The organism is Brevundimonas diminuta (genome assembly GCF_050310045.1).
In the GTDB taxonomy this organism is placed as follows: domain Bacteria; phylum Pseudomonadota; class Alphaproteobacteria; order Caulobacterales; family Caulobacteraceae; genus Brevundimonas; species Brevundimonas diminuta_F.
This window is the reverse complement of sequence record NZ_CP190005.1, coordinates 3,136,274-3,191,307: the sequence shown is the minus strand read 5'-3', so window position 1 is coordinate 3,191,307 and position 55,034 is coordinate 3,136,274. Positions and strand designations below refer to the sequence as shown.

At 67.9% G+C, this 55,034-nt stretch carries 51 protein-coding genes and 1 tRNA gene (2 of these 52 running past the window's edge); 24 read left to right on the top strand and 28 right to left on the bottom strand.

Annotated features, from left to right (window positions below):
• Positions 1-378 carry the 5' portion of a DUF2975 domain-containing protein gene (locus ACORJG_RS15325; RefSeq protein WP_427790382.1) on the bottom strand. 222 nt of this gene lie to the left of the window's left edge, so 378 of the gene's 600 nt are visible here — the first part of the coding sequence; it begins with the start codon at positions 376-378; the stop codon falls past the left edge of the window.
• A gap of 441 nt (positions 379-819) precedes the next feature.
• On the opposite strand from ACORJG_RS15325, the gene rdgB reads away from it, so the two are divergent.
• Together rdgB and hemW are read left to right on the top strand one after the other, a co-directional pair.
• Entirely contained in the window at positions 820-1,422 is a 603-nt protein-coding gene (rdgB, locus tag ACORJG_RS15320) for an RdgB/HAM1 family non-canonical purine NTP pyrophosphatase (RefSeq protein ID WP_427790380.1), read from the top strand.
• Positions 1,423-1,453: 31 nt separating this feature from the next.
• Positions 1,454-2,608, top strand: a complete 1,155-nt coding sequence (gene hemW / locus ACORJG_RS15315) for a radical SAM family heme chaperone HemW (protein WP_427793078.1) — start codon at positions 1,454-1,456, stop codon at positions 2,606-2,608.
• Positions 2,609-2,621: 13 nt separating this feature from the next.
• On the opposite strand, the gene ACORJG_RS15310 is transcribed toward hemW, so the two are convergent.
• The 3 genes from ACORJG_RS15310 to hemC form a co-directional block, all read right to left on the bottom strand.
• A tRNA-Thr gene (locus ACORJG_RS15310) sits at positions 2,622-2,697 on the bottom strand.
• A gap of 47 nt (positions 2,698-2,744) precedes the next feature.
• A complete protein-coding gene (locus tag ACORJG_RS15305) occupies positions 2,745-3,440 on the bottom strand; it encodes a uroporphyrinogen-III synthase (RefSeq protein ID WP_427790378.1) in 696 nt (231 codons plus the stop codon).
• 4 nt (positions 3,441-3,444) lie between these two features.
• Positions 3,445-4,389 carry a hydroxymethylbilane synthase gene (hemC, locus tag ACORJG_RS15300; protein WP_427790376.1) on the bottom strand — a complete coding sequence of 315 codons (945 nt, stop codon included), beginning with the start codon at positions 4,387-4,389 and terminating at the stop codon, positions 3,445-3,447.
• Between the two features lie 47 nt (positions 4,390-4,436).
• Here hemC and tsaD point away from each other — a divergent pair, with 47 nt between their 5' ends.
• From tsaD to ACORJG_RS15285, 3 genes are read left to right on the top strand one after another with little or no spacing between them, the layout of a single operon-like run.
• Positions 4,437-5,564 (top strand): tRNA (adenosine(37)-N6)-threonylcarbamoyltransferase complex transferase subunit TsaD, encoded by a 1,128-nt coding sequence (tsaD, locus tag ACORJG_RS15295; RefSeq protein ID WP_427790374.1) that lies wholly within the window; start codon positions 4,437-4,439, stop codon positions 5,562-5,564.
• A gap of 41 nt (positions 5,565-5,605) precedes the next feature.
• Positions 5,606-6,604: an NAD(P)H-dependent glycerol-3-phosphate dehydrogenase gene (locus ACORJG_RS15290; RefSeq protein ID WP_427790372.1), complete on the top strand. Its 999-nt coding sequence runs from the start codon at positions 5,606-5,608 to the stop codon at positions 6,602-6,604.
• Positions 6,604-6,993, top strand: coding sequence for a Rieske (2Fe-2S) protein (locus tag ACORJG_RS15285; protein ID WP_427790370.1), 390 nt, complete (start codon positions 6,604-6,606; stop codon positions 6,991-6,993). The genes ACORJG_RS15290 and ACORJG_RS15285 overlap by 1 nt, the downstream gene beginning before the upstream one ends.
• A 193-nt stretch (positions 6,994-7,186) precedes the next feature.
• Here the strand turns inward: ACORJG_RS15285 and ACORJG_RS15280 are convergent, their stop codons facing one another.
• The 6 genes from ACORJG_RS15280 to ACORJG_RS15255 form a co-directional block, all read right to left on the bottom strand.
• Positions 7,187-7,345: a hypothetical protein gene (locus ACORJG_RS15280; protein ID WP_427790368.1), complete on the bottom strand. Its 159-nt coding sequence runs from the start codon at positions 7,343-7,345 to the stop codon at positions 7,187-7,189.
• 91 nt (positions 7,346-7,436) lie between these two features.
• Positions 7,437-7,910: a phasin family protein gene (locus tag ACORJG_RS15275; protein WP_427790366.1), complete on the bottom strand. Its 474-nt coding sequence runs from the start codon at positions 7,908-7,910 to the stop codon at positions 7,437-7,439.
• A 20-nt stretch (positions 7,911-7,930) separates the two neighbouring features.
• A complete protein-coding gene (locus ACORJG_RS15270; protein WP_427790364.1) occupies positions 7,931-8,710 on the bottom strand; it encodes a creatininase family protein in 780 nt (259 codons plus the stop codon).
• 45 nt (positions 8,711-8,755) lie between these two features.
• Positions 8,756-9,394 (bottom strand): TetR/AcrR family transcriptional regulator, encoded by a 639-nt coding sequence (locus tag ACORJG_RS15265; RefSeq protein WP_427790362.1) that lies wholly within the window; start codon positions 9,392-9,394, stop codon positions 8,756-8,758.
• The gene (locus tag ACORJG_RS15260) at positions 9,395-10,993 is read right to left on the bottom strand and encodes a DHA2 family efflux MFS transporter permease subunit (RefSeq protein ID WP_427790360.1); all 1,599 of its coding nucleotides are present in this window, start codon (positions 10,991-10,993) and stop codon (positions 9,395-9,397) included.
• Positions 10,990-12,087: an HlyD family secretion protein gene (locus ACORJG_RS15255; protein WP_427790358.1), complete on the bottom strand. Its 1,098-nt coding sequence runs from the start codon at positions 12,085-12,087 to the stop codon at positions 10,990-10,992. Before ACORJG_RS15255 ends, ACORJG_RS15260 begins: the two co-directional genes overlap by 4 nt.
• Positions 12,088-12,224: 137 nt before the next feature.
• Here ACORJG_RS15255 and nth point away from each other — a divergent pair, with 137 nt between their 5' ends.
• The 6 genes from nth (at position 12,225) to ACORJG_RS15225 (ending at position 19,836) form a co-directional block, all read left to right on the top strand.
• Positions 12,225-12,989 carry an endonuclease III gene (nth, locus tag ACORJG_RS15250; protein WP_427790356.1) on the top strand — a complete coding sequence of 255 codons (765 nt, stop codon included), beginning with the start codon at positions 12,225-12,227 and terminating at the stop codon, positions 12,987-12,989.
• A 162-nt stretch (positions 12,990-13,151) separates the two neighbouring features.
• Complete coding sequence (gene gshB, locus ACORJG_RS15245; RefSeq protein ID WP_427790354.1) at positions 13,152-14,102, top strand: glutathione synthase; 951 nt, start codon at positions 13,152-13,154, stop codon at positions 14,100-14,102.
• A gap of 25 nt (positions 14,103-14,127) precedes the next feature.
• A complete protein-coding gene (locus tag ACORJG_RS15240; protein ID WP_427790352.1) occupies positions 14,128-14,844 on the top strand; it encodes a hypothetical protein in 717 nt (238 codons plus the stop codon).
• Between the two features lie 67 nt (positions 14,845-14,911).
• A complete protein-coding gene (locus tag ACORJG_RS15235; RefSeq protein WP_427790350.1) occupies positions 14,912-16,522 on the top strand; it encodes a YifB family Mg chelatase-like AAA ATPase in 1,611 nt (536 codons plus the stop codon).
• A 23-nt stretch (positions 16,523-16,545) separates the two neighbouring features.
• Entirely contained in the window at positions 16,546-18,129 is a 1,584-nt protein-coding gene (locus tag ACORJG_RS15230; protein WP_427790348.1) for a response regulator, read from the top strand.
• A gap of 27 nt (positions 18,130-18,156) precedes the next feature.
• Positions 18,157-19,836 carry an AmpG family muropeptide MFS transporter gene (locus ACORJG_RS15225; protein ID WP_427790346.1) on the top strand — a complete coding sequence of 560 codons (1,680 nt, stop codon included), beginning with the start codon at positions 18,157-18,159 and terminating at the stop codon, positions 19,834-19,836.
• A gap of 76 nt (positions 19,837-19,912) precedes the next feature.
• Here the strand turns inward: ACORJG_RS15225 and ACORJG_RS15220 are convergent, their stop codons facing one another.
• Positions 19,913-22,189 carry an NADP-dependent malic enzyme gene (locus ACORJG_RS15220; protein ID WP_427790344.1) on the bottom strand — a complete coding sequence of 759 codons (2,277 nt, stop codon included), beginning with the start codon at positions 22,187-22,189 and terminating at the stop codon, positions 19,913-19,915.
• 97 nt (positions 22,190-22,286) lie between these two features.
• The gene (gene dapF, locus ACORJG_RS15215; RefSeq protein WP_427790342.1) at positions 22,287-23,279 is read right to left on the bottom strand and encodes a diaminopimelate epimerase; all 993 of its coding nucleotides are present in this window, start codon (positions 23,277-23,279) and stop codon (positions 22,287-22,289) included.
• A gap of 48 nt (positions 23,280-23,327) precedes the next feature.
• Between dapF and ACORJG_RS15210 the strand changes: the two genes are divergently transcribed.
• The 7 genes from ACORJG_RS15210 (at position 23,328) to ACORJG_RS15180 (ending at position 33,744) form a co-directional block, all read left to right on the top strand.
• On the top strand, positions 23,328-24,131 hold the full coding sequence (locus tag ACORJG_RS15210) for a potassium channel family protein (RefSeq protein ID WP_427790340.1): 804 nt from the start codon (positions 23,328-23,330) through the stop codon (positions 24,129-24,131).
• 93 nt (positions 24,132-24,224) lie between these two features.
• The gene (locus ACORJG_RS15205; protein ID WP_427790339.1) at positions 24,225-26,387 is read left to right on the top strand and encodes a prolyl oligopeptidase family serine peptidase; all 2,163 of its coding nucleotides are present in this window, start codon (positions 24,225-24,227) and stop codon (positions 26,385-26,387) included.
• An 18-nt stretch (positions 26,388-26,405) separates the two neighbouring features.
• Positions 26,406-28,610 (top strand): prolyl oligopeptidase family serine peptidase, encoded by a 2,205-nt coding sequence (locus ACORJG_RS15200; protein WP_427790337.1) that lies wholly within the window; start codon positions 26,406-26,408, stop codon positions 28,608-28,610.
• Positions 28,611-28,738: 128 nt separating this feature from the next.
• Positions 28,739-29,524, top strand: coding sequence for a DUF1223 domain-containing protein (locus ACORJG_RS15195; protein WP_427790335.1), 786 nt, complete (start codon positions 28,739-28,741; stop codon positions 29,522-29,524).
• 72 nt (positions 29,525-29,596) lie between these two features.
• On the top strand, positions 29,597-31,576 hold the full coding sequence (locus ACORJG_RS15190; RefSeq protein ID WP_427790333.1) for a potassium transporter Kup: 1,980 nt from the start codon (positions 29,597-29,599) through the stop codon (positions 31,574-31,576).
• Complete coding sequence (locus tag ACORJG_RS15185) at positions 31,573-32,970, top strand: RsmB/NOP family class I SAM-dependent RNA methyltransferase (protein ID WP_427790331.1); 1,398 nt, start codon at positions 31,573-31,575, stop codon at positions 32,968-32,970. Before ACORJG_RS15190 ends, ACORJG_RS15185 begins: the two co-directional genes overlap by 4 nt.
• Before the next feature lie 6 nt (positions 32,971-32,976).
• Entirely contained in the window at positions 32,977-33,744 is a 768-nt protein-coding gene (locus ACORJG_RS15180; protein WP_427790329.1) for a class I SAM-dependent methyltransferase, read from the top strand.
• Between the two features lie 25 nt (positions 33,745-33,769).
• Here ACORJG_RS15180 and ACORJG_RS15175 read toward each other — a convergent pair whose 3' ends face one another.
• Entirely contained in the window at positions 33,770-34,558 is a 789-nt protein-coding gene (locus ACORJG_RS15175) for an ABC transporter ATP-binding protein (RefSeq protein ID WP_427790327.1), read from the bottom strand.
• On the bottom strand, positions 34,551-34,955 hold the full coding sequence (locus ACORJG_RS15170; RefSeq protein WP_427793076.1) for a metallopeptidase family protein: 405 nt from the start codon (positions 34,953-34,955) through the stop codon (positions 34,551-34,553). The genes ACORJG_RS15175 and ACORJG_RS15170 overlap by 8 nt, the downstream gene beginning before the upstream one ends.
• A 163-nt stretch (positions 34,956-35,118) precedes the next feature.
• Here ACORJG_RS15170 and ACORJG_RS15165 point away from each other — a divergent pair, with 163 nt between their 5' ends.
• Positions 35,119-37,443 carry an ATP-binding protein gene (locus ACORJG_RS15165; RefSeq protein ID WP_427790326.1) on the top strand — a complete coding sequence of 775 codons (2,325 nt, stop codon included), beginning with the start codon at positions 35,119-35,121 and terminating at the stop codon, positions 37,441-37,443.
• 67 nt (positions 37,444-37,510) lie between these two features.
• Positions 37,511-38,365 (top strand): HAD family hydrolase, encoded by an 855-nt coding sequence (locus ACORJG_RS15160; protein WP_427790324.1) that lies wholly within the window; start codon positions 37,511-37,513, stop codon positions 38,363-38,365.
• A 15-nt stretch (positions 38,366-38,380) separates the two neighbouring features.
• Here ACORJG_RS15160 and ACORJG_RS15155 read toward each other — a convergent pair whose 3' ends face one another.
• From ACORJG_RS15155 to ACORJG_RS15125, 7 genes are all read right to left on the bottom strand, one after another.
• Positions 38,381-39,172, bottom strand: coding sequence for a kinase (locus tag ACORJG_RS15155; protein WP_427790322.1), 792 nt, complete (start codon positions 39,170-39,172; stop codon positions 38,381-38,383).
• A gap of 1 nt (position 39,173) precedes the next feature.
• Complete coding sequence (locus ACORJG_RS15150; protein ID WP_427790320.1) at positions 39,174-39,494, bottom strand: 2Fe-2S iron-sulfur cluster-binding protein; 321 nt, start codon at positions 39,492-39,494, stop codon at positions 39,174-39,176.
• Positions 39,495-39,608: 114 nt separating this feature from the next.
• Positions 39,609-40,406: a succinate dehydrogenase iron-sulfur subunit gene (locus ACORJG_RS15145; protein ID WP_427790318.1), complete on the bottom strand. Its 798-nt coding sequence runs from the start codon at positions 40,404-40,406 to the stop codon at positions 39,609-39,611.
• A 12-nt stretch (positions 40,407-40,418) separates the two neighbouring features.
• The gene (gene sdhA, locus ACORJG_RS15140) at positions 40,419-42,203 is read right to left on the bottom strand and encodes a succinate dehydrogenase flavoprotein subunit (protein WP_427790316.1); all 1,785 of its coding nucleotides are present in this window, start codon (positions 42,201-42,203) and stop codon (positions 40,419-40,421) included.
• A gap of 7 nt (positions 42,204-42,210) precedes the next feature.
• A complete protein-coding gene (locus ACORJG_RS15135; protein ID WP_427790315.1) occupies positions 42,211-42,606 on the bottom strand; it encodes a succinate dehydrogenase, hydrophobic membrane anchor protein in 396 nt (131 codons plus the stop codon).
• The gene (sdhC, locus tag ACORJG_RS15130) at positions 42,603-43,064 is read right to left on the bottom strand and encodes a succinate dehydrogenase, cytochrome b556 subunit (protein ID WP_427790313.1); all 462 of its coding nucleotides are present in this window, start codon (positions 43,062-43,064) and stop codon (positions 42,603-42,605) included. The genes ACORJG_RS15135 and sdhC overlap by 4 nt, the downstream gene beginning before the upstream one ends.
• 128 nt (positions 43,065-43,192) lie before the next feature.
• The gene (locus ACORJG_RS15125) at positions 43,193-43,630 is read right to left on the bottom strand and encodes an HIT domain-containing protein (protein ID WP_427790311.1); all 438 of its coding nucleotides are present in this window, start codon (positions 43,628-43,630) and stop codon (positions 43,193-43,195) included.
• A gap of 141 nt (positions 43,631-43,771) precedes the next feature.
• On the opposite strand from ACORJG_RS15125, the gene mdh reads away from it, so the two are divergent.
• Entirely contained in the window at positions 43,772-44,734 is a 963-nt protein-coding gene (mdh, locus tag ACORJG_RS15120) for a malate dehydrogenase (RefSeq protein ID WP_427790310.1), read from the top strand.
• A 120-nt stretch (positions 44,735-44,854) separates the two neighbouring features.
• Here the strand turns inward: mdh and ACORJG_RS15115 are convergent, their stop codons facing one another.
• The 4 genes from ACORJG_RS15115 to zapE are packed head-to-tail and all read right to left on the bottom strand — an operon-like array spanning position 44,855 to position 48,114.
• Entirely contained in the window at positions 44,855-45,667 is an 813-nt protein-coding gene (locus tag ACORJG_RS15115; RefSeq protein ID WP_427790308.1) for a transglutaminase family protein, read from the bottom strand.
• Positions 45,664-46,089 (bottom strand): YraN family protein, encoded by a 426-nt coding sequence (locus ACORJG_RS15110; RefSeq protein WP_427790306.1) that lies wholly within the window; start codon positions 46,087-46,089, stop codon positions 45,664-45,666. Before ACORJG_RS15110 ends, ACORJG_RS15115 begins: the two co-directional genes overlap by 4 nt.
• The gene (gene rsmI, locus ACORJG_RS15105) at positions 46,086-46,958 is read right to left on the bottom strand and encodes a 16S rRNA (cytidine(1402)-2'-O)-methyltransferase (protein ID WP_427790305.1); all 873 of its coding nucleotides are present in this window, start codon (positions 46,956-46,958) and stop codon (positions 46,086-46,088) included. Before rsmI ends, ACORJG_RS15110 begins: the two co-directional genes overlap by 4 nt.
• A gap of 43 nt (positions 46,959-47,001) precedes the next feature.
• Positions 47,002-48,114 (bottom strand): cell division protein ZapE, encoded by a 1,113-nt coding sequence (gene zapE / locus ACORJG_RS15100; RefSeq protein WP_427790304.1) that lies wholly within the window; start codon positions 48,112-48,114, stop codon positions 47,002-47,004.
• A 150-nt stretch (positions 48,115-48,264) separates the two neighbouring features.
• Between zapE and ACORJG_RS15095 the strand changes: the two genes are divergently transcribed.
• From ACORJG_RS15095 to ACORJG_RS15085, 3 genes are all read left to right on the top strand, one after another.
• Positions 48,265-49,311, top strand: a complete 1,047-nt coding sequence (locus ACORJG_RS15095; protein WP_427790303.1) for an aspartate-semialdehyde dehydrogenase — start codon at positions 48,265-48,267, stop codon at positions 49,309-49,311.
• Between the two features lie 104 nt (positions 49,312-49,415).
• Positions 49,416-50,432, top strand: a complete 1,017-nt coding sequence (gene rarD / locus ACORJG_RS15090; RefSeq protein WP_427790302.1) for an EamA family transporter RarD — start codon at positions 49,416-49,418, stop codon at positions 50,430-50,432.
• 34 nt (positions 50,433-50,466) lie between these two features.
• Complete coding sequence (locus ACORJG_RS15085; protein WP_427790300.1) at positions 50,467-51,042, top strand: YybH family protein; 576 nt, start codon at positions 50,467-50,469, stop codon at positions 51,040-51,042.
• A 9-nt stretch (positions 51,043-51,051) separates the two neighbouring features.
• On the opposite strand, the gene ACORJG_RS15080 is transcribed toward ACORJG_RS15085, so the two are convergent.
• The 3 genes from ACORJG_RS15080 to ACORJG_RS15070 form a co-directional block, all read right to left on the bottom strand.
• Complete coding sequence (locus tag ACORJG_RS15080) at positions 51,052-52,197, bottom strand: serine hydrolase domain-containing protein (RefSeq protein ID WP_427790298.1); 1,146 nt, start codon at positions 52,195-52,197, stop codon at positions 51,052-51,054.
• A 45-nt stretch (positions 52,198-52,242) separates the two neighbouring features.
• On the bottom strand, positions 52,243-53,895 hold the full coding sequence (locus tag ACORJG_RS15075) for a M28 family metallopeptidase (protein ID WP_427790296.1): 1,653 nt from the start codon (positions 53,893-53,895) through the stop codon (positions 52,243-52,245).
• 73 nt (positions 53,896-53,968) lie between these two features.
• Positions 53,969-55,034 carry the 3' portion of an NAD(P)/FAD-dependent oxidoreductase gene (locus ACORJG_RS15070; protein WP_427790294.1) on the bottom strand. 149 nt of this gene lie beyond the right edge of the window, so the window shows 1,066 of its 1,215 coding nt (coding positions 150-1,215); its start codon lies off the right edge, out of view; its stop codon occupies positions 53,969-53,971.

Sequence of the window (55,034 nt, the reverse complement as noted above, 5' to 3'; positions counted from 1 at the left end):
ATTGTCCGGTTGGAACGGATCGCCCAGCGTCAGCGTGCGGAATATCTTGCGCAGATAACGCAGGATGATCAGGAAGCCGCCGAAATAGGCGCTCAAGGCGCCCAGGCCGAACAGCAGCAGCGGGCGCGTCAACGGCATCTCGCGGCCGCTCGCGCCATCGGACACGGTGACGTTCAGATTGTCGACGGGAATGAAGATCGACGCGACCCACAGGGCCAGCAGCAGACCGGTCAGCAGGATCATCAGCACATAGGCGACGTCCAGGGCGATCTTCAGAATGCTGGCGACCGAGCCGGGACCGATGGTCCGCAGGTTGGGCGCGCGCAGAGAGCGCGAACTCGGCTTCCCGGCGGATTTCATGTTCGGGAAGCGGATCATGCGGGGCGTCTCAGGCCGGAGGATGAGGCGCCGTCGCCGCGGCGGGTCCGGCCGACCCGCGCACGGCTCTATTCTTTCCGGCGTTCATGGCGATCGTCAAAGCCCCCTCCGACTTTGAGCGATCAGAGGCTCTGGATGACCAGGGCGACGGCCGCGGCGGGCAGGGCGGCCAGCAGGAAGGCGTTGCCCAGGCTGTGGGTCAGACGGTCCAGGAAGTTGGTGGTGCGCATCGCTTGCATGTTGCTATCTCCATCAATGCACATTTTTTGTGCATTCTTGCTGCGCCGCTGGATCATTGTTGCAAGATGTTTCTTGCAATTGAACGGTGCGGCCCTTCGTTCTTGAAAATGAAGATAGGTCGTGCGCTGAGAAATGCCAACTTACATATCGTTTAACGATGTTACCATTTCGCAATGGACCGGACAGGACTAAGGTCGCGCCATGAATCTCAAGCTGATCAAGGGGATGCGGCTCGTCGCCGCCACCCATAATCCGGGCAAGGCGCGCGAGATCGAGGCGCTGCTGGATGGACATTACCGGATCGTCACGGCCGGAGAGCTGAATCTGCCCGAGCCGGAAGAGACGGAAAGCACCTTCGCCGGCAACGCCATGTTGAAGGCGCGCCATGCGGCGCAGGCCTCTGGCGAGGTCGCCCTGGCCGATGATTCCGGCCTGTCGGTCGCCGCGCTTGACGGTGCGCCCGGCATTTTCTCGGCGCGCTGGGCCGGGCCGGACAAGGACTTCGCCCTGGCCATGCAGAAGGTCGAGGAGCGGTTGCAGGAAACCGGTTCGCGCGATCGCTCGGCCTGGTTCACCTCGGCTCTGGCGGTCGCCTGGCCGGACGGCCCCTGCGTGGTGGTCGAGGGCCGGGTCGACGGCCAGCTGGTCTTCCCCCCGCGCGGCGACGGCGGTCATGGCTATGACCCGGTCTTCCAGCCTGAAGGCTCCGACAAGACCTTCGCCGAGATGGACGCCGCTGAAAAAGACGCCATCAGCCACCGCGGCCGCGCCTTTGACCGCCTGAGGGCGGCGCTGATTGACTGAGACGCGCGCCCCTTCACCCGTCGACCGGCTGATGGGCGGCGACGAGCCCGCTTCCATCGCCCTCTATGTTCACTGGCCCTACTGCGCCCGCATATGCCCCTATTGCGACTTCAACGTCGTGCGCGACCGGGGCCGCAGCGCGCAGCAGGCCCTGCTGGTTGATGCGATCCTGGCCGATCTTGAGGCGCAGTCTGCTCTGACGGGTCCGCGCCGTCTGGCCTCCATCTTCTTCGGCGGCGGCACGCCCTCCCTGATGGCGCCCGAGGCCGTGGCGGCGGTCATCGCCCGCGCCAAGGCGCTGTTCCCGCCGCGCTGCGACATCGAAATCACCCTCGAGGCCAATCCGACCGACGCCGAGGCGGGGCGCTACGCCGCCCTGGCCGACGCCGGGATCAACCGCCTGTCGATGGGGGTGCAGTCCTTCGACGACTCGGCGCTGAAGTTCCTGGGCCGCGACCACTCCGCCGCAGAGGCGCGCCGGGCCATCGATCTGGCGGCCCGCGCTTTTCCGCGCCTGTCGATCGATCTGATCTACGCCCGCCCCGGCCAGAGCGTCGCCGACTGGCAGGCCGAACTGACCGCCGCCCTCGACCTCGGCTTCGAGCACGTCTCGCCCTACCAATTGACCATAGAAGGCACGACCGCCTTCGGTCGCGCGGTGGCGCGCGGCGCCTGGACTCCACCGGACGAGGATCTGGCCGCCGCCCTCTACGAAGCCACGCAGGACACGCTGGAGGCGGCCGGGTTCGAGGCCTATGAGGTGTCCAACCACGCCCGGGACATCGCAGCCCGCTCCAGCCACAACCTGCACGTCTGGCGCGGCGGCGATTATCTGGGTCTGGGCCCGGGCGCCCACGGCCGCATCACCCTGCCCCGAGGCCGCACCGCCACCGTCGCCGCCCGCCGCATTGACGACTACATCGCCGGCGTCGCCGCCGGATCACCGTGGGCGGAGCATGATCTTCTCAGCCCCACGGACGCCGACGAGGAACATGTCCTGCTGGGTCTGCGCACGGTCGAGGGCGTTCCCCTGCTGCTCCTTCAGCGTCTTGGCCTGTCAACGGCGAACGGTCCGCTGGCTGATCTGATGGAAGGCGGTTTTGTCCACCTGACCGACGGCCGCATTGCCGCCACGGCAACGGGCCGCCCTGTGCTGGACGCCGTCCTCAAGGCCTTGCTGACCTGAAATAAAGGGAAAATGGTGCCGCTTAGGTGACTCGAACACCTGACCCCCTCATTACGAATGAGGTGCTCTACCAGCTGAGCTAAAGCGGCCCCGGCGTCGTTCGCGTGTTGAGGCGCGAGCGAGCGAGGAGGGCTCTTTATACGGGAGCGGCAGGCTTGCCAAGAGCCGATAGCATCGACGGTTCGTCCGGAGCCGCGACGATGCGGATTTCCGTGAAATCGAAGGCGCGCAGGGGTGTGGCGGCGGCTTCGGAGATGCAGATGGCGGCGCGGCCGGATGCGGCGGCGCGGGGCAGGTTGGCCGCCAGGGCGCGCGCGGCGCGGGGCGAGTGGAGCATGACGGCGTCGAAATTTTCGGGCGCGGGTGCGAGCGTCTCGAAGGCGGCGTAGACGGGAAGGCGCTGGACCGGGCGGTCGGGCAGCAGGGCGGGCAGGTCGCCCGCTGGTTCGCGTGCGCCGGGGGCGAGCAGGGGGCCGGCCGGGGCTTCGGACGCGATCAGGCGGGCCAGGGCGTGGATGTCGCCGGAGGCCGAGCGGACGTCGGCGAAGCCTGCCGCGCGGGCGGCCTCGGCCGTGGCGTCGCCGACTGCGAAGACGGGGTGGTCGCGGAAGCGCGGGATCAGGGGGGCGAAGGCCTCGACGCCGTTGGGGCTGGTCAGGGCGAGGGCAGCGACGGCGTCGGGCGAAGGCGCGGCGTCGAGGGCGCTGGGCAGGGGCGCCAGCGTCAACAGGGGCGCGACGAGCGGGGTGAAGCCCAGCGCCGCCAGCCGGTCCGCCGTGCGGGCGGCGCCCGGCTCGGCGCGCGTGACCCAGACGCGACGGATCGGAGTCATGGCCCTAGAGCGCGATCTTCTGGTCGCCGGCGACGGCATGAATTTGACCGCCGAGGTCGAGGCCGAGGGCGCGGGCGGTGGCGGCATCGGCGTCTGCGGGGATGTCGCCTGAGCGGGTCCAGCGGCCCGACCCGTCAGGACTGAGCATTTCGGTGCTGAGATGCAGGCGGCCGTCCGCGATGTGGGCGTAGGCGCCGATGGCGGTGCGGCAGGAGCCTTCCAGCGCGGCCATGGCGCCGCGCTCGGCGGCGACGGCGAGCGCGGTGGGGGCGTGGTTCAGGGCGCGGGTCCAGGCGGCGTTCACGTCGCCCTCTCGCGTCTGCAGGGCCAGGGCGCCCTGGCCCGGCGCAGGCAGGAAGGCGTCCAGCGGCAGGCGCTGGCGGATGACCTCACCCAAGCCCAGGCGGTTGAGGCCCGAACAGGCCAGCAGGATGGCGTCGAAGTCGCCGTCGCGCAGCCGCTTCAGCCGGGTGTCGACGTTGCCGCGCAGCATCTCGATGTTCAGGTCGGGGCGCAGGGCCAGCGCCTGCGCCTGACGACGCAGGGAGGCGGTGCCGAAGCGGGCGCCCTGCGGCAGGTCGGCGAAGGTCGCGTAACGGTCGCTGATGAAGGCGTCGCGGGGGTCTTCACGCTCGGGCACGGCGGCGATGGCCAGGCCGGGGGGCTGTTCGGCGGGGACGTCCTTCATCGAGTGGACGGCGACGTCGACGCGGCCGTCCAGCAGGGCCTCCTCGATCTCCTTGGTGAACAGGGCCTTGCCGCCGACCTCCAGCAGGCGGCGGTCCTGGATGCGGTCGCCGGTAGTGACGATCTCGACCAGAGGAACAAGGGTTTCGACCTCGGCCTCGGGCACGCCCAGGGCGCGGCCGATGGCGCGCTGCATCATGCCGGACTGGGCCAGAGCCAGGCGCGAACGCCGGGTGCCGATGCGCAGAAGGGGTTCAGTCAAGTCGGGTCGCCGTTGCGAAAGAGGGGGCGGGTCGCTAACTCCGCCCAATGAAGATGGACGCGGACTATAGCAGGGCGACGGACGGGGCAACCGGAGCGACCCTGACCGTGCTGGGCCTGGAGACCAGCTGCGACGAGACCGCCGCCTCGGTGGTGCGGCTGTCGGCGGCGGGCGCGCAGGTGCTGTCTAGTGTCATTCACAGCCAGATCGACGACCATGCGGCCTATGGCGGCGTCGTGCCGGAAATCGCCGCCCGCAGCCATGTGGAGATGATCGACGGCGTGACGCGCCGGGCCATGAGCGAGGCCGGGCTGGACTGGAGCGCGCTGGACGGCGTGGCGGCGACGGCGGGGCCGGGTCTGGTCGGCGGGGTCATGGTGGGTCTGTCCTACGGCAAGGCGGCGGCGCTGGCGCGGGGGCTGCCGCTGATCGCGGTCAACCATCTGGAAGGCCATGCGGTGTCGGCGCGGCTGGGGGCGGAGACGACCTATCCCTTCCTGCTGCTGCTGGTGTCGGGCGGGCATTGCCAGCTGCTGGAGGTGCGCGGCATCGGCGACATGAGCCGTCTGGGCACGACCATCGACGACGCGGCGGGTGAGGCTTTCGACAAGATCGCCAAGGCCATGGGGCTGGGCTATCCGGGCGGCCCGGCGCTGGAGAAGCTGGCGGTGTCGGGCGACGGGTCGCGCTTTGAGCTGCCGCGGGCGCTGCTGGGACGTAAGGACTGCGACTTCTCCTTCTCAGGGCTGAAGACGGCGGCGTCGCGACTGGCCCAGACCTGCGAGACGGAACAGGATCGCGCCGATCTGGCCGATGCGGTGCAAAAAGCGATCGCGCGCCAGCTGGCCGAACGCACTGAACGGGCGATGAAGGATTACGCCGAGGCGCATGAACATCGCCTGTTCGTGGTGGCGGGCGGCGTGGCGGCGAACAAGACGATCCGGCGCACGCTGGAGGATCTGGCGACCAAGCACGGCTTCGCCTTTCTGGCGCCGCCGATGGCCTATTGCACCGACAATGCGGCGATGATCGCCCTGGCGGGGGCCGAGCGGCTGGAAAAAGGCATGACCTCCGACATCGATGTCGCCGCCCGACCACGATGGCCACTGGACGAGGCGCGCGCGAACGTCGATCCTGTTCACAAGAAAACGGGCCGCAAGGGCGCCAAGGCTTGAACGGCCTGACGCTCGGCGGGGGTCGGGGGACCGGAGAAGACATGGAATTTCATACGGCAGGCGTAATCGGCGGCGGGGCCTGGGGCACGGCCCTGGCGCAGAGCGCGGCGGCGGCAGGGCTGGCTGTGGTGCTGCAGGCGCGCGAGGCCGAGGTGGTCGAGAGCATCCGCACGCGCCGGGTCAATGAGGCCTTCCTACCGGGGATCGAGCTGGATTCAGCCATCAACGTCACATCCGATCTGGCGGATCTGGCGGACTGCGATCTGATTCTGGCCGTGCCGCCCGCCCAGCATATGCGAGCGACGCTGAGCGCCTTTGCGCCCTACGCGCGGCCGGGGCTGCCGATCATCCTGTGCTCCAAGGGGATTGAGCGCGGCTCTCTGAAGCTGATGACCGACGTGCTGGCCGAGACGATTCCGTCGGCGACGGCCGCCGTGCTGTCAGGCCCCAGCTTCGCCGCAGAGGTGGCGCGCGGCCTGCCCAGCGCCGTGACGCTGGCCTGCGCCGATACGGCGATGGCCGAGGCCCTGGCGGGCGCCCTGTCGGGGCCGGTCTTCCGGCCGTACTACGCCGACGACCTGATCGGGGCTGAGACGGGCGGGTCGCTGAAGAATGTTTTGGCCATCGCCTGCGGCATCGTGGAGGGCCGTGAACTGGGCCGCAGCGCCCACGCCGCCGTCATCACCCGCGGCTATGCCGAGATCGTGCGCGTGGCGACAGCGCTGGGCGGCAAGGCCGAGACGGTGGCGGGGCTGTGCGGCGTCGGCGATCTGGTGCTGACCTGCTCCAGCCCGCAGTCGCGCAACATGAGCCTGGGTCTGGCGCTGGGGCAGGGCCTCAGCGTTGAACAGGCGCTGGAGGGCAAGCGCTCGGTGGCCGAGGGCTATGAGAGCGCGCCCGCCGTGCGCGAACTGACCCGCAAGCTGGGCGTCGACGCCCCGATCTGCGAGGCGACGGCGGCGGTTCTGGCCGGAGAGATGACGGTGGACGAGGCGATCGAAAGCCTGCTTAGCCGCCCGTTGAAGCCCGAGCGCGAATAGTGACCGAAGAGGTTCCGGCGGCCGAAACGCAGGAGCGCAAGCGGGTCTGGAAGACGCCGCCGAACGTGGCCCTGTGTCTGGAGGCGGACATCGCTGATCCCGGCTCGCGCGGCTTTGTGCTGCAGATCGGCGAGGCCTTCTTCCACGGTTTCGTGGTGAAAAAGGACGGTCAGGTCGCGGGCTGGGTGGATCGCTGTCCGCACGCGGGCTTCCCCATCGCGGTGGAGCTGGATCGCTATCTGACGCCGGACGGGTCGCTGATTTTGTGCGGATGGCACGGGGCGGCGTTCGAGCCCCTGTCGGGCGCCTGCGTCGCCGGCCCCTGCGCGGGCGGCAAGCTGACGCCCTGGCCGGTCGAGGCGCGGGACGGGGTTATTCGGACGGCGTGAGGCGGAGTCGTCCCGCCCTCCAACGCCTCCGTCATCCTCGGGCTTGACCCGAGGATCCAGGGGCTTCGCGCGACGGGCGGCAGTTTGAAATGCCTTCGCCGCCACTCTAAACGCAGCAGAGCCGAAAGCTGGATCCTCGGGTCAAGCCCGAGGATGACGGCGAAAAATTAAGACTCGACCGGCGACGCCTCGCCTATTCCTTCGCGACCAGCTTGGGATCCTTGGTGAAGGCGTCGTCGACTTCGGCTTCGGTGATCCGTTTGGACGGGTCGCCCGGCTGGTTAAGGTTCTGTTCCTCGGTGCCGTCGCCCATCATGCCGGGATGGGGGTCTTTGGGGTCCTTGTCGGCCATGACCGGCCTCCTCTGCATCCAGTGACGCAAAAGCAATCCGGCGAAGCGGCGGGTGTTCCATCACGCCCGCGCGAGGCGGCCTGAGTCGTGTTCAGCGTTTCAGGCGACGGGCGTTGGCTGTGGCCTTGGCGTGGACCGGCGCCATGGCCTGCCCCTGCGCCTTCAGGGCGGCGCCGTAGAAGGACCAGCCGTCGCGCATCGCCCGGCTCCAGGCGCCCATGGCCCAGTCTGTCTGGGCGGCGGCGAAGGCGAAGGGGGTGTCGGCGCGGGCCAGTCTGGCCATGCAGTCGGCGGCCTCGGCCCCCTCGCGCGCGGCCATGCGGCCCGCCCGCTGGCTCAGATCCATGGCTCCGGCGAAAGCCGCCCCGGCCGAGGCCGTCATGGCCTCGACCTTTTCGGCGCCCATCCGGCCCAGCTCGGCGTGGTCGGCGCGCAGCGGATTGGCCATCGCCTCGCCCATGATGCCCAGCCGCCGCGTGATGACGGCGGCCGAGGCCTCGGCCAGTTCCTGACCGGCCTGGGCGTTGCGCAGGGCGTTGCGGGCGGTCTTCTGCATGGGGCTCATGACGCGACCCTGAGCCTGTTTCAGGCGACCGGCAAGACTTCCTGTGCGAAGTCGGTCAGATCGCGGATCAGGGCCGGGACGGCGGCGTCGATGATGCGCTGGCCCTTTTCCGGGGTCGCCTGCGCCGGATCCGAGCCGATGCGGCCGTCGGGGAAGCGGGCGCGATAATCGTTGGCGTCGCGGATCGGACCGAAGGGGGCGATCTTCGGCTCATAGTCGGCGGTCTTGATGCGGTCGGGATAGCCCGCCTGCGTCACCGCAATCTCGGACGGGGTGGCGTGGCTGCCGTGGCCGGTCGGGAAGATGTCCTCGCACAGCTTCTGCACGCCGGGGAGGTCCCACCAGTTGCGCAGTTTCAGCACGAAGGGCGGGCGCTCGGCCCACGGCTCGGGCGTGAAGGACCATTCGGCGTAGATTTCAGCGAAGGCGGCCTCGATGGTGGCGACGTTGCCGCCGTGGCCGTTCAGGAAATAGATGCGCTCGAAGCCGTGGCGCGTCAGCGACGACACCCAGTCTGCGATCGCCGCCATGAAGGTCGACGGGCGCAGGGTGATGGTGCCGGGAAACGCCAGATGGTGCTGGGCCATGCCGATGTTGAAGGTCGGCGTGACGATCAGGCTGTCGTCGCCCTTTTCGGCGGCGTGGGCGATGATCTCGGGGCACAGCCAGTCGGTGCCCAGCAGGCCCGTCGGGCCGTGTTGCTCGTTCGAACCGATCGGCACGATCACCGTCTTGGACAGCAGGGCGCCGGACTTCAGGCGCTCATCGATCTCGGGCCAGGACGATAGGTGGATCAGCATGAAAAAGGCTCCGGCGAACGGCGGATGAAGGGGGTGAGGGCGGCTTTACGCTGATCCGCCGTCGGGGCCAATTGCGCCGTCGTCCGCGTACGGGGTGAAGGCGCGGATGAAGCGGCGGGCGACATCGCGCGCGCGGGCTGGAATGTCGTCGATGTCGGGTTGGGGCAGGCCCAGAACCGAGCGCAGATGGCCGTGGCCCAGAGCCATGCCGCTGAACATCTCGGCGGCGAAGACAGGATCGGGCACGCGCAGGGCTCCCTCACGGTCCTGTTCCTCCAGCCAGTCGGCCAGTCGGCGCATGTTCTGACCGGCGCCCGCCTCATAGACCACGCGCGCCAGTTCGGGCGTCTCGGGCGAGGTCAGGGCCATGCCGCGCAGGGCGGCGCCGCGCCCCTCGACATAGATCCGGTGGATCAGGGTTTCGGCCAGAGCCGTCAGCGCCGCCTCGATGTCGCCGTCGGACGTCAGGGGCGCGACCGCCTCTTCCGAGCGCAGGGCCGCCAGATCGCGGGCCATGTCCGTCTTGGTCGGATAGCGGTTGTAGAGGGTCTGGCGCGAGACGCCCGCGCGCCGGGCGACCTCGGCCATGGAGACCTTGGCGCCCTTTTCAATGAACAGCTCGGCAGCCGCGCGCAGGATGGCGCGGCTCTTGATTTCATCGATCTGTCCGAGGGCGCGAGGCATTCAGTGGGCGTCCGAAGGGGCTGCGGAAGGGTTGGGTCTGGCCGGCTTGGACAACAGGGTCAGGAAGCCGGCGCAGGCGCAGCCGATGGCCAGCAGGGCGAAGGCGTCGCCGAAGGCCAGTGTGGTCGCCTGTTTCAGCAACATGCCATGGATGGCCTTCAAAGCCGAGGCCTGTGGGTCGATCGAACCGGAAAAGCGCACGGCCATGCCCGCGATCATGTCGCGCACGCCCTGATGGGTCTGGTCGATGGCGCTGGTCAGCTCGGCCATGTGCAGGGCGGTGTTCTGGGTCAGGGAGGTGTTCAGCACCGCCAGTCCGAAGGCGCCGCCGACGTTCCGGCTGAGGTTCACCAGACCCGAGGCGTTCTTGACCATGTGCGGGGGCAGGGTGGCCATCGTCACCTGCTGTGAAGCGATCATGGCGATCATGACGCCGACGCCGCGCATGGCCTGCACCCCGGCGAACTCCCAGAAGCCCCACTGGTCCGTCACGGCGCGGGCGTCCCACATGCCCCAGGCCGCCAGCATGAAGCCGATGAACATCAGCACGCGCGCATCCGCCTTTCGCACCAGCCGCCCGGCGATGGGGCCGGTGGCGAACATGGCCAGGCCGGAGACGACCATGGTGGTGCCGACCTCGGCCGCCGAATAGTCGCGCACCCGCCCCAGGAACAGAGGCAGCAGGAAGGTGCCGCCGAACAGGGCCGCCCCGACGATGAAGGTCATCATCACTCCGACGACGAAGTTGCGGTTGCCGAAGGCGCGCAACTCCACGATCGGATTGCGGTAGCTGAGCGAACGCCAGATGAAGGCCGGGCCGCACACCCCGGCCACAACGCTGAGCAGCAGGATCAGGTCATCGGCGAACCAGTCCTCCTTGGCGCCTTCCTCCAGCACATATTGCAGGCTCATCAGGAAGGCCGCCATCAGGATCAGGCCCAGCCAGTCGAAGCCCTTGGCCAGCGCCGGATCGCCCTTGTCGAAATGGGCGTAGCGCCCGACCAGAAACAGGACGATCGCGCCGGGAAAGACGTTGATGAAGAACAGCCAGCGCCAGCTGAGCCATTCGGTCAGATGTCCGCCCAACGTCGGGCCGACGGTCGGCGCCAGCGTCACGATCAGGCCCATGATGACGCTGGCCGTCACCCGCTTCTCGGGCGGGAAGGCGGTGAAGGCCACGGCGAAGACGGTCGGGATCATGGCCCCGCCGACAAAGCCCTGAAGCGCGCGGAAGATGATCATCATCTCGATCGACGACGACAGCCCGACCATGACGCTCATGATCAGGAAGCCGAGACAGGAGGCCAGAAACACCTTCTGCGTGCCCCACAGCCGCGACAGATATCCCGACAGGGGGATCATCACGACCTCGGGGATCAGATAGGCGGTCTGGATCCAGCTGATCTCATCGGCCGAAGCGCCGACGCCCGCCTGAATTTGCGGCAGGGAGGCGGCGACGATCTGGATGTCCAGAATGGCCATGAACTGGCCGATGACCATGCCCGCGAAACCGAGCAGCAGGGCGGTCCAGTTGATTTCAGGCTGGGCGGCGGGCGTCACCGCGGCAGCCGCTGGCGTGTTGGCCGCCGTATCGCTCACCGGGCCGGGCCCGTCTCGCCCGGATGCGCCTCGGCGAAGGCGGCGCCGCCCTGACTCTTCAGATCGACCTTGACCTCGACCGACAGGCCGGGGCGCAGGACGGCGGGCTGGCCCCTGTCGTCACGCTCGACCACGATGCGGACCGGCACGCGCTGGGTGATCTTGGTGAAGTTGCCGGTGGCGTTCTCGACCGGGATCAGGGCGAACTCGGACCCCGTGGCCGGGGCGAAGCTGTCGATACGTCCCTGCAGCGACCGGCCGGGGAAGGCGTCGGCCCTGATCTCGACCGACTGGCCCAGGCGCATCCGCCCGACCTGGGTCTCCTTGAAGTTGGCGACGACATAGGTGTCCTGCAGCGGCACCACGGACATCAGTTGCCCGCCCGCCTGAACCACCTGCCCGACGCGCACGCCGCGCGCGCCGACCACGCCCGCCACGGGCGCGCGGATGACGGTGCGGTCCAGCGTCAGCTGCGCCTGATCGACCAGGGCGCGCGCCTGTTCGACGGCGGCCACGCTCTGTTGCCGGGTCGAGCCCAGAACGGCGGCGGTGCGCTGTTGCGCGGTCAGATCGGCCTGCGCCTGGGCGACCGAGGCGCGGGCGGTGTCGGCGGCGGCGCGCTGGGTGTCGATACGCTGTTGCGACACCCAGCCCTGATCGGCCAGCTTGCCGTAGCGATCGACCTCGGCGCGGGCCAGATTGGCCTGGGCCTGGGCCTGCGTCACGGCGGCGGCGCGGGCGGCGATGGTGGCCTGTTCCTGTTCAGCGCGGGCGTCGACATTGACCACGGCGGCGCTCAGGGCGGCCAGATTGGCCTGCGCCTGCGCCAAGGCGGCGCGGGCGTCCGCATCATCCAGCCGGACCAGCACCTGACCGGCTTCGACGCGTTGGTTGTCCTTGACCAGAACCTCGACGACTTCGCCGCCGATGCGCGGGCTGACGGCGACGGTGTCGGCCTGAACGAAGGCGTTGTCGGTGCCTTCCCAGCGCTGCTTGCCCTGCCACCAGACCACGCCGCCGATAATCAGGCCCAGACCGACGACGCCGGCGACAATAAGGGGCAGACGCTTCTTGAGCGTGGCGGGGAGGGCCATGGGGAGACAGCTCGCTTCAATTCCGCCGCGTAAAATGGACAGGGTTGTTCGGAATACAAGGCGCAGCTGCGATTTTTTGTCGCATCGCGGTCTGAGGACGACATTGACGCGGAGCGCCGGGAAGGCGAAGCGGAGGCATGGCTCCGTTGAAATCCACGTCCCGCCAGAAGAAGGCCGTTCAGAAGGCCGGGCTGGCTCCGCCGCCGGGCAAACGCTCGCGTCAGCCGAAGAAGGCCCCCGTCGGCGCCATCATCAGCTGGCCGCCGGATGAGGACCGGGTGGAGGAGATCTTCGTCCGTCTGTCAGACGTGATGCCCGATCCGAAGACCGAGCTGGATTTCGTCAACCCTTATACGCTGGTGGTGGCCGTCGCCCTGTCGGCGCAGGCGACCGATGTGGGGGTCAACAAGGCGACCAAGGCCCTGTTCGCCATCGCCGATACGCCGCAGAAGATGCTGGCGCTGGGCGAGGAGGGGCTGATCCCCCTGATCGCCTCCATCGGCCTTTACCGCACCAAGGCGAAGAACGTCATCGCCGCCGCGCGGATGCTGGTCGAGCAGCACGGCGGCGAGGTTCCGCTGAACCGCGCCGACCTACAGGCCCTGCCCGGTGTGGGGCGCAAGACCGCCAGCGTGGTGCTGAACGAACTGGGGATCGAACCGGCCATCGCGGTGGACACCCACGTCTTCCGCGTCTCGCACCGACTGGGGCTGGCCAACGCCGCGACGCCGGACAAGGTCGAGCAGCAGCTGCATCAGATCGTGCCGGGCGCCTGGCTGGCCAAGGCGCACCACTGGCTGATCCTGCACGGCCGCTACACCTGTCTGGCGCAGCGGCCGAAATGTCCGGGGTGCGTGATCTCGGACCTGTGCCCGTCACGCGCCAGCTTCATGGGCGTCTGACGCCAGATTTCTCCGTCACTCTGCACTCAGGCGGCGACATCATGCGCTTCACCCTTGCGGCCGACGCCTGCCGGCCTCAACTAGCTGTCAACGGCGCTTCCGGGCGCTCAAGCAGCGAGCGCCCGCGGCACGAGCGATAGCGCCACAAATGAAGGACACTCCATGCTCAAGGTCGCCATCCAGATGGATCCGCTCGAGGCGGTCAATGTCGAGTCGGACACCACCTTCCTGATGGCCCTGACCGGTCAGGCGCGCGGTCACAAGCTGTGGATCTATGACTTCCGCACCCTGGCGCTGGAGGACGGCCGCCTGTTCTGCCGCGCCCGCCCGGTGACGGTTCAGCGCAAACAGGGCGAACACGCCGACTTCGGTCCCGAACAGCGGCTGGATCTGGAAAAGGACATCGACGTCATCCTGATGCGTCAGGACCCGCCGTTCGACATGGCCTATGTCACCGCCACCTATCTGCTGGAGCGGGTTCATCCCGAGACGCTGGTGGTCAACGATCCGGCCGAGGTGCGCTCGGCGCCCGAGAAGCTGATCGCCACCCTCTTCCCCGGCCTGCAGCCGCCGACCCTGGTGTCGTCCGACCCGGAGGCTCTGGTCGATTTCCACCGTCGCCACGGCGATGTCGTGCTCAAACCCCTGCATGGCGCAGCAGGTTCCGGCGTGGTGCGGCTGAAGGCGGACGACCCCAACCTTGAAGCCCTGATCGAGATTCACGCGGCCGGGTCGCGCGATCCTCTGGTGATCCAGAAATTCATCCCGGCCGTCTCGGCGGGCGACAAGCGCATCATCCTGGTCGACGGCGAGCCGGTCGGCGCCATCAACCGCATTCCGGCCAAGGATCAGGTGCGCTCCAACCTGCGCGTCGGCGGCACGGCGGCGCCGGTGGAACTGACGCCGCGCGATCTGGAGATCTGCGCCGCCATCGGACCCTATCTGAAGGAGCGCGGCCTGATCTTCGTCGGCATCGATGTGATCGGCGACTATCTGACCGAGATCAATGTGACCTCGCCCACGGGCGCCCAGCAACTGCTGAACTTCGCCGGGATCGATGCGACCGAACGCATGTGGGAAGTCATCGAACAGAGGAAGGCTGCGGCCTCCTGACGCCGCATTCAAGGGAGGGGAGCCCATGACCGCATTCATCAGAACTGGCATCCAGAGGGCGGCGCTGGCCGTTTCGGTGCTGGCGATCGCCTGTCCTGCGCTGGCTCAACAGACTGCGCCCGACGCCTCGCCCAAACGCCCCTCGCTGGAGGTGCTGGAGCGTATTATTCAAACCCGCACCCCGCAGACCCGGATCGAGACGCCCGATCACGACCGCATCAGCGCCCGGCGCATAGACATCGTCGACGCCGACGGGACGATCCGCATGACCCTGTCGGGCGCGACTCCGCCGCCGATCATCGACGGTATTCAGTACAGGCGCGCCTTCAATGTCGCCGGACTGATCCTGTATGACGACAAGGGCAGCGAGCGCGGCGGCTTCGGCACAGCTGATGTGGACGGGGGCATGGCCGTGCTGGCGCTGGACCATCCGGCGATGGACGCCGTCGGCTGGCGCGTGTCGCCGGACGGATCGGTCAGTTTTGTCTTCAATCAGGCGCCGCCGCTGGTGCGCGAACCAGGACTGGGCGGGGCGCTGGTTCCCGGCGTTCAGACGCCTACGCGGATGCGCCTGTCGCTGGATACGGACGGCACGCCCGCCGTCGCCCTGTCGGACAGAAACGACAAACCCCGCCTGCGCCTGACAGTGACGGAGGAAGGCTTCGGCGCCATCCAGTTCCTGAACGCACAGGGCGAGGTGATCCATACCATCGCGCCGGAGGCCGACCTGCCCGGACGCTGAAAGAACAACGCTCTTGTAGTTCTTTTTGGTTCGTGATTTGTTCCATCTCCTGGCTGGAGGGAACAGCATGGTCGCGCGGGTGGTGACGGTGGCTTTCGACGGCGTCGACGCGCGCCGGGTCGATGTGGAGGTGCAACAGGTCGGTTCGCCCGCCGGCGCCTTCGCTATTGTCGGCCTGCCGGACAAGGCGGTAGCCGAAAGCCGTGAACGGGTGCGCGGCGCCTTTGCGGGCATCGGTCTGGCGCTTCCGGCCAAGAAGGTGATCGCCAATCTGGCGCCCGCCGACCTGCCCAAGGAAGGCAGCCATTTCGACCTGCCCATCGCCCTGGCCCTGCTGGCCTCCATGGGAGTGATCGGGCCGGACGCGCTGGATGGCTGGGCGGCGGTGGGCGAACTGGGACTGGATGGTCAGATCGCCGCTGTCGGCGGAACCCTGCCCGCCGCCATGGCGGTCAACGCCATGGGGTTGGGCCTGATCTGCCCTGAGGCCAATGGGCCGGAGGCCGCCTGGGCGGGCGATGTGCGGCTGCTGGCGCCGCGCTCCCTGATCGGGCTGATCAATCATTTTCGTGGAACCCAGGTGCTGCGCCCGCCTCAACCGGGGCCGGTGATCGAAGGCCGCGCGGCGCCCGACCTGCGCGAGGTCAAGGGACAGGAAGGCGCCAAGCGGGCGCTGGAGATCGCCGCCGCCGGGGGGCACAATCTGCTGTTCGTCGGCCCGCCCGGCTCGGGCAAGTCGATGATGGCGGCGCGCCTGCCCGGCCTGCTGCCGCCGCTGACGCCGCTGGAGCGGCTGGAGACCTCCATGGTCTGGTCGGTGGCGGGCCTGATCGAGCGCGGCGCCCTGACGCGCGAGCGGCCGTTCCGGGCGCCTCACCATTCCGCATCGATGGCGGCTCTGACCGGCGGCGGGCTGAAGGCCAAGCCGGGCGAGGCGTCACTGGCGCACAACGGCGTCCTGTTTCTTGATGAATTGCCCGAATATGCGCCCCAGGCGCTGGACAGCCTGCGTCAGCCGCTGGAGACGGGCGAAATCGTGGTGGCGCGGGCCAACGCCCATGTGCGCTATCCGGCGCGATTCCAGCTGGTGGCGGCGATGAACCCCTGTCGTTGCGGCGTGGGCGGGCCGGGGCGCGGCGCCTGCGGCAAGGCCCCGCGCTGTCAGAGGGATTACCAGAACCGCATCTCCGGCCCGATGTTCGACCGTATCGACCTGACGGTGGACACGCCCGCGGTCACGGCGGCCGACATGGCCCTGCCCCCGCCCGCCGAGGGCACGGCCGAGGCCGCCGCCCGCGTCATGGCCGCCCTGCAGATGCAGGAAGCCCGCATGGCCGAGGCTGGGTTGGCGGGAATGCAGGCCCTGAACGCCCGCATCACGGGCGAGGCGCTGGAGCGGTTCGCCGCCCCCGATCAGGCAGGGCGCGCCTTGTTGATGAAGGCGGGCGAGGCGGGCGGTCTGACCGCGCGCGGCTGGGTTCGCACCCTGCGTCTAGCGCGCACCATAGCCGATCTGGATGGAGCCGACGGGGTGTTGCGTCGCCATGTGGCCGAGGCGCTGATGTATCGTCGCAGCACGGTCGGCGCCCATGAAGATTTCGATCGGCAGGCGGCGCGCCGGGCCCTGTTTCCTGTCCGGAAAAGTCAGGAGGATCAAACGCCGTTCGTCTGTAATTAACCCGCCGGTTCCAATCTGGGTTCATGGGACCGACCCGCCGCAAACCCTCGCCCGCCAAAGGAACCGTTCCGGTCGCCGTTGAGCCTGAACCTGAACCCGCCATCGCGCCCGAGCAGCAGTTCCTGCGTTTGATGAGCCATGAGATGCGCACGCCATTGAACGGCGTGATCGGCATGTTGGGCCTGTTGTCGCGCACGCGGCTGGACGGCGCCCAGCGCGCCTATGCCGAAGCGGCGCAGAAATCGGCCGAACATCTGTTGGGTCTGGTCAACGATCTTCTGGACTACGCCCGGCTGGAGGCGGGGGCGCTGGAGTTCGATTCCGCGCCTGTGGATCTGGAAGCCATGGTTCGGGGCGTCGCTGAGCTCCTCAGTCCGCGCGCACACGACAAGGGTCTGGAAATCGTCTGGTCAGTAGATGCAGACGCCCCTGACATCATCGCCGACGAAGGGCGTCTGCGGCAGATCCTGTTCAACCTTGCAGGCAATGCGGTGAAGTTCACCGATTGCGGCGGCGTGCGGCTGTCTATCGAAGCGCTTCCCATGCCGCCTCGGCGGGCGGGTGCGGCGCGGACGCGGCTGGCCTTCATTGTCGACGACACCGGACCCGGCGTCCCGGAAGAGGCGCGCAGCCGTATCTTTGAAGAATTCGGCCACGCCGATGTATCCGACGCCGCTCGTTTTGACGGCGCGGGTCTGGGACTGGCGGTGGTGCGGCGGCTGGCCTCGGCGATGGAAGGCCGGGTCGAGGTCGAAGATCGTCCTGACGGTCCCGGCGCCCGCTTCCGTTTCGAAGCGGTGTTTCCCGTCGCGACCGACGCGCCTGCGCGTATGCGTCTGCTGGAAGACAAGGCGGTCGCCATCCACACGCCCGACGCTTTCGTGCGCCAGGCCGCTGCGGACCAGATCATCGCGTCCGGAGGCTGTGTGACTGAGCAGTCGGCCGAAGTGACGCTGGTGGATCATGCCGGCGCGCGCGATGGCGCACTGGCGATGAAACCGGATCAGGGCCAGGCCATCATCCTGCTGCGTCCGTCCGAGCGGGCGTTGATCAGCCGCTACAGGGCGGCGGGCTTCTGCGGCTATCTGATCAAGCCGCTGCGCCGGGCGTCGCTGGCCGAGCGGGTTCTGGCCGCCCTGCCGCGCCGGGGCCTGCCGGTCGCGCCCGTTCTGCCGATCGAAGACGACCGCGTCTCCCAGATCGCCTTCCGGGGCCTGCGCGTCCTACTGGTCGAGGATAATCCGGTCGGCGCACTGCTGGCCAAGACCCTGTTGCGACGCGAGGGCTGCACGGTCCAGACCGCTGCGGATGGCCGCGAAGCGCTGGACGCCATGGCGGCGGCGCGGTTCGATCTGGTGTTCATGGACATGCGGATGCCGCATCTGGACGGGCCCGGCGCCGCACGGGCGCTGAGGGCGCGCGGCGACGGGACGCCGATCATCGCCCTGACCGCCAACGCCTTCCCCGAAGATCGCGCCGTTTGTCTGGAAGCAGGCATGAATGACCATCTGCCCAAACCACTGGAAGCCGACGCACTTCGTCTGGTCATGACCCGCTGGACGAACGGCGCCAACCACGCCAAGGTCGCCGCTGTAAAGGCGTCGTGAGTCCGGCGGCGTCCGCCGGAGCCCCGCATGACTGATTCCAAGACGCCCGCTTCCGAGGTCGCGGCGCTGCAGCCGTCTCCAAAGGGGTTGGGCGTGCTCAAGGCCGCCTTCCGCGAGCGGCGGACGCTGGCCATGCTGCTGCTGGGATTTTCGGCTGGCCTGCCCTTCGCCATGCTGTTCGGTACGCTGAACGCCTGGCTGTCCGATGCGGGCGTGTCGGTGGCCACCATCGGGGTGCTGTCGTGGGTAGGGCTGTTCGGGGCCTTCAAGTTTCTGTGGTCGCCTGCGGTCGGGCTGACGCCGCCGGTGTTGGGGCGGATGGGACGGCGCCGGTCATGGCTGATCCTGTGTCAGACCGTGCTGATCGGAGCGCTTCTGGCCATATCCATGTCGCATCCGGGGACGGGCGCGATTGTGGTTCTGGCGTGCGCGGCCGCGCTGGGCGCCTTCGCCTCGGCCACGCAGGACATCGTCATCGACACCTGGCGGATCGAGGTGGCGGACGAGCGCACGCCGGTGGACCTGCTGTCGACGGTCTATCAGCTGGGGTTCCGCACGGCGGCGCTGGTCGGGGGCGCAGGGGCGCTGGTTCTGGCCGATCATCTGGGCTGGTCGGCGACGTTCGTCATCGGCGCGGGCCTGATGGGGCTGGGCTTGCTGGGCGCCCTGATCGCGCCCGAGCCCAAGCCTGCGCCGCGCGCCGCCATCGCGCGTGAACGGATCGGCTCGCTGCGTCTGCGGATGACGGCGCTGGGGATCACCCTGATCGCCTGGGCCTGGGCGGCCTTCATGCTGGTGCGCTTCATGGTCACGGCGCTGACGGTCAAGCCTGCGCCGAGCGCCGGAGAGTTCACCGCCGTCTGGGGGCCGTGGATCGTCGGCATGGCGGTGATCCTGCCGGCCCTGCTGGCCGGGATCATCGTCTGGCGCGGCGGCAAGGCGGGGGCTGCGCCCTCTACCGATCAGGGCCCGGCCTTCGCCAACACCCTGTACGACGCCATCCTGGCGCCGCTGGTGGAGTTGATGGGGCGGCTGGGCTGGGGCGCGGTGATCGTGCTGGGCCTGATCCTGACCTATCGCATTACCGATGGCGTCTGGGGGCCGTTCGCCTTCCCCTTCTACATGGGCGACACGGGGGGCGCGCTGGGTCACACCAAAACCGAGATCGCCCTGGCGTCCAAGACGTTCGGCGTGGTCATGACAATCATCGGCATCGCCCTGGGCGGCTGGGCGCTGCTGGTCATCGGCCGCATGGCCAGCCTGCTGCTGGGCGCCATCCTGTCGGCGGCGACGAACCTGCTGATGATGGATCTGGCGCTGGGCGCGCCGTGGATCGGCGGCTTCATGCAGATGACGGGTCTGTACAAGCTGTTCGGCGCCTTCGGCATCGGCGAGCCTCTGGCCCGGCTGATGCTGGCCATCGCGGGCGAGAACATCGCCGGCGGCTTCGCGGGCGCGGCCTTCGTCGCCTATCTGTCGGCCCTGTCGAACAAGATGTTCGGGGCTGTGCAGTTCGCCGTCTTCACCTCTCTGGCCCTGTTGATCGGCACTCTTGGCCGTGGCGCGCTGGGCGAGCTGATCGAGCGTCAGGGCTATGCCGCCATGTTCGTCATCGCCGCCTGGCTGGGCGTCATCGCCGTCATCTTCTGTCTGGCGGAGTGGGTGCGTCTGACGTTCGAGCGCCGTCGTCTGGGTCAGGACGCCTGAAGCCGAAGGCGAAGGCCAAAAAGAAAGAGGCGGCCCGCAGGGAGCCGCCTCTTCAATCTTCACCGGGTGACGAGGGTTACGCCTCGTTCGGCCCCTCCGCATAGGCGGCGAAGGTGGCGGCGGTCATGATCTCGCTGACCGAGGCGCCCAGCGGCACGATCTGCACCGACTTCTCCAGACCGACCAGCAGCGGGCCGATCACCGTCGCTCCGCCCAGCGCCTGAACCAGACGCGTCGAGATGGCGGCGGAATGGATGGCCGGCATGACCAGAACATTGGCGTCGCCGGTCAGGCGCATGAACGGATAGTTGGCCCGCGCCTCGGAGTTCAGCGCCAGCGCCGGGGGCATTTCGCCTTCATATTCGAAGTCGACGCCCATGCCGTCCAGAATGCGGATGGCCTCGCGCACCTTTTCGCCGCGGTTGCCCGGCGGATCGCCGAAGGTCGAATAGCTGAGGAAGGCGACGCGCGGGGTGCGGCCCAGCGTCTTGACCGTGGCGGCGGCCTTGACCGCGATCTCGGCCAGTTCGGCCGCATCCGGCAGTTCGTGAATCGAGGTGTCGGCCACGAACAGGGTGCGCCCCTTGGCCAGCAGGATCGACAGGCCGATCATGCGGTCCTTGACGTCCAGGACGCGGCGGACCTCTTTCAGGGCCATGTTGAAGTTGCGGGTCACGCCGGTGACCATGCAGTCCGCCTCGCCGCGCGCGACCATGGCGGCGGCGAAATAGTTGCGGTCCTGATTGATCATGCGCTGGACGTCGCGGCGCAGATAGCCGCGACGCTGCAGGCGGTCATACAGCCAGTCGACGTATTCGGTGTTCCGCTCGGAAATGCGGGCGTTCATGATCTGGATGCCCAGATCATCGAAGATCAGGCCGGCTTCGGAAGCGTTCTGACGGATCAGCTCTTCGCGGCCGACCAGGATGGGCGTGCCCAGTTCGGCCTGTTTGAAGGCCCAGGCGGCGCGGATCACCGACTGCTCCTCGCCCTCGGCGAAGACGACGCGCTGCTTCGGACCCGAACGGACGCTGCCCTGGATCTTCTGCATCAGGGCCGCCGACGGATCGACCCGCTGACGCAGGCTGATGCGATAGGCGTCCATGTCCTCGATCGGCTTGCGCGCCACGCCGGAATCCATCGCCGCCTGGGCGATGAAGGGCGGGATGTACCAGATCAGACGCGGGTCGAACGGGGTCGGGATGATGTAGTCCGGGCCGAACTTCAGCTTGCGGCCGCGATAGGCGGCGGCGACCTCGTCCGGCACGTCCTCGCGCGCCAGCGCCGCCAGGGCGTGGGCGCAGGCGATCTTCATGTCGTGGTTGATCTGACGCGCGCGCACGTCCAGCGCGCCGCGGAACAGATAGGGAAAGGCCAGGACGTTGTTGATCTGGTTCACATAGTCCGAGCGGCCCGTCGCCATGATGGCGTCGGATCGCACCGACATCACATCCTCGGGCGTGATTTCCGGATCAGGGTTGGCCATGGCGAAGATGATCGGATTGGGCGCCATGGAGGCGACCATCTCCTTGGAGATCGCGCCCTTGGCCGACAGGCCCAGCACCACGTCGGCGCCGACCATGGCGTCGGCCAAGGTGCGGTGCGGCGTGTCGGTGGCGTGCGCCGCCTGCCATTGGGAGACGTTGTCCCGGCCCTTGTAGATGACGCCCTGACGGTCGCAGATGGTCGTGTTCTCAGCCTTGACGCCCGCCGCCTTCATCAGGGCGATGGAGGACAGACCCGCCGCGCCCGCGCCGGACAGGACGACCTTGATGTCTTCCAGCTTCTTGCCGACGATGTGGCAGGCGTTGATCAGACCAGCGGTCGAGATGATGGCGGTGCCGTGCTGGTCGTCGTGAAAGACGGGGATGTCCAGCAGGTCCTGCAACTGGGCTTCGATCTCGAAGCATTCCGGGGACTTGATGTCCTCCAGGTTGATGCCGCCCCAGGTGTCGCCGATGTTCTTGACCACGGTGACGAACTCGTCCGGGTCGGTGGTCTTCACCTCGACGTCGAAGCTGTCGACGTCGGCGAAGCGTTTGAACAGGACCGACTTGCCTTCCATGACCGGCTTGGAGGCCATGTGGCCCAGGTTGCCCAGGCCCAGAATGGCGGTGCCGTTCGAGATGACCGCGACCAGATTGCCCTTGGACGTATAATCATAGGCCTTGTCCGCATCTTCGGCGATGGCGAGAACCGGCACGGCCACGCCCGGCGAATAGGCCAGCGACAGATCGCGCTGGGTCGCCATCGGCTTGGTGGGGGCCATGGAGATCTTGCCCGGCGTCGGATCGCTGTGGAACTCCAGGGCGTCGTCGTCGGAGAAGGTCTGTTTATCGGTCAGTTCGGGCATTTGTGTCTCGGAAAGGGGGGCGCCCCTCGTTCCTAGAACCTGCAAACGGCCGGGACAACAGCTGACGCCGGGTCAAGGACGCTCAAAAGCCCTGTGGTTACGCTATCGGCAGGGCGCCGGTCCCTTCAACCTCGACCGGACCGGTCATGAAGACGTGGCCCGACGCCTCGTCCCAATCGATGGTCAATTCCCCGCCATCAACCGTCACAGCAGCCTTTCGGCCGGTCAGACCGCGTCGCGCGCAGGCAACCAGGGCGGCGCAGGCGCCCGTGCCGCAGGCCAGCGTCAGGCCCGCGCCACGCTCCCAGACCCGCAACCTAATGTGATCGGGCGACAGGACATGGGCGAAGCCGACATTGACGCCCTCCGGGAAAAGCGGGTGGTGTTCAACCAGAGAGCCGGACGCGCGCACGAAGGCGTCGTCCTGTCGGTCGGTGAAGAAGACCACGTGCGGATTGCCCATGGAGACGGCGCCGGGCGTGTGCAGGACCGGCGCGTCGATCGGCCCGACCTGAAGCTCGATCCCGCGCGTGTCCATCGCCTCGGCCAGCGGAACCTGATCCCAGTCCAGACGCGGCGGCCCCATGTCGACGGTGACTTGATGATGGGCCGCGGTCGGGATTTTTTGATGGGCCGCGGTCGTCGACCCTGCGGGATCTCCCGACCCGACGCGGCTTTTTTCTTGGGCCGCGGTCGTCAGCCCTGAGGGGCTTCCCGACCCGACGCGGCCTGAAGATGCTAAGGCGCGGCGGGCGGTGGTGGGGCCGGCGGCGGTGTCGATGACCACCGTCTCCTTGTCCGTGGCCTGCAGCAACAGCCAGCCGACGCAGCGCAGGGCGTTGCCGCAGGTCTGCACCATCGAGCCGTCGGCGTTCCACACCCGCATGAAGGCGTCGGCCGTCTCGGACGGTTCGATGCCGATCAACTGGTCGAAGCCGCCCGGGCCGGTCGCCGGATCGGCCAGGGCGCGCACCTGATCTCCCGTCGGATGGAAGGGGCGATCGAAGGCCTGAACGACGACGAAGGCGTTCCCGGCGCCGTTCATGCGGACATAGGGGCGGCTGTTGGCGGGAGCGGAAGAAGCGGTCATGCCATCTTCATATAGGATTTTTTGTGGCTTCATGTATCGCTTCAAACGATGACCAGCGAAACCGGCTCGACCGTCGATCATGGCAGGCTGAGGCTGCGCGCCCGCCTGCGCTACCTCTATCAGGGCACGCAGCCGACGGCGGTGAAGTTCCGCCTGATGGTCATCAGCATCGACCTGATGATTATCGGCTTCTTTCTGGCCGCGCCGATCCTGAAGGAGGCGGGCTGGGTCTTCTATGTCGCCGACTATTTCATCGCCGCCATCCTGGGGCTGGATCTTGCGGCGCGGGCCTATGCCTATTCCGACATCCGCGACTGGCTGAAAAAGCCGATCGTCTGGGTCGACCTGTTCGTTCTGGCGACCCTGCTGTTTCCTGCCTGGCTGGCCAATTTCGGCTTCCTGCGGCTGCTGCGGTTATGGAGCCTGCTGAACAGCGACCTGTTCTGGCGCACCATCGGCCGTCGGTTCGACGACACGCGGGTCGAGGAGATCACCCGCGCCCTGGCCGCCCTGATCACCTTCGTCTTTGTCGTGACGGGCTTCGTCTATGCCTATTTCCGTGGCAAGGCCGAACACATCAACGGCTATCTGGACGCCCTGTATTTCACCGTCGCCACCCTGACGACGACGGGGTTCGGCGACATCACCCTGCCGGGCAACTGGGGGCGGGTGATCTCCATCGTCGTCATGCTGGTCGGCATCACCCTGTTCATCCGTCTGGCCCAGACCCTGTTGCGCCCGCACAAGGTCAAGTTCCCCTGCCCGACCTGCGGCCTGCAGAAGCACGACCCGGACGCCGTCCACTGCAAGGCTTGCGGTCAGATCCTGTGCATTCCCGACGACGGCGACTGAAGATTACACAGCGGTAAGATTACAACCGCTTGCTCCCTCGTGGCGCGACGGTCAGGGTGACGGCCAAGATTCATAGCCCACCCGAGGGACCTGATGATCATCCGCACCCTGGCGTCCATCGCCGTTCTTTCCCTTGCCGCCGGAGCCGCCCCCTTCGCCATGGCCCAGACGCCCTCCCCTGCCGCCGCAACGACCGGCGGTTTCGCGACCAGCGACGCGACCGATCCCTATCTGTGGCTGGAAGAGGTCGAGGGCGCGCGCGCCATGGACTGGGTCAAGGCCCACAACCAGACCTCGCTGGGCGTGCTTCAGGGCGATCCGCGCTATGAGACCCTGCACCAGCAGGCGCTGGATCTGGTGCAGTCACGCGACCGCATCCCCTCGCCCGGCTTCACCCACGACGGCCACGTCGACAACTTCTGGCAGGACGCCGAGCATGTGCGCGGCATCTGGCGGCGCACGACGCTGGACAGCTATCGCACCGACGCGCCGCAGTGGGAGACGATCCTGGACTTCGACGCCCTGTCGGCGGCCGAAGGCGCCAACTGGGTCTATAAGGGCGCGACCTGCCTGGCGCCGGATAAGCGTTACTGCCTGATCTTCCTGTCCGACGGCGGCAAGGATGCGGTGACGATCCGCGAGTTCGACACAGTGACGAAGACCTTCGTCGCCGACGGCTTCAACCTGCCGGAATCCAAGGGCGGCGTGACGTGGATCGACCACTCCACGGTGCTGGTCTCGCGCGACTTCGGCGAAGGCTCGCTGACGAACTCCGGCTATCCGCGCACGGTTCGCCTGATGAAACGCGGACCGTCAGCCGATCAGGCCGAGGTCTTCGCGGGCGAGAAGACGGATGTCTCCGTATCCAGCTACACCCTGCGCGACGCCGACGGCGCATTGCAGGCCGTGCTGCTGAACCGGGGGATCAACTTCTACGAAAGCGAGACCTGGCTGCTGGATGACCACGGCCAGACCAGGAAGCTGGAGCTGCCGCTCAAGTCCAGCATCAACGCCCTGGTCGCTGGCCAGCTGGTGGTGACGACCGATCAGGACTGGACCGCGCCCTCGGGCCAGGAATTCAGGACCGGCGATGTCATCGCCTGGCCGCTTCAGGCCTGGCTGGCCGATCCGAAGACGCCTGCCCGTCTGGTCCTGCGACCGGGTGAGCGCGAAGCGGTCGAAGGTATCAACGCCACCCGTAACAAGCTGGTCGTGGCGCTTTATGAAAACGTGCGCGGCTCGGTTTATGTCTATGATCCGGCCGACTGGAGCCGCACCCGTCTGGACCTGCCGCAGAACGTCTCGGTCGGCGTCGGTTCGGCGTCTGAAAAAGACGACAAGATCTTCGTCAGCGTCACCGGCTATCTGAACCCGTCCAGCCTCTATCTGGCCGATGCGGCGACCGGCGCGGTCACCCTGACCAAGTCCCTGCCGGACAAGTTCGACGCCAGCGGAATGCGCGTCGATCAGTTCGAGGCCCGCAGCGCCGACGGGACGATGATCCCCTACTTCGTAGTCCATAAGGACGCGATGGCGATGGATGGGTCGAACCCCACGCTGCTTTATGGCTACGGCGGCTTCCAGTCGTCGCTGCTGCCCGGCTATTCGCCGACGGTCGGCAAGCTGTGGCTGGAGCGCGGCGGCGTCTATGTCATCGCCAATACGCGCGGCGGCGGCGAGTTCGGTCCCAAATGGCACCAGGCGGCCCAGCAGGAAAACCGCCAGCGCGCCCATGAAGACTTCCAGGCCGTGGCGCAGGATCTGATCGCGCGCGGGATCACCAGCCAGCCGCACCTGGGGATCATGGGCGGCTCGCAGGGCGGGCTCTTCATGGGGGCCATGCTGACCCAGCGCCCCGACCTGATCAATGCGGCGGTCATACAGGTTCCACTGTTCGACATGCTGCGCTTCCACAAGCTGTTGGCCGGGGACAGCTGGAAGGGCGAATACGGCGACCCGGACATTCCCGAACAGCGCGCATGGATCGAGGCGTACTCGCCCTATCAGCGACTGGCGGCGGGTCAGCCCTATCCGGAAGTCTTCATCCACACCTCGACCAAGGACGACCGCGTCCATCCCGGTCATGCGCGAAAGGCGACGGCGCGACTGGAAGAACTGGGCTATCCCGTGCTCTTCTATGAAAACACCGACGGCGGCCACGCGGCCGGCGCCAATCTGCGCGAGACGGCCCGCCGCATCGCGCTGGAATACACCTATCTGACCCGGCGGCTGATGGATCAGCCTTCGCAGCCGTAATCGACAGAGCCCGAGATCATGATGAAATCCCTGTTCCTGTCCGTCGCCTTGCCGACCCTGATGCTGGCCGCTGCGCCAGCGCTGGCCGAGGGCGCGCCTGCCGATCCGGCGACCGCCTCGGCCGCGACCCCGCCGCCGCACTTCCCGCGCGATCTGTCGCCAGAGGGGGTCAAGGCCGCCGACGACCATCTGGCGCTGGAAGAGGTCGACGGCGCCGTCTCGCGCGCCTTCGTCGCCGCCGAGAATGAGAAGTCGCTGGCCGCCCTGACCGGCGACCGTCGCTACGAGCCGTTCCGCCAGCAGGCCGAAGCCATACTGACGGCGACGGACCGCATCCCCGGCGTCAGCTTCCTGGGCGAGGGTCTGGGCAATTTCTGGCAGGACGCGGCCAATCCCAAGGGCGTCTGGCGCCGTACGACGCTGGCCTCCTATCGCACGGCCCAGCCGCAGTGGGAGACGCTGCTGGACATCGACGCCCTGGCCAAGGCGGAAGGCAAGGACTGGGTGTTCAAGGGCGCCAACTGCCTCGCGCCGGACGAGACGCGCTGCCTGATCAATCTGTCCAACGGCGGCATGGACGCCGTAACGGTGCGCGAGTTCGACCTGACGACCAAGACCTTCGTGCAGGACGGCTTCGTCCTCCCGGAGGGTAAACACCGCCTGTCGTGGCTGGACCGCGACACCCTGCTGATCGCCACCGATTTCGGTCCCGGCAGCCTGACGGAATCCGGCTATCCCTACATCATCAAGTCGCTGAAGCGCGGCCAGATGCTGGCGCAGGCGACCGAGGTCTATCGCGGTCAGCAGGGCGACGGCGGCTACGGCGTCAGTCCCCGCGTCTTCCGCGACGGCGCAGGCAAGGTCGAGGCGGTGGTGTTCACACGCCCGCTGGACACCTTCCGTTCGGAAATCTGGGCGCCGGGTTCCGACGGCAAGCCCTATCGGCTGAACCTGCCTGAGCGCGTGGGTCTTCAGGGCGTGCTGGACGGCAAGCTGATCTTCTCGCCCGAACAGGCGTGGAGCTTCGACGGTCAGGACTACGCCGCCGGTTCGCTGGTCGCCCTGCCGATGGGCGTGCTGGGCGACGTGCGCCAGAGCATCCGTATCGATGCGAAGACGGCGACCATTTTCGCGCCCGGCCCGCGCCAGTCGCTTCAGGACGTCCGGGTGTTCGAGGACAGCATCGTCGCCGTCATCGCCGACAACGTCGTGGGCACGCTGAAGCGCTTCACGCCGGGCGTCGGGGGCTGGACCGCAACCGACATCGCCGTGCCTGCCAACAGCGCCGTGAGTCTGGGCGACAGCGCCAAGGGCAAGGGGCAGGTCTTCGTCTCGACGCAGGGCTTCCTGACGCCGCCGACGCTCAGCCTGGCCGATGTCTCGACCGGGGCCCTGACCGAGCTGAAATCGGCCCCGGCCAAGTTCGACGCCTCGACCCATGTGGTCGAACAGTTCGAGGCGACCTCGACCGACGGGACGAAGATTCCCTATTTCGTCACCCGGCCGAAGAACCTGGCGATGGACGGGACCGGCCCGACCATACTGTTCGGCTATGGCGGCTTCCAGGCCAGCTTCCCGCCCGCCTACAAGCCCGAGATGGGCAAGCTGTGGCTTGAGAACGGCGGCGTCTTCGTTCAGGCCAATATCCGCGGCGGCGGCGAGTTCGGTCCGCAGTGGCACCAGGCGGCCCTGCGCGAAAATCGTCAGCGCGCCTTCGACGATTTCGCCGCCGTGGCCCGTGATCTGGAGCAGCGCCGCATCACCAGCCCGCGCCATCTGGGCATCTATGGCCGCTCAAACGGCGGGGTGCTGACCAGCGTCTCGATCACCCAGAACCCGCAACTGTTCAATGCGGCGGTCATCGAAAGCCCGCTGATCGACATGCTGCGCTATCAGGAGCTGCCTGCAGGGGCCTCGTGGATGGGCGAATACGGCGATCCGCGCATTCCGGGCGACGCCGAATTCATCGCCCGCTATTCCGCCTATCAGCAGCTGCGGCCCGAGGTGAAATACCCGCGCGTCTACATCACCACCAATACGCGCGACGACCGGGTCCACCCCGGCCACGCCCGCAAGTTCGCGGCGCGTCTGGGCGATCAGGGCCACGACCACCTCTATTATGAGGACACGGCGGGCGGTCACTCCAACGACGCCGATCCGGTCGCCAACGCGCGGCGCTGGGCGCGCCACTATGTCTATCTGGCCCAGCAGTTGATGGACTGAGGGTCTTTAGTAAGTGCGCGACCGGCCTTCGGCCTGCTTGAGCGCGATCGTCATTCGATGGCCTCATGGCGTCGCTCACGCATTTATGAGCGGCGCCGTCGGCGCGAAGGGATAGGATCGCGGCCATCATGGCGCGGGGCTGGATCAGATACGGGATGATGGCGGCGGTCGTCGCGGGCTTGAGCCTGACGGCGGCGGCCGCTGCTGTGGCGCCTTCTGGCGCGCGCGGCGCAAGGGATCGTGACGCGCCCCTGCCGACGCCGAGTCAGCCGGTGGTGGTCGAACTGTTCACCGCACAGGGCTGTTCCGGCTGTCCCGAGGCCAACCGCACCGTCGGCGCCGTGGCGGACCAGCCGGGGGTCATCGTCCTGACCTATGGCGTCGACTACTGGGACTATCTGGGGTGGCCCGACACCTTCGCCCGGCCCGAGTTCGCCGAGCGCCAGCGCGCCTATCGGCAGGCGCTGAAGCTGCGCAACGTCTCGACCCCGCAGGTGGTCATCGACGGGCGGCGTCAGGTATCCGGCGCACGCCCCCCCGAACTGAAGGCCGCCGTCGAGGCCGAGGCCCGTGATCGCGGTTGGCCGCCCGAGATCGAGTTCCGCGAAACCGGCGATCGCGTCGGCGTCGGCTCCGGCCGCCCGCCGCCCGGCGGCGCCGAGGTGGTGGCGGTGCTCTATCGCCCCGGCCTGCAGACGGTCGAGATCAAGGGCGGCGACAATCGCGGACAGGCCGTGCCCCACCTCAATGTGGTGCGTGAAGTGCGCCGTCTGGGCGACTGGACGGGCCGCCCCGTGCTGCTTTCCCTGCCCGCCGACGCCGACAACGGCGACAGCATGGTGGTGCTTCTTCAGGCCAAGGATGACCGACGCATCCTGTCCTCGGCCGCGCGTCCGGAACCGTCGCGCGATTGAACCGCTGATGGAAAGGGTCTAAAGCCCCGCCGCTCTTGATGGGCGCGTCATCGCGCGACCCGGAGGATATGCATGGTCGGGGATACGCCCCGCGGGGACGCTCCCACGTCGCCCGCTTCTGCTTCCGAACCCGCGAACGCCACGACTCCGCCTTCCGGAGATGCAGGCGACGGTCAGGGCCGTAAACCCGGCAAGACCGGCAGCCGCGCCCTGATCCTGGGCGCCATCGGCGTCGTGTTCGGCGACATCGGCACCAGCCCCATCTACGCCCTGCGCGAAGCCATCGGCCATGCGCAGAAGGGCGTCGACGGCGATCTGGCCATCATCGGCGTGGTGTCTCTGGCCTTCTGGGCGCTGATGGTGGTGGTGACGTTCAAATACGTCATGTTCCTGATGCGCGCGGACAACAAGGGCGAGGGCGGCACCCTGTCCCTGATGGCCCTGGCCCAGCACGCCATCGGACGACGCAGCGCCTGGCTGTTTGTTCTGGGTGTCTGCGGCGCGGCCTTGTTCTATAGCGACGGCGTCATCACGCCCGCCATCTCCGTGCTGTCGGCCATAGAGGGTCTGCAGGAGGCGCCGGGTCTGAACGGCCGCCTTGATCCCTTCATCGTGCCGCTGGCGGCGGGCATTCTGATTGCGCTGTTCATGGTCCAGTCGCGCGGCACGGCGGGTCTGGCCAAATTCTTCGGCCCCATTACCCTGATCTGGTTCCTGTCGCTGGGCCTGATGGGCGTGGCGCACATCTTCGACGACCTGTCGATCCTGAAGGCCCTGTCGCCCTATTACGGGATCAAGCTGCTGATCGCCGACGGCTTCCTCGGCTTCGTCATTCTGGGCAGCGTCTTTCTGGCCGTCACCGGCGCCGAGGCGCTGTATGCGGACATGGGCCATTTCGGCAAGTCGCCGATCCGTCGGGGCTGGCTGTTCATCGTCCTGCCGTGCCTGACGCTGAACTATCTGGGTCAGGGGGCTTTCCTGCTGTCGCACCCCGGCGCGGCCAACAACCCGTTCTGGAACATGGTCCCGCAGCTGGTCTACTGGCCCATGCTGCTGCTGGCGACGGCGGCCACGGTGATCGCCAGCCAGGCGGTCATCACCGGCGCCTTCTCGGTGACGCAGCAGGCGGTCCAGCTGGGCCTGCTGCCGCGACTGGACATCCGCAACACCTCCGAGACGCAGGCGGGCCAGATATTCGTGCCCGCGATCAACAGCCTGCTGATGATCGGGGTGCTGTTCGTCCTGGTGACCTTCCAGTCGTCGCACAATCTGACGGCCGCCTATGGGGTGGCGGTGACGGGGACGATGATGGTCAACACCCTGATGTCCTTCACCGTGGTGCGGCACAAGTGGAAGTGGCCGCTGTGGGCGGTGCTGCTGACGCTGGTGCCGTTCGGCTTCATCGACGCGGTCTTCCTGACGTCGAACCTGCTGAAGATCCCGGCCGGGGCGTGGATGCCGCTGGTGCTGGGCGGCGGGCTGGTCATGCTGATGTGGACCTGGGTGCGCGGCACCCAGATTCTGACCGACAAGACGCGCAAGGACAGCCTGCCGCTGACCGATCTGATCGAGATGCTGCGCGCCCGCCCGCCGCACCGGGCGCCGGGCACGGCCATCTTCCTGACGTCCGACGCCGATGTCGCGCCGGTGGCCCTGATGCACAACCTCAAGCACAACAAGGTGCTGCACGAGAAGAACATCATCCTGACGGTGCACACATCCGACCGGCCGCGCGTGCCGGACCTGCAAAGGGTGGCGGTCGAGCCGATCAGCGATGATTTCAAGCGCCTGACGCTGACCTTCGGTTATATGGAGACGCCGAACGTGCCGCGCGCGCTCGGCCTGTGCCGCAAACAGGGGCTGAAGTTCGACATCATGTCGACCAGCTTCTTCCTGGGGCGCCGCTCCGTCGTTCCCACCGCCCGTCAGGGCATGCCTCTTTGGCAGGACAAGCTGTTTATCTTCCTGATGCGTAACGCCGCCAATCCGACCGACTTCTTCCGCATTCCGCCCGGCCGCGTGGTCGAACTCGGCGCCCAGGTGTCGGTGTGAGCGGGGGCGCGCCCAAGGGCAAAAGTTCCGCCGCGCGCGGTCGCCGCATCGCTGAAAAGGCGCGTGGCCCGCGTCGCGAACCGACGCAGCATCCGGTCGCGGACGACCCCCATGCCGACATCGGCGTCGAGGCGCGTCTGGTCGCCGGCGTCCTGCTGAACGCCGCGCTGGAAAAACGCACAGGTCTGGACGAAGCTCTGTCGCAGTCGCCCGCGCGCGATCTGCCGCCGCAGGACCGGGCTTTCGCTCGCGCCGTGGCCATGGCGGCCCTGCGTCGTCTGGGCGAGATCGATCAGATTCTGGATCGCCGCCTGCAGAAGGCGCCGCCGCTGGCGGTGCTGACCATCCTGCGCGTGGCCCTGGCCCAGACGCTGGTGCTGGACACCCCGGCGTTCGCAGCGGTGTCGACAGCGGTCAAGCTGGCCGAGCGCGACCCCAAGACCCGTCCCTACAAAAATCTGGTCAACGCTGTCCTGCGCGGCGTCGGCCGCGACGGCCCCGGCCTGACGACCGCTGAATCCAACCTGCCCGACTGGCTGGCCCAGCGCTGGAAGGCGACCTATGGCGAGGCGGCCCTGATCGGCCTGGCCCTGGCCACGCGCGAGGAACCCGCCACCGACCTGACGGCCAAACCCGGCGTCGATCCGGCCGAACTGGCGGCGTCGGTCGAGGGCGAGGCCCTGCCCGGCGGCACGGTCCGCACCGGCAAGCGCGGCGATGTCGCCGCATGGCCCGGTTTCGAGGCGGGCGACTGGTGGGTGCAGGATGCTGCCGCCGCCGTCCCTGCGCGCCTGCTGGCGGTCAAGGCGGGCGAGACGGCGCTGGACCTGTGCGCCGCGCCGGGCGGCAAGACGTTGCAACTGGCCGCCGCCGGGGCCGAAGTCACGGCGCTGGACCGTTCCGAGGCGCGGCTGAAGCGGCTGCGCCAGAATTTCGAGCGCATGGGCCTCAAGGCCGAGGTCGTCGCTATCCCGGCCGAAGACTGGGAAGACGACCGGCTGTTCGACGCCGTTCTGCTGGATGCGCCCTGCACGGCGACCGGCACCTATCGCCGCAACCCCGAGGTGCTGCGCGCCACCCGCCCCGCGGATGTCGCCAAGCTGGCCGATGTGCAGCACCGCCTGCTGGACGCCGCCGCCGAGAAGGTGAAGCCGGGCGGCCGTCTGGTTTATTGCGTCTGTTCGCTGGAGCGCGAAGAGGGCGAGACGCAGGTGATCGCCTTCCTGCGCCGCAACCCGGCCTTCCGCACCATCGCCGCCGTTCCAGCCGAGGTCGGCGCTCCGGATGAGGCCCTGACCCCGGAAGGCTGGCTGCGCATCCTGCCCTCGCAATGGGCGGAAAAGGGCGGTCTGGACGGCTTCTTCGCCGCGAAGCTGGAGCGGATCACGGACTGAAGGCCGATGACGGACGCCCTGAGTAATCGCTACGCCGGTCTGGCCGCGCGGGTCTATGAACTGGACAAGCCGATCGGCCGCTCTTTCGGCGATGTGGAGTTCTACGCCGCCCGCCTGAAGGGCTGCATTGGCCCCGTGCTGGAACCGGCGGTCGGATCCGGGCGCGTGCTGGTTCCCCTGCTGAAGGCCGGGTTTGAGGTCGTCGGCTTCGACGCCTCACCGGCCATGCTGGAGCTGTGCCGCAGGGCGTGTGCGGCGCGGGGCCTGACGGCGGATCTGTCTGTCGCCCGCTTCGATGATTTCGACAGCCCGACCCGGTTCGCCGCCGTCATCCTGCCCGCCGGATCGTTTCAGCTGATCGCCACCGCGCAGGAAGGGCTGAACGCTCTGAAGCGCTTTCACGACCTTCTGGCGCCAGGCGGCCGCCTGATCCTCGACCTTGATCCGGTCAGCGCCGTTCTGGCGCCGCCCGGGCCGACGCGGCGCTGGACCGATGCCAATGGCGAGGTGCTGACCCTGACCGAGGAACGGGTCGATTCCGATCTGTTGAACCAGAGCGTCGTCTCGCACCTACGCTATGATCTGTGGACGGACGGTCGCCTGACGGGGTCAGAGCTGGAACTGTTCGCCCTGCGCTGGTGGGGCGTTGAGGAGTTGCGACTGGCCCTGTCGGCGACGGGCTTTACCGACATCATGATCTCGGGCGGCTACGAACACGGACGCCCGCCGCGCCGCGAGGACGAAGTCATCACCTTTGAGGCTGCACGCCCCTGATCTGACGCCTTTAGATCCGGCGTCTCTAATCCAGTCGCGCGCTGCGCCAGCCGTCGCGTCCTACGTTGACGTGGATGGGCAGGCCGAACAGGTCGGTCAAGGCGGCGTCGGTCAGCATATCGGCCTTGGCGCCGTCGCGGGCGACGCGGCCGTCCTTCATCATGATGACGCGGCCGATCTCGGGCAGGATTTCCTCGATGTGGTGGGTCACCAGGATCAGGGTGGCGCCGTCCTGCGCCAACGGACGAAGGCTGTCCAGAAACAGTCGGCGCGTCGCCGGGTCCAGCCCGCCGCACGGCTCGTCCAGCAGGATGGCGTCCGGCCGGTGGGCCAGGGCGCGGGCGATCAGCACCCTGCGCGCCTCGCCCGACGACAGGGTGGCCATCGAGCGGCCGATCAGATGCTCGACCCCCATGCGGTGCAGGGCCTCGGCGGCGGCGTCACGCATGGCGGGCTCGACCGTTTCGCGCCGCCAGACTCCGCGTGAGGCGAAGAAGCCCGAGACGACGGCGTCCATCACCTCCAGCGCATCCTCGCCGGTCAGGTCCGACTGGGCGGCGGGCGAGACGAAGCCGAGGCGCCGACGTAAGGAAAAGACATCCCAGGGGCTCTGGCCGAACACCTCGACCCGCGCGCCATGCACCGGATAGAGCTGATGCAGGATCAGCTTGACCAGCGTCGACTTGCCCGAGCCGTTGCGGCCCAGGATCGCCGTGTGATCGCCCGCCGCGATGGTCAGGCTGACATCATCCAGAATGCGGCGCTCGCCGCGCACCACGCTGGCGTTTTCGATCCGCAGCAGGGGGTCAGTCATCATCGTCCTCGATGGCGTGGATCTGATCGTCGTCCAGCCCCAGATGATGGCCGATTTCATGGATCAGGACGTGGGCGATGATTTCGGCCAGACCGACGTCGCCGCGTTCGCACCACTCGTCCAGAATGGGGCGGCGATACAGGAAGACGCGCGACGGCTCCGCGGCCGGGCCCATGCCGTCGCTCTCGCCGATGTGGACGCCGGAATAGAGGCCGGTCAGCTCGAACGGGTCTTCGATCTCCAGATCGCGCAGGGTCTCTTCGTCGGCGAAGTCGTCGATGCGGATGACGACATCCCCCGCCGCCTGACGGAACAGGTCGGGCAGGGCGGCGAAAGCCTCCTCGGCCAGACGGGCGAAGTCGTCCAGCGAGGGGGCGGTCTGGTCGGTCCAGGTCATGCTCATGGCGCCGGTATCGCCTGCCCGGCGCCCGGTCGCAATCGGCGGTATGGCCGCGCGTAGATGGGCCGCATCGCAATTCGCCCAATCAGAGTATGGTAAACGCCGAATCGGCCTGCCTCAGACGGGCGGCCGAACATGGATCGGAACTTCTGGGGAAGGCATGGCCGAGGCGGATCTCGCGGCCGACATCGCCTTTGCGGCCACGGCGGGCGCGGCAGGACTGGCGCTGGCGGTCAGCGTCTGGGCCTGGCGTCTGCGCGCCCGGCTGACCGCGTGCGAGACCGAAGCGGCCCATCGCCTGAACCGCACCCGGACGCAGGCCGAGGCGGGCGCCACGGCCCTGATGGCGTTTGACGACGTGCGGCTGGCCTTGACCTGTGACGGCGAGATCGAGGCGGTCTTCGGCGCGCCCGACATGCTGGCCGCCCTGTCGCCGGACGGGAATGCGGATGAGGCCGCTGCGGCCGTTCTGACGGTCCTGAACCAGTCTCATACCGGACGCATGGACGCCCTGCTGGGGGCGGGTGAAGCATTCGAGACCCTGCTGGAAAGCGCGGACGGCGCCTGGGCTGTCGAAGGACGCCCCCACGGCGGCGGGGCCTGGCTGCGGCTGTCGCGGCTGGGCGGGCCGGACAAGGGCGGCGAGGCCGGACCCGGCGCCCTGGCGGAGCAGTCCCCGGCCCCGACATGGGTGGTGGATGGCGCGGGCCGACTGATCTGGGCCAACAGCGCCTGGCTTCTGGAAACCGGCGCCGAGACGCTGGACGAGGCGCGCAGCCGCACCCTCAGTTTCGATCGCGGCGCCGACGCCGTGGTGGCCGAGGCCCTGCGCCTGAACGCGCGTCAGGAAGGCTTCCGCTGGACCACGGCGGGCGGGCGGCGCAGGGCGTGGAAGATCCTGGCCGAGCCGCTGTCGGGCGGACGCGGCGCCGTCATCGCCTTCGCCATCGAGATGACCGAGGCCGAGGAGACGCGCGACACCCTGCGCCGTCACGTCGAGGCCCATGACGAGACGCTGAACCATCTGGCGGACGCCGTCGCCATCTTCGGCCCATCCAAGCGGCTGGCCTTCCACAACACCGCCTTCCAGTCGCTGTTCGGGGTCGACCCGGCATGGCTGGACGAGCGGCCGACCCACGCCGAACTGCTGGACCGGCTGCGCCAGAAGCGCCTGCTGCCCGAGGTCGTCGACTACGCCGCGTGGAAGGCCGAGGAGCTGGACTTCTACGGCGCCGCACAGGCTTCGCCGGACGACAGCTGGTCCCTGCCCGACGGGCGGACGCTGCGGGTGGTGCGCCAGCCGCACCCGTTGGGCGGCATCCTGCTGATCTTTTCGGACATCACCGGCGAGCTGCAGCTGCGCAGCCGCTACAACGCCCAGATTCAGGTCCAGCGCGCGACGTTGGACAAGCTGAACGACGCCGTGGCCGTGTTCGGTTCGGACGGTCGGCTGCGGCTGCACAACGAAGCCTTCGAGAGTTTCTGGAACGTCCCCGGCGAACGGCTGATGGAGGCGGGCGACTTCGACGCCGTGGCCGCCCTGTGCCGTCCGGTCCTGCCCGACGCCGCCCTGTGGCTGGGGCTGAAGGCGCGGGTGGCCGACCCTGATCCCGAAAGCCGTGTGGCCATCTCCGGCGAGGGCCGAACCGAGGACGGCCGCGTCGCCGCCTGGCAGACCCGCCCCCTGCCCGACGGCGCCACCCTGGTCGCCTTCTTCGACGTGACGGCCCGGCGCGAACTGGAGCAGGCGCTGGCCGCGAAGGAGGCTGCACTGGCCGAAAGCCAGGCGCTGAAGCGCGAGTTCGTCGGCAGCGTCTCCTATGAACTGCGCACGCCGCTGACGACCATCGTCGGCTATTCCGAACTGCTGGAGGCGATGGGCGACCTGCCGGAGCGCAGCCGCCAGCACGCGGGCGCCATCCGCGTGGCGGCCAGCCATCTGGCCCGCTCCATCGACGATGTGCTGGACATGGCCCAGATCGATGCGGGCGAGATGGAGCTGTCGCTGGGCGACGTGCGGGTCTGCGACCTGCTGGACGAGGCGGCGGAAAAGATCAGGACCAAGGTCGAGGGGCGCGGCGCCACGCTGCACCTGGCCTGCCCGGCGGGGCTGAAGCCGATCCGCGCCGACATTCGCCGCATCGCCCAGGCCGTCGATCACCTGCTGGAGAACGCCTGCCGCGCGGTATCCGAAGGCGGCGCCGTCAGCCTGACCGCCGAGGCCGGGCCGGGCGAGATCCGCATCCGCGTCGAGGACACCGGCCGGGGCATCCCCTATCACCTGCAGGCCCACGTCTTCGACCGCTTCGTGCGGCGCGAGCGCGGCGGGCCGGGCGTGGCGCTGGCTCTGGTCAAGGCGCTGGTCGAACTGCACGGCGGCTGGGCCGAGGTCCAGTCGGAACCGGGCAAGGGGGCCGCCTTCATCCTGCACCTGCCGGTTGAGGCCACTGCGCCGACCGCCGCGCCGGAGCTTCTGCTGGGTTGATCTCCTTGGGCTGATCCTGATGCCCGGGTCGTGCTAGAAGGCGGGTTCAAGCCTTTCAGGACGTTCCATGGCCGACGCCCCTCGCCCCCTGCTCAAGACCGCTGTCATCTATGATTTCGACGGGACGCTTGCGCGCGGCAACATGCAGGAAGTCAGCTTTATTCCGTCGATCGGAATGACGCCCGCCCAGTTCTGGAACGAGTCCGTCCGTCCACGGACGATCGCCGCAGATGGCGACGGCATCCTGATGTATATGCAGATGATGCTGCTGGCCGCGCGCGAACAGGGAGCCCCCGTCACACGCCAGACCCTGCGCGACCACGGCCGCGACGTGGCCCTGTTCGAGGGTCTGCGCGACCGTTCATGGTTCGAGCGGATGAACGCCTTCGGCGCCCAGTTCGGTCTGGAGATCGAGCACTACATCATCTCGGCCGGGCTGGAAGAAATGATCGAGGGCTGCCCCATCGCCGGGGCCTTCACCCACGTCTTCGCCTCGAAATACGCCTATGACGCGGACGACGTGGCGGTCTGGCCCGCCGTCGGCGTCAACTACACGACCAAGACCCAGTATCTGTTCCGCATCAACAAGGGGGTGCACAACCACTGGGAGGACGAACGCATCAACCGCTTCATCCCGGATGAAGAGCGCCCCATCCCCTTTGACCGGATGATCTTCCTGGGCGACGGCGACACCGATGTGCCGACCATGAAGATGATGCACACCAAGGGCGGCTTCTCCATCGCCGTCTACGACCCCGACAGCACGCCGCGCGATCAGGACAAGATCCATCGTCTGATCTCGGAGGACCGAGTAAACTTCGTGGCGGCGGGGGACTATCGCGAAGGCTCGCCGGTCGACCTGATCGTCAAGGGACTGATCGGCCGCATCGCGGTCAACTACGGCCGCATGCCCGCGGACTGACCGCTTCCTTTTCCCTCAAGGGGAGACGGGGCGACGCTGACGGTCCAGCGTTATGGTGAGGTCCGCCCTCACTCCGCCTGACAGCATGTGCCGGGTGATGCGCTCGAAGTGCTGGATGAAGACGGCCAGTTCGGCGCGTCTGGGCGCAGGCAGGTTGTCGAGCGTCAGGCCCATGAGCCCAGCCTCCTGCTCGCAACGCCAGTCCAGCACGGCGTCGAACGACGGCGCCTTCAGGAACAGGATGGCGTCGAAGCGGGCGAAGACTTCGGCATAGGGGCCGTTCAGGGCGGCGTTGACGGCGCCTCGCCACAGGCCGTCTGGGTCCCTTTCGGCCTCGAGATCATTGATCGGCGCGATGAGTTCAGCCTTCGCCTGCGCCGTCGCGCCCAGACACCAGCCGTCGATCAGCACCACCGACGGGCGGGCCGTGAACACGGGCCAGTCGGCTTCGGCTGCGCGGTCGTCCGCCAGTTTATCGAAAGTGGGAAGCGGCGTGCGGCTGTCCGTCCCGGCGGCGCCCAGGGCGGCGATCGTCTGCTCAAGCAAGGCCAGATCATGCGTCCCCGGCGGGCCGCGCACGGCGAACAGGGGGTGGATGTCGCGGGCCAGGGCCTGACGTTCGGCGCGCGTCAGGTAGACATCATCCAGCGACAGATGTGCGGCGCCCAGTTGGGCTGCGGCCGCGCGGGCGAGCGTCGTCTTGCCTGACCCCTGCGCTCCGGCGATGCCGATCAGAGGCGTATGACCCGGGCGAGCGTGGGCGGCGACCAGCGACCCGACCGCATCCAGCAGCCGGGCGTCGATCATCTCAGTGCTGGCTTTCAGGCAGGCGCACGATCAGGCCGTCCAGATCGTCGCTGACGCGGATCTGGCAGGACAGGCGGCTGTTCGGTTCGACGTTTTCGGCGAAGTCCAGCATGGACTCCTCCATGGCCGAGGCGCGGCCCGTCTCGGCGGCGAAGTCCGGGTCGACATAGACGTGGCAGGTGGCGCAGGCGCAGGCGCCGCCGCAGTCGGCGTCGATGCCCGGCACATTGTTGCGGATCGCGCCTTCCATGACGGACAGGCCGGTCTTGACCTCGACCGTGTGCGCGGTGCCGTCGTGCTCAATATAGGTGATCTTGGCCATAGGGGCGTCTTAGCCTCGCCTGCGCCGCTGGCAAGTGCCGGCGCGCCACGGTCATGAAAAACCCCCGGAACCTGGCGGCGCCGGGGGTTGTCTCGGATCAGAAGTTCGAGAGGCTTAAGCCGCCGTCTTCTTGCGTGACGGCGAAACCATCAGCTTCTTGGTCTCGGCGATCGCCTTGGCCGGGTTCAGCCCCTTGGGGCAGACCTGAGCGCAGTTCATGATCGTATGGCAGCGATACAGTTTGAACGGGTCTTCAAGGTCGTCGAGACGCTTCTGCGTGGCGTCGTCGCGGCTGTCAGCGATCCAGCGGTAGGACTGCAGCAGGGCTGCCGGGCCGAGGTATTCTTCCTGGTTCCACCAATAGCTCGGGCACGAGGTGGAGCAGCAGGCGCACAGGATGCACTCGTACAGACCGTCGAGCTTTTCGCGGTCTTCCGGCGACTGCAGGCGCTCCTTCTCCGGGTCCGGCAGGTCGGACTGGAGGTAGGGCTGGATGGAGTCGTACTGGGCGTAGAACAGAGACAGGTCCGTCACCAGATCCTTGACCACCGGCTGGTGCGGCAGGGGGGCGATGGTGATGTTGTGCGACGAGCACTCTTCCCAGCCCTTGGTGCAGGCGAGGGTGTTGCGGCCGTCGATGTTCATCGAGCACGAGCCGCAGATGCCTTCACGGCACGAACGGCGGAACGACAGGGTGGGGTCGATCTCGTTCTTGATGTGGATCAGGGCGTCCAGAAGCATGGGGCCGTGATCGTCGGTCGAGACCTCGTACGAGTCCCAGCGTGGATCGGCGTCCACTTCGGGGTCGTAGCGATAGACCTTGTAGGTCTTGACGTTCTTGGCGCCGGCCGGAGCCTTGTGGACCTTGCCGGTCGTGGGCTTGGAGCCGCGCGGGAGGCTGAGCTGAACCATCTGCGATCCCCCTTAGTAAACCCGAGCCCTGGGCTCGATATATGCGACCTCGTCGGTCATCGTGTATTTGTGCACCGGACGGTAGTCGATCTGGACGCCTTCGCCCGGGCGCTTCCACGCCAGGGTGTGCTTCATCCAGTTGACGTCGTCGCGGTCGGGGAAGTCCTCGCGGGCGTGGGCGCCGCGCGATTCCGTGCGGTTGGCGGCGCCTTCGATGGTGACGACGGCCTGGGCGATCAGGTTGTCGTACTCCAGCGTCTCCACCAGATCCGTGTTCCAGATCAGGCCGCGGTCCGTGGTCTTGATGTCCGAGCCGGCGGCGTCGATCGAGCGCAGCTTCTGGACGCCTTCGTCCAGTGTCTTGCCGGTACGGAACACGGCGGCGTCGGCCTGCATGGCGCGCTGCATCTCAAGACGCAGATGCGCCGTGGGGGTCGAGCCCGAGGCGTTGCGGAAGCGGTCGAGGCGCGCCAGGTGGGCGTCGGTCTGGGCCTTGGAGGCCGACGGCACGGCGGAGTTCTTGTCCACGACCTCGCCGCAGCGCAGGCCGACGGCGCGGCCGAACACCACCAGGTCGGTCAGGGAGTTGGAGCCCAGACGGTTGGCGCCGTGCACCGAGACGCAGGCGGCTTCGCCCACCGCCATCAGGCCCGGAACCACGCTGTCGGGGTCGCCGTCGCGCAGCGTCAGCACCTCGCCGTGATAGTTCGTCGGGATGCCGCCCATGTTGTAGTGGACCGTCGGCAGGACCGGAATCGGCTCCTTGGTCACGTCGACGCCGGCGAAGATCTTGGCCGACTCGGAAATGCCCGGCAGGCGCGCGTGCAGGATTTTGGGATCGAGGTGATCCAGGTGCAGGAAGATGTGGTCCTTGTTCGGACCCACGCCGCGCCCTTCGCGGATTTCGATGGTCATGGAGCGCGAGACCATGTCGCGCGGAGCCAGATCCTTCACGGTCGGCGCATAGCGCTCCATGAAGCGTTCGCCTTCGGAGTTGGTCAGATAGCCGCCTTCGCCGCGGGCGCCCTCGGTGATCAGACAGCCGGCGCCGTAGATGCCGGTCGGGTGGAACTGCACGAACTCCATGTCCTGCAACGGCAGGCCGGCGCGCAGCACCATGGCGTTGCCGTCGCCGGTGCAGGTGTGGGCCGAGGTGGCCGAGAAGTAGGCGCGGCCGTAACCGCCGGTCGCCAGCACCACCATCTTGGCGCGGAACTGGTGCAGTTGGCCGGTGTCGAGCTGAAGTGCGGTGACGCCGGTGCAGGCGCCGTCCTGCATGATCAGGTCCAGCGCGAAATACTCGATGAAGAACTTCACCTCGCGGCGGACCGACTGGCCGTACAGGGTGTGCAGGATGGCGTGACCGGTGCGGTCGGCGGCGGCGCAGGTGCGCTGCACGGGGCCTTCGCCGAAGTTGCGGGTCATGCCGCCGAAGGCGCGCTGATAGATCTTGCCTTCGTCGGTGCGGCTGAAGGGCACGCCCCAGTGTTCCAGCTCATAGACGGCCTGCGGCGCGTTGCGCACCAGATATTCGATGGCGTCCTGGTCGCCCAGCCAGTCCGACCCCTTGACGGTGTCGTACATGTGCCACTGCCAGCTGTCCTCGCCCATGTTGCCCAGCGAGGCGGAGATGCCGCCCTGCGCTGCGACCGTGTGCGAGCGGGTCGGGAAGACCTTGGTGACGCAGGCGACCTTCAGGCCCTGCTGGGCGGCGCCGAGGGCGGCGCGCAGGCCCGAACCGCCGGCGCCGACGACGACGACGTCGTATTCGTGATCGATAAGCTCGTATGCAGCCATGGCGGGATCAGACTCCGGCCGGCAGCGGGGCCGAGCCCAGCGCCAGACGCACGATGAAGAAGACGCTGGCGGCCGCCAGCACGAGGAAGATCAGGTTGGAGACCAGGATCAGCGCCGGGCGGGACGAACCGGGGACGTAGTCCTCGAGGATCACCTTCCAGGCCAGGCTGGCGAACAGGCAGAAGATCACCGCCGTCACGGCCAGCAGCCCGGCGTTCAGCGTGCTGCCGAACCAGGCGACGATCGCGCCGTAATCGGCCCCGGCCAGGGTGAAGCCGGTCGACAGAACCCACAGGCCCAGAGGCATCAGGGCCAGCAGCGCCAGTTTTTCGAGCTTCCATTCCCCGGCGCCGTGACGCTCGGAGATTTTCACATTGTTCTTGAACTTGGGCGCGGCGCTCACAGCGAAACCTTTCCAGCAGCGAACAGCACGACCCAGAACAGGACGGCCAGAACGATCGGACCCCAGACGACGGTCTTGGCCATCAGGTTGGCGGACTTCAGGTCCAGCCCCTTGCCGGCGTCGTTGATCAGGTGGCGCGCGCCGTTCAGCAGGAAGGAGAACAGCACCAGCGTCAGGCCGAACCAGATGAACAGGCCGAACGGCGAACCCGAGAAGGCGGCGACCGAGGCGAAGGCGTCCGGGCCGGAGGCCACGGCGGCGACCCAGCCCAGCAGCAGGACCGCGCCCACGCTGGCCGCGCCGATGGTGACGCGGAACAGGATCGACGCGACCATGGTCATGTGCCAGCGCCAGATATCGGTGAAGGGCGACATCGGTGCGACGTGCCCATTGGGTTGACGGACGTAGCGGCCCGTCCGGTCGCCAGTTTCGCCCGCAGCCGGGGGAGTGTTCGACATGCGAATGATTCTCAAAAAACCCGTGGAAATTCAGGGCCGGATTGCAGTGCAACAGGCTTTAGTGACGCAGAAGGGGGGGTGTCAACGAAGGGGACCGATTCCTGTCAAGTTCTACCTGCGAACCGCGATCAAAAGGCCGCGATGTGCGACAGCGCCTTTTCGCGCGCCGTCGCCGCGCACGGAACCGCCCCGGGGCGTCCCCAGACCGGATCAGGCCACAATGGATCATCTCGGCGGCGCCCGACCACGTGAATGTGAAGCTGGGCGGTCACATTGCCCAGGGCGGCGACATTCAGCTTGTCGACAGGCTGATCGCGCAGAGCACCCAATACGCGCACCAGCGCCCCGGCCCGCACGATTTCTTCGGTCAGCAGCGCGCGTTGATCGAACGACAGGTCCTCCAGCTCGACCGCCCCCGCCACGCGCGGCAGCAGGATCAGCCAGGGGAAACGGGCGTCATCCTGAAGCCGGACCTGACACAGGGACCATTCGGCGGCGAAGACAGAGGCCGCTTCGAAGGCGGGGTCGGCGCGAAACTCGGCATGTAAGTCTGAAGGCGAGGGCATGGCGAACCGTGACAGCCGCCAGCCGGGGGCGCAACGACGAAAGCCGTATCGCGGAACGCTTGCCGCGACCCGCCGACAGGTCTAGACCGCCGTTCCAGCGACTACCGTTTCGCACACGCAATATCGACTGGAGAGACCTGAATGGCTCGCGCGAAGATCGCCCTTATCGGCGCCGGAATGATCGGCGGAACCCTGGCCCACGTGGCCGCGCGCGAAGCGCTGGGCGACGTCATCCTGTTCGACATCGCCGAAGGCACGCCGCAAGGCAAGGCCCTCGACATCGCCGAGGCCTCGGCCGTCTTCGGTCAGGACGTGGCCCTGAAGGGCGCCAATGACTACGCCGACATCGCGGGCGCCGACGTCTGCATCGTCACCGCCGGCGTGCCGCGCAAGCCGGGCATGAGCCGCGACGACCTGATCGGCATCAACCTCAAAGTCATGAAGGCCGTCGGCGAGGGCATCAGGCAGCACGCCCCCAACGCCTTCGTCATCTGCATCACCAACCCGCTCGACGCCATGGTCTGGGCCCTGCAGAAGTTCTCAGGGCTCCCCAAGGAGAAGGTCATCGGCATGGCCGGCGTGCTGGACTCGGCCCGCTTCGCCTACTTCCTGGCTGAAAAGACCGGCGTCTCTGTGCAGGACATCCACGCCTGGACCCTGGGCGGTCACGGCGACGACATGGTGCCGATGGTGCGCCACTCGACCGTCGGCGGCCTGCCGCTGCCGGACGCGGTCGCTGCGGGCTTCCTGTCGCAGGCCGATCTGGACGCCATCGTCGATCGCACCCGCAAGGGCGGCGGCGAGATCGTGGCCCTGCTGAAGACCGGCTCGGCCTTCTACGCCCCGGCTGAAAGCGCCATCGCCATGGCCAAGTCCTACCTGCTGGACCAGAAGCGCGTCCTGCCGTGCGCCGTGTGGCTGTCGGGCGAATACGGCCTGTCGGACCTCTACGTCGGCGTCCCGGCCCTGATCGGCGCCGCCGGCGTCGAAAAGGTCATCGAGTTCACCACCAACGACGACGAAAAGGCGATGTTCGCCAAGTCGGTCGCCTCGGTCCAGGGCCTGATCCAGGCCTGCAAGGACATTGAACCTTCCCTGGCTTAAGGGCGCTGATACGAGCCGCGCGCCGGCTCGCTGTTGGTGCGCGCTTAAATATGGAAGAGGGCCGCATCTTCGGGTGCGGCCATTTTTCAGCCTGAAACACAGGCTTGTATCGGCAGCAGCCTAATTCAACTGCAAACGAACCCTGTCGAGGCGGATGTCGCACAGACCGCTCGCTGCGCTCATGCTGCGCGCACGCACCAAGGCCTCCATCGCACTGTTGAGGCTGCCCTGTTTTTCGCGCGCGGCGGCCACATCCAGCCACGGACGATGATCTTCCGGGTCCAGCAGGGCGCGGCGCAGGGCCGACCTTTCGGCCCCGCCATAGTCCCCTGCATGGAGGGCGCGGGTGAACTGGATGTTCTGCAGTCGGATCAGCGCCTGGCGCTCGCTGACCGGCGCCATCAGCAGGTCCAGCCGATCCGCCACGTGCGGCGTCAGTCCGGCCAGCAGGGCGCGCCGGGTCAGTTCCGAAGGCAGCACCAGCCGCCCCTGGCTGAAGGGGTCCAGCGCCACCGGCCCCTCGGGCGTCTCAACCCGCAACAGGACATGGCCGGGAAAATCCACCGCCGCCGCCGTCAGCCCCGCCCGGCGCGCGGCGTCCAGATAGAAGATGACCAGAACCGCCGACAGGCCGCGACGGCGCTCGGCCACATCCACCACATCGGTATTGACGCGCAGGTCATGATCCAGAAGGTCGCCGTTCAGGCGCAGATCTCCAGCCAGAGCCTCGGTCAGAGCGTCGTCCGGGCTTTCGCTGGCCGCGCGTTCCTTCAGGCGCTGGGCTGCGTGGTCGGCCAGGATGCGCACGGCGTTCGCCTCGCGCATGGGCCGGTCGTGCAGGGCGCAGGCGATGGCGCACTCCAGCAGGGGAAAGGTCTCATCCGGTCCCTTTCCCGCCTGTTCCAGCACTGTTTCGGCTTCATCCCGCGTCAACGCCGATCCGCTCCCCTGGCGATCACGCCCCGAACATGACGCGGAAAGCGGCCGGGGGCCAGCGCCACAATGTCGATCCGCGGCTCCAGAACGGCGAGCGCCGGGCGCCCGCGCGCCGTCGCCTCCAGCGCGCGTAGCAGACGCTCGTGCTGATCCGGCTTCAGGGCCAGGAGCGCCTGATCCAGCGTCGCGCGGCGCTTGACCTCCACCGCTGCAAGGACCCGCCCGCGCCGGGCCAGAATGTCGATCTCGCCGCCCCGCCCCTTCAGCCGGAAGGCCAGCACCTGATACCCCTTCAGCATCAGCCACACGGCCGCGATCCACTCGGCGGCGTGGCCCTGACGACTTGCCGTGCGTCCCAACGCCTGCCGCCAGGCCGCCTTCGGGCGAGGCGGCGGATGCGGGCGCGGGCCGGTCGTCACCGCGCCTTCAACTCCAACGCGCGCTTGTATAGCGGCTTGCGCGGCAGGTTCAGCGCCCTGGACACCTCGGCCGCCGCTTCGCCGGGCGGCAGGCGGGTCAGGGCCTCGGACAGGGCGGCATCGGCGTCATCGGCGCTGGCCGTCTCCGCTTCGCCGGGACCGACGACCACGACGATCTCACCCTTGGGCGCATCCAGACGCGGATCGGCGGCCAGATCAGACAGCGTCCCGCGCACGCATTCTTCGTAAAGCTTGGTCAGTTCGCGGGCGACGGCGGCGGGGCGCGGACCCAGAACCTCGGCCATGTCACGCAGGCTCTCGCGCAGGCGCGGCCCGCTTTCAAAGAAGACGAGGGTCTGGCGGCCCGTTCGCAACTCTTCCAGAGCCGTGCGCCGCGCGCCCGACTTGGGCGGCAGAAAGCCCGCGAACAGCACCCGGTCAGCGGGCAGACCCGCGATGCACAAGGCCGCCAACAGGCTGGACGGCCCCGGCACAGGATGGACCGGCAGACCCTCGGCCACCGCCGCCCGCGCCACCACATAGCCGGGATCGGACACCAGAGGCGTCCCCGCGTCCGACACCAGCGCCACGACCTCGCCCGCCTTCAGCCGCTCGACGGCGATCTCGGCCGCGCGGTTCGAGGCGTGGTCATCGCAGCGTTCCAACTTCGCCTTCAGCCCATAGGCGGTCAGCAGCTTGGCCGTGACGCGCGTGTCCTCGGCCAGAACCAGATCGGCGGCGGCCAGCACGTCCAGCGCCCTTAGCGTCATGTCGCGCAGGTTCCCGATCGGCGTCGCCACCAGATAGAGGCCCGGCGAAACAGGGCGCGCGGGCGGGGCGGTCGGCGGAAACAGCGAAGCATCTGACATCGGCCGGACCCTGCCAGCCCCACGCGGCGCGGTCCAGCGGCGCCTACGCCGCCTCGGCGTCCTCGCGCTGTTCCAGCCAGTCTTCGCTCTGCATTTCGTTGAAGCGCGAGACGGTGCGCTCGAACTCGAAGGCGCCGACGCCTTCGGTGTAGAGGGCCTCGGGCGCGGCTTCGGCCAGCACGACGAGGCGGGTCTTGGCCTCGTAAAGGGCGTCGACCAGCGTCACCAGGCGGCGCGCTTCGTGGTGGTTGGCCGGGCTGAGCAGGGGCACATCCGACAGGAACAGGGTGTGAAAGCGCCGGGCGATGGCCAGATAGTCCTGCGGTCCCAGCGGGCGTCCGCACAGCTCGTCGAACGTGGCGCGGGCCATGCCGCCGACCGAGCGTTCCAGCTTCACCTCGCGGCCCAGCACGGGCAGGACGATGGGGCTTTCAGGCTCGCCGCCCTTCAGGTCGGACCACAGGGTCTCGAAGCCCTGCCGCGCATCGGCGTCCAGCGGCGAGAACCAGACCTTGGCCCCGCTCATGCGATCCAGGCGGAAGTCGCGGGCGCCCGCCGTCTCGACCACGTCGCAGCGCTGGCGCAGGATGTCGATGAAGGGCAGGAAGAGCTGACGGTTGATGCCGTTCTTGTAGAGGTCTTCGGGCGCGCGGTTCGAGGTGACGGCCAGCACCACCTTCTTCTCGAACAGGGCCTCGAACAGGCGGCCCAGGATCATGGCGTCGGCGATGTCGGTGACCTGAAGCTCGTCGAAGCACAGCAGCCGCGCCTCCGAGGCGATCAGGGCCGCGATCGGCGGAATGGGGTCATCGCCCTTAGCCGTTCCGAAGACGTCCCTGCGGCTGCGCGACGTGCCTTCGCGCCACTGTTTCACCAGATCATGGATACGGGCCATGAAGGCGTGGAAGTGGGCGCGGACCTTCTTCTGCTCGGGCGTCGAGGAATAGAACAGGTCCATCAGCATGGACTTGCCGCGTCCGGGCGGGCCCCAGATGTAGATGCCGCGCACGGCGGGCTGGGCGCCGAACAGGCCCTTTTTGGCCAGATCGGTCTCAAGCCGCTCAAGCGCGCCGATCAGGGCGGCCTGGGCCGGTTCAGGCGTGATCACGCCCTCTTCCACGCGGATGTCGTAGGCGTTGCGGATGCGGGAGGTCATGACCCTGCAGATAGCCCCCGGATGGGGCCGGGGGAAGGCGTTCGCGGATTCCGGCGCCGAATTGGAGGATTCTGGTTGCTTCGCAGCTGCGAAGGACCCAAATGCAGAAGCGTTTCTCGCAAACGCCCCCGAACAAAGGATGATTTCGTCATGGGCTATCGCGTCGCCATCGTAGGCGCCACCGGCAATGTCGGCCGGGAAATTCTGGCCATTCTCGAGGAAGTGAACTTCCCCGTCGAGAAAATGCACGCGATCGCCTCCCGAAAATCCAAAGGCGTCGAGGTCTCGTTCGGCGACAGCACCATCAAGTGCGAGGACATCGAACAGTTCGATTTCTCCAGCGTCGATCTGGTGCTGATGAGCGCCGGCGGCGGGGTGTCGCGCGAATGGTCAGAAAAGATCGGCAAGGCCGGTCCGATCGTCATCGACAACTCCTCGGCCTTCCGCATGGACCCGGACGTGCCGCTGATCGTGCCGGAAGTGAACCCGGATGCGGCCAAGCTGGCGACCAAGAAGAATATCGTCGCCAACCCCAACTGCTCGACCGCCCAGCTGGTGGTGGCGCTGAAGCCGCTGCATGACGCGGCCAAGATCAAGCGCGTCGTCGTCTCGACCTACCAGTCCGTCTCGGGCGCCGGGAAGGAAGGCATGGACGAGCTGTGGAACCAGACCAAGGCCATCTACGGCCTGGGCGACGCCACGCCGAAGAAATTCCCCAAGCAGATCGCCTTCAACGTCATCCCCTACATCGGCGCCTTCAACGAGGACGGCTACACCGACGAAGAAGCCAAGATGTGGGACGAGACGCACAAGATGATCGATCCGTCGATCAAGCTGACCGTCACCTGCGTGCGCGTGCCGGTTTTCGTCGGCCACTCCGAAGCCGTGACGGTCGAGTTCGATCGTCCGATCGCCGCGGATGAAGCCCGCGAAATCCTGCGTGAGGCGCCGGGCGTTCAGGTCATCGATAAGCAGGAACACGACGGCTACATCACCCCGGTCGACGCCGCGGGCGAGCACGCGGTCTATGTGTCGCGCATCCGCAAGGATCCGACCGTCGAGCACGGCCTAAGCTTCTGGGTGGTGTCCGACAACCTGCGCAAGGGCGCGGCCCTGAACGCCGTGCAGATCGCCCAGCTGCTGGACGAGACCGGCGTCATCTCGCCCAAGAGCGGCTATCGCACTTTGACTGTCTAGGAAGCCCTGACGCCCCGCACACGGTGCGGGGCTGCTTGAGGGCTGTTTGAGCACTCCATGACCCCGCCGCGTCGGCGATGCGGCGGGGATCGAAAGGTATCAGAGTGAGCGCCTCCCCTGCTCCCGCCGTCGCCTCTCCTGCGTCTGACGCTCGCGCCGCGCTGGCGGCCGGGATCGTCTGCTATCTGATCTGGGGCTTCGTGCCGCTGGTCTTCCAGCAGATGGGCCATCACGGCGCGAACGCCTGGGAGATCATGGGCCACCGCGCGGTCTGGGGACTGGTTTGGGCGGCGCTTCTGGTCGTGCTGTCGCGCCAGTGGCCGCAGGTCATGGCCGTGCTGCGCCAGCCCAGGGTGCTGGGCTGGCTGGCCCTGTCGGCCATACTGATCGCCGGCAACTGGACCACCTATATCGTCGCGGTGAACGATGGGCGGACGCTGGACGCTTCGCTGGGCTATTATCTCAACCCATTGCTGAACATGGCGGCGGGCGCCTGGCTGTTCCGCGAGAAGATCGACTGGGCGGGCAAGATCGCCATGATCCTGGCTGCGATCGGCGTGCTGTTGCAGACCATCGCCCTGGGTCATGCGCCCTGGGTGTCGATCATTCTGGCGCTGACGTTCGCCGCCTATGGCATCATCAGGAAGCGCGTCTCGGTCGACGCCCAGACCGGACTGTTCCTGGAATGCCTGCTGCTGGCCCTGCCGGGTCTGATCTGGCTGATCCACATCGAAACCACGGGGCAGGGGCATTTCACCGCCTCGCCCGCCGCGACCCTTTGGCTGTTGTTCGCGGGACCCGCCACGGTCATTCCGCTGGCCCTGTTCGCCTGGGCGGCGCGGCGGATGCCGTTGTCCAGCATGGGCTTCCTGCAGTTTCTGGCGCCGACCATCGTCTTCATCATCGGCGCGCTTCAGGGCGAGGCGCTGGGGCCGCTGCGGATCGCCTCCTTCGTCTTCATCTGGATCGCGGTAGCGGTCTTCGCGGTCGGCGCCGTGCTGAAGGTGCGCCGCGCCTCCGCCACGGCCGAAACCATCGTCGCGCCTGAACCGGGCCTGCTGGACGACCCGGCCGAGGACCGGATGGACGCCATCGGCGAGAATCCGCCGCCCGTGCGTTGAGCCGAGGCGCCATCCCGGCGTAAGGAAGAAGGCGATGATGATCCGTTCCCGCCTGCTCTCCGCCCTCGCTGCATCCGTCCTGCTGGCCGGAGGAACATCCGCCTGCGCTCACGGCGCGGTCCAGACCAGCGACGAAGTCATCCGCACCGCCCGCGTCGGCGGCGCCCGTGGAGCGGCGGCGCCCATCGACCCCGGCGCGCCTGTCGCCGTCATCGCCCCGCCGACCACCGCCGAGACCTTCGACGCCATCAGCGACGCGCTGGACGCCGCCGCCGCCGCCTGGAGCTCGGGCGAGGTCGACGCCGTCATGGCCACCTATGTCCACGACGAGCCCCTGCTGGTCTTTCTGGGCGACACCCCGCTGAAGGGCCCCGACAGCGTTCGCGCCGCGCTGGATGCACGCGCGGCCCAGCCCGGCGGACTGGGCGCCCTGTCCTATGAGTGGTTCGAGACGCTGCAGTTCGACGTCAACACGGCGGTCGTCTCGGGCCGCGCCGTCATGACCCGCAACGGCAAACCGCACCGCGGCCTGTTCACCCGCATCCTGCGCCGCACGGTCGACGGCTGGCTGATCGTGCATGATCAGCTGGCCTGGGGGCCGGAGGCTTAAGGTCCCGCCCTAAAGAGCTGCGTAGAGCGCCTCGACCAAGCGCAGGGCGCGCGGGTCGCCCAGCAGGTGCGGCGACTGGCGCGTCATGACATAGGCGGCGGAAACGCCTGTCGATTGATCCGCGAACGCCATCGATCCGCCCCAGCCGCAGTGGCCGACCGCCTCAGGATTGGGACCGAAGATATTCAGGCCCTGATTGCGGGTGAAGCCCGCCGCCCAGCTCATGTTGAACGGTAGCACCTTGTTCGGACCGTGGATGCGCTCACGTGTCGCCTGAGCCAGCGTTTCTTCCGACAGCACCGCCATATGGTCCAGCGCGCCGCCGGTGGCGACGATGGACATCATACGCGCCAGATCCTTGGCCGTGCCATGCAGGTTGGCGGAGGGGATCTCCGCCATGCGCCACTCGGTCGAGCCGCGCCCGCCGGGGGCCGAGCCGCGATCCAGGAAGGCGGCCTTCTTGATGGCGTCGATGGGGCCGAGGTCGGGTGCGGCGGCGGGTTTGCGCAGTTGGGCCACGCGGTCATGTTCGGCCTCGAGCAGGCCGATCCACAGGTCCAGATCGAAAGGCTGGGCGAAGTCTTCGCGCAGGGCCGTGCCCATCGTCCGCCCGTCGACGATGCGGAACAGTTCGCCTGCCAGATAGCCGATGGTGATGGGGTGATAGCCGGACGCCGTGCCGGGCGCCCACATCGGCGTCTGGGCCGCCAGCTTGTCCAGCACCGCCTGGCGATCGAACCAGATGGCCGGTTCGGCCCCGCCATCGAAGCCGGGCAGGCCGGACTGGTGGCTCATCAACTGGCCGACGGTCAGTTGGTCCTTGCCCGCCGCGCCGAAGGCGGGCCAGTGGTCGGCGACACGATCCTCATAGGACAACAGCCCCTTGTCCACGCAGCGCGCGATCATCAGGGCCATCACCGCCTTGCCGGTGGAGAAGACCGGGACCAGCGTGTTCTCGGTGAAAGGGCTGTTTCCCGCCAGATCAGCCGACCCGGCCCACAGGTCCACGACCACCTCGCCGTCGATGGTCACGCTGAAACGCGCGGCCAGTTCGTTCAGCCCTTCAGGCGCATCGGTGAAGTTGGCGGCGAAGGCGTCCTTCACCGCATTGAAACGCGGGGGGCAGACGCCGTGGAGTTCGGGGAGGCTGGTCATGAGGCGGCTCTAACGCTTTGTCGGCTTCAGGTCACTTGCGGCCGATTACCGGCGCGCCGACGCCGAGGCGTTGCGGGCGCCCGCGAACTCGTCGCCAGGCTTCCATGCGGGCCAGTCGCGCGAGTTGGCCAGATCGCGGCCGACTTCATACAGCAGCTGAACATCAGCGGCGGCGGCGTCCATTTTCCACTCCGGCGTCCATTCGTCCGAGGGCTGATGATAGCGGTTGGCGACGTAATCGCGGCTGGCTTCGTTGTGGCCGGTGAAGCCCGCAGCGGCGAACAGGGCGGGCACGCCCTTGCGCGCCAGCGGGAAGTGGTCCGAGCGGTAGAAGGCCCCCGCGTGCGGCGCCGGGTCGGGGATCAGGCGACGACCCTCGCGCGCGGCCAGAACCGCCAGCCGGTCGTCCAGATCGTTCTTGCCCGCGCCGATGACGACAATGTTGGGGTCGATCTCGGTCCCCGGCAGCAGGCTGTCCATATTGATGTTGGCGACGGTCGTCTCCAGCGGCCAGACCGGATTGGCGGCATAGTATTCGGCGCCCAGCAGGCCGGTTTCCTCGGCCGCCCAGCTGATGAAGACGGTCGAGCGTTCGGGGCGCGGCCCCTCGGCGAACAGGCGGGCGATCTCCATGATCCCGGCCACGCCCGTCGCATTGTCGACAGCGCCGTTATAGATGTCGTCGCCGTTCTTGGGCGTGGCGCGGCCATAGGCGTCCCAGTGGGCGCCGAACATCACCGTTTCGTCCGGGTATTTCGTACCGGGCAGGCGGCCGATGACGTTGCGCGTCTCGACCCGGTCGGCCTTCTGGCCGAAGTCGATGGACATGGTCACGCCGTCCAGCGCCACGGGGCGGAATTCGGGCGTGCGCGCCTGATCCTTCAGGGCGGCGAAGTCCAGCCCGGCGTCGCGGAACAGCTGTTCGGCGATCGCGCCCTGAATCCAGCCCTGAGCCGCCACGCGCTCCTTGTCCGGGTCGGCGCGGACGATATCGAACTTGGGCGCGGTCGAGGAATTCTCCAGCGTCGACCACGGATAGCCCGCGCCGGGCGTGTCGTGGATGACCAGAACACCCGCAGCGCCATGCTCGGCGGCGACCTGGAACTTATAGGTCCAGCGGCCATAGAAGGTCATGGCCTGACCGTCGAACCTGCCGTTGACCGGGTGGCCTTCAGGCGCGTTGAAGTCGGGGTCGTTGACCAGCACCAGCATGATCTTTCCGGTCAGATCGACGCCCTTGTAGTCGTCCCAGCCGCGCTCGGGCGCATCGACGCCATAGCCGACGAAGACCAGCGGCGCATCGGTCAGGCTGATGCGCTCCACCGGCCGGTCGGAGGATACGATGACGTCCTTGGCGCGCTGAAGCTCGGTGATGCGGCCCTTGGCGGAAACGCTGATGGCGGCGGGGCCATCCTGACTAGTGCGGCTGACCTGAGCGACCTGCACCCATGATCCGTTCGGGCCGCCAGGTTCGAGGCCCAGCGCCTGAAACTGCTGCGACAGCCAGGCGATGGTGCGGTCTTCGCCGGGCGTGACCGGGGCGCGGCCTTCAAACTCATCAGACGCCAGAACGCGCGTCGCTTCGTTCAGTCGGGCCGGGTCGATGCGGCCAGTCTGGACGCCGGTTTGGGCGAGCGCGGAGGTCGAACACATCAGGACGGCGATCAGGCCGACGGCGGCGGAACGGGCGAAGGTCATGGGCAGGCTCGGTTCTTAAACGATTTGCGCCACGCTGCCCCCTGAGGCCGCCGCTGTCGACCCCGAAAGGCTCTCAGCGCCCGCCCAGCCAGACGCGCACGCCCTCCGCTGCGACAACGCCCGAGGCGAAGGACGCCTGCAGCAGATAGCCGCCGGTCGGCGCTTCCCAGTCCAGCATCTCGCCCGCCAGAAAGACGCCGGGCCGCGCCTTCAGCATCAACCGCTCGTCCACGGCGGCCAGCGCCACGCCCCCGGCCGAAGAGATGGCGCGGCTCAGGCCCTGGACCCCGCTCAGGGGCAGGACGACGCCCTTGATCCGGGCGGCCAGTTTTGCGGGTTCTGTTGGCAGAGGGTCGCCTTCGCGCAGCAGGGCGACGGCGGCGCCGTCCAGCCGGGCGGTTTTGCGCAGCCAGTTTGACAGGCTGACCTTGCCGCGCGGTTTCGACAGGCGTTGCGTCAGCGCCTCGACGCTCAGATCGGGCCGCAGGTCGAGCGTCAGCGTGGTCGATCCGTTGTGCTCCACCGCTTCGCGCAGACCGGCGGACAGGGCGTAGATTCCGCCGCCCTCGATCCCATAGGCGGCGATCATGGCCTCGCCGCGCACCGTGCCCCCGCCGTGCGTCAAGGCGACGCCTTTCAGCGGGGTTCCGGCGAAGCGCTCGCGGAACAGGGGCGACCACGCGACGTCGAAGCCGACATTGGCGGGCCGGAAAGCAGCCACCGCGGCGCCGGCCTGTTCCAGCGCCGGAACCCATGCGGCGTCAGACCCCAGCTTCGCCCAGCTGGCGCCGCCGAGGGCCAGAACAACGGCGTCCGCGCGTTCGGTACGTTCGCCCTCGGGCGTGTCGAAGGTCAGGGCCTCGCCCTGCCAGCCGGTCCAGCGCGAGCGGGTTCGGATCTCGACGCCCAGCCCGTCCAGCCGCGCCAGCCAGGCGCGCAACAGGGGCGAGGCCTTCATCGCCTTCGGAAACACCCGACCGGAAGACCCGACGAAGGTCGGCTGGCCCAGTCCCTCGACCCATGCGATCAGATCGGCGGGCGAAAAGGCCTCCAGCCACTCCTTGATGCGCGCCTGAGCGGCGGCGTCATAGCGGTTCAGGAACGGCGCCAGCGGCTCCGAATGGGTCAGGTTCAGCCCG

What these genes read in the sequence shown, in the direction of transcription:
- rdgB (WP_427790380.1), top strand. Translation starts at nt 820, where the DNA reads ATGAATCTCAAGCTGATCAAGGGGATGCGGCTCGTCGCCGCCACCCAT.
- hemW (WP_427793078.1), top strand. Translation starts at nt 1,454, where the DNA reads ATGGGCGGCGACGAGCCCGCTTCCATCGCCCTCTATGTTCACTGGCCC.
- ACORJG_RS15305 (WP_427790378.1), bottom strand. Translation starts at nt 3,440, where the DNA reads ATGACTCCGATCCGTCGCGTCTGGGTCACGCGCGCCGAGCCGGGCGCC.
- tsaD (WP_427790374.1), top strand. Translation starts at nt 4,437, where the DNA reads ATGAAGATGGACGCGGACTATAGCAGGGCGACGGACGGGGCAACCGGA.
- ACORJG_RS15290 (WP_427790372.1), top strand. Translation starts at nt 5,606, where the DNA reads ATGGAATTTCATACGGCAGGCGTAATCGGCGGCGGGGCCTGGGGCACG.
- ACORJG_RS15280 (WP_427790368.1), bottom strand. Translation starts at nt 7,345, where the DNA reads ATGGCCGACAAGGACCCCAAAGACCCCCATCCCGGCATGATGGGCGAC.
- ACORJG_RS15275 (WP_427790366.1), bottom strand. Translation starts at nt 7,910, where the DNA reads ATGAGCCCCATGCAGAAGACCGCCCGCAACGCCCTGCGCAACGCCCAG.
- ACORJG_RS15270 (WP_427790364.1), bottom strand. Translation starts at nt 8,710, where the DNA reads ATGCTGATCCACCTATCGTCCTGGCCCGAGATCGATGAGCGCCTGAAG.
- ACORJG_RS15265 (WP_427790362.1), bottom strand. Translation starts at nt 9,394, where the DNA reads ATGCCTCGCGCCCTCGGACAGATCGATGAAATCAAGAGCCGCGCCATC.
- ACORJG_RS15255 (WP_427790358.1), bottom strand. Translation starts at nt 12,087, where the DNA reads ATGGCCCTCCCCGCCACGCTCAAGAAGCGTCTGCCCCTTATTGTCGCC.
- nth (WP_427790356.1), top strand. Translation starts at nt 12,225, where the DNA reads ATGGCTCCGTTGAAATCCACGTCCCGCCAGAAGAAGGCCGTTCAGAAG.
- gshB (WP_427790354.1), top strand. Translation starts at nt 13,152, where the DNA reads ATGCTCAAGGTCGCCATCCAGATGGATCCGCTCGAGGCGGTCAATGTC.
- ACORJG_RS15240 (WP_427790352.1), top strand. Translation starts at nt 14,128, where the DNA reads ATGACCGCATTCATCAGAACTGGCATCCAGAGGGCGGCGCTGGCCGTT.
- ACORJG_RS15235 (WP_427790350.1), top strand. Translation starts at nt 14,912, where the DNA reads ATGGTCGCGCGGGTGGTGACGGTGGCTTTCGACGGCGTCGACGCGCGC.
- ACORJG_RS15230 (WP_427790348.1), top strand. Translation starts at nt 16,546, where the DNA reads ATGGGACCGACCCGCCGCAAACCCTCGCCCGCCAAAGGAACCGTTCCG.
- ACORJG_RS15225 (WP_427790346.1), top strand. Translation starts at nt 18,157, where the DNA reads ATGACTGATTCCAAGACGCCCGCTTCCGAGGTCGCGGCGCTGCAGCCG.
- ACORJG_RS15220 (WP_427790344.1), bottom strand. Translation starts at nt 22,189, where the DNA reads ATGCCCGAACTGACCGATAAACAGACCTTCTCCGACGACGACGCCCTG.
- dapF (WP_427790342.1), bottom strand. Translation starts at nt 23,279, where the DNA reads ATGACCGCTTCTTCCGCTCCCGCCAACAGCCGCCCCTATGTCCGCATG.
- ACORJG_RS15210 (WP_427790340.1), top strand. Translation starts at nt 23,328, where the DNA reads ATGACCAGCGAAACCGGCTCGACCGTCGATCATGGCAGGCTGAGGCTG.
- ACORJG_RS15205 (WP_427790339.1), top strand. Translation starts at nt 24,225, where the DNA reads ATGATCATCCGCACCCTGGCGTCCATCGCCGTTCTTTCCCTTGCCGCC.
- ACORJG_RS15200 (WP_427790337.1), top strand. Translation starts at nt 26,406, where the DNA reads ATGATGAAATCCCTGTTCCTGTCCGTCGCCTTGCCGACCCTGATGCTG.
- ACORJG_RS15195 (WP_427790335.1), top strand. Translation starts at nt 28,739, where the DNA reads ATGGCGCGGGGCTGGATCAGATACGGGATGATGGCGGCGGTCGTCGCG.
- ACORJG_RS15190 (WP_427790333.1), top strand. Translation starts at nt 29,597, where the DNA reads ATGGTCGGGGATACGCCCCGCGGGGACGCTCCCACGTCGCCCGCTTCT.
- ACORJG_RS15180 (WP_427790329.1), top strand. Translation starts at nt 32,977, where the DNA reads ATGACGGACGCCCTGAGTAATCGCTACGCCGGTCTGGCCGCGCGGGTC.
- ACORJG_RS15175 (WP_427790327.1), bottom strand. Translation starts at nt 34,558, where the DNA reads ATGACTGACCCCCTGCTGCGGATCGAAAACGCCAGCGTGGTGCGCGGC.
- ACORJG_RS15170 (WP_427793076.1), bottom strand. Translation starts at nt 34,955, where the DNA reads ATGACCTGGACCGACCAGACCGCCCCCTCGCTGGACGACTTCGCCCGT.
- ACORJG_RS15165 (WP_427790326.1), top strand. Translation starts at nt 35,119, where the DNA reads ATGGCCGAGGCGGATCTCGCGGCCGACATCGCCTTTGCGGCCACGGCG.
- ACORJG_RS15160 (WP_427790324.1), top strand. Translation starts at nt 37,511, where the DNA reads ATGGCCGACGCCCCTCGCCCCCTGCTCAAGACCGCTGTCATCTATGAT.
- ACORJG_RS15155 (WP_427790322.1), bottom strand. Translation starts at nt 39,172, where the DNA reads ATGATCGACGCCCGGCTGCTGGATGCGGTCGGGTCGCTGGTCGCCGCC.
- ACORJG_RS15150 (WP_427790320.1), bottom strand. Translation starts at nt 39,494, where the DNA reads ATGGCCAAGATCACCTATATTGAGCACGACGGCACCGCGCACACGGTC.
- ACORJG_RS15145 (WP_427790318.1), bottom strand. Translation starts at nt 40,406, where the DNA reads ATGGTTCAGCTCAGCCTCCCGCGCGGCTCCAAGCCCACGACCGGCAAG.
- sdhA (WP_427790316.1), bottom strand. Translation starts at nt 42,203, where the DNA reads ATGGCTGCATACGAGCTTATCGATCACGAATACGACGTCGTCGTCGTC.
- sdhC (WP_427790313.1), bottom strand. Translation starts at nt 43,064, where the DNA reads ATGTCGAACACTCCCCCGGCTGCGGGCGAAACTGGCGACCGGACGGGC.
- ACORJG_RS15125 (WP_427790311.1), bottom strand. Translation starts at nt 43,630, where the DNA reads ATGCCCTCGCCTTCAGACTTACATGCCGAGTTTCGCGCCGACCCCGCC.
- mdh (WP_427790310.1), top strand. Translation starts at nt 43,772, where the DNA reads ATGGCTCGCGCGAAGATCGCCCTTATCGGCGCCGGAATGATCGGCGGA.
- rsmI (WP_427790305.1), bottom strand. Translation starts at nt 46,958, where the DNA reads ATGTCAGATGCTTCGCTGTTTCCGCCGACCGCCCCGCCCGCGCGCCCT.
- zapE (WP_427790304.1), bottom strand. Translation starts at nt 48,114, where the DNA reads ATGACCTCCCGCATCCGCAACGCCTACGACATCCGCGTGGAAGAGGGC.
- ACORJG_RS15095 (WP_427790303.1), top strand. Translation starts at nt 48,265, where the DNA reads ATGGGCTATCGCGTCGCCATCGTAGGCGCCACCGGCAATGTCGGCCGG.
- ACORJG_RS15085 (WP_427790300.1), top strand. Translation starts at nt 50,467, where the DNA reads ATGATGATCCGTTCCCGCCTGCTCTCCGCCCTCGCTGCATCCGTCCTG.
- ACORJG_RS15080 (WP_427790298.1), bottom strand. Translation starts at nt 52,197, where the DNA reads ATGACCAGCCTCCCCGAACTCCACGGCGTCTGCCCCCCGCGTTTCAAT.
- ACORJG_RS15075 (WP_427790296.1), bottom strand. Translation starts at nt 53,895, where the DNA reads ATGACCTTCGCCCGTTCCGCCGCCGTCGGCCTGATCGCCGTCCTGATG.